This is a genomic window from Klebsiella sp. AqSCr, from assembly GCF_008452795.1.
GTDB lineage: Bacteria > Pseudomonadota > Gammaproteobacteria > Enterobacterales > Enterobacteriaceae > Klebsiella > Klebsiella pneumoniae.
In genome coordinates this window covers 3058217-3115887 of sequence record NZ_MJDM01000005.1, presented here as the reverse complement: position 1 = coordinate 3115887, position 57671 = coordinate 3058217, and the positions used below count along the sequence as shown (strand labels likewise).

Below are 57671 nucleotides of genomic sequence, written 5' to 3'. Positions count from 1 at the left end.
TCGACGGATGACCGCCGGTCCACAGCAGCGCCAGCACCAGCGAGGTAAACTCGTGGCCCAGCGGCGAGCCTGCAAAACGCGGGCCCTGGTCGGAACCTGGGTTAGTAATCAGGAACGAGGGCTTACGTACCGCGAGCGTGTTGTCTTCTTTAAAGGTGACTTTGTCTGACAGTTCAGCGATTTCAGCCAACAGTTCCTTGATTTCTGCCGATTTAGCGCTGTCATCCAGCGTGGCAATCAGCTCAACAGGCTTGGTCAGCTTCTCAAGGTAGGCCTTGAGCTGGGTTTTCATGTTGGTGTCGAGCATTGTTATCTCCTGGGCTTAAAACATCATCATGCAAGCGACCTCGTCAGGCTGCCTGAATGCGCTTGCATCATGGTGTTGGAATAAAATGGGCGCGAAAGCGCCCATTGATTGCCGGGTGGCACGCCGTTTACCCGGCCTACGATCTTGTAGGCCCGTGCAAGCGTAGCGCCGCCGGGCACAAACAGACTTAGATCTTACCAACCAGATCTAAAGAAGGAGCCAGCGTCGCTTCGCCTTCTTTCCATTTCGCCGGGCAGACTTCGCCTGGGTGAGAAGCAACGTACTGCGCCGCTTTGATTTTACGCAGCAGGTCAGACGCATCACGGCCGATACCTTCAGCGGTAACTTCGATCGCCTGGATGATACCCTGCGGGTCAACGACGAAGGTAGCGCGGTCAGCCAGACCTTCATCTTCACGCATGTTGTCGAAGTTACGGGTCAGGGCGCCAGTCGGGTCGCCGATCATCGCATATTTGATTTTGGCGATGGTTTCAGAGCTGCTGTGCCACGCTTTGTGGGTGAAGTGGGTATCGGTAGACACAGAGTAAACGTCTACGCCCAGCTTCTGCAGTTCTTCGTAATGGTCAGCCACGTCGCCCAGTTCGGTCGGGCAGACGAAGGTGAAGTCAGCCGGATAGAAGAAGAAGACGCTCCAGCGGCCTTCGGTGTCTTTCTCGGTGACTTCGATGAATTCACCATTTTTGAATGCCTGGTTTTTGAACGGTTTGATTTTGGTGTTAATTAAGGACATCTATACTTCCTCCGTGTTTTCGTTGAGGTCTAAGTTAACGAATTTTTCCTGACCCGACCAATGCGTTTACATTATCGAATCAATAAGCGTTATCTAACAACCGGAACAAGACAACTCTGTGAACCTGTCGACGCGTTCAGCGCTAATCGCTGTTTTTCGCATCATTTGCCGCGACAAAAGTAAAAAGGCCACCTTTTCAGGCGGCCCCGTTACCTGAAATACCCGAGGGTAGGTTCAGCGCCAGTCAGACTGGCTATGTGTTGCGCTCTACATTACCTTAATGTAACAGCATCCAGGATTACATCACCCACGCCAGCAAAGGGCAATCCGTCATTCTGCTGATCTTGCCTATGACTGTGATAGGTTCAACAATCGTTTTGCCCTTTCCTGCTGATTTTACAAGGAATACTTATGTTAAAGCGTCTTCTGTTACTCAGCCTTTTGCCGTTATGCAGCCATGCGGAGGAACTCCCCGCTCCGGTAAAAGCGATCGAAAAACAGGGCATTACAATTATAAAACCCTTTGAGGCGCCGGGGGGAATGAAAGGCTGGCTGGGCAAATACCAGGACATGGGGGTCGCCATCTACCTAACGCCGGATGGTAAACACGCGATCTCCGGCTATATGTATGATGAGAACGGCAGCAACCTCAGCGAGCAGCTGTTTCAGAAAGAACTCTATACCCCGGCGGGACAAGAGATGTGGAAGAAGATGGCCAGCGCCCACTGGCTGCAGGATGGTCGCAAGGACGCCCCTATCGTGCTGTATGTCTTTGCCGATCCCTTCTGTCCCTACTGCAAGCAGTTCTGGCAGCAATCCCGCCCCTGGGTAGAGGCCGGTAAAGTGCAGATCCGCACTCTGCTGGTGGGGGTGATTAAGCCGGAGAGCCCGGCCACCGCCGCGGCGATTCTCGCCAGCAGCGATCCGGCGAAAACCTGGCATGATTACGAGCAATCGAATGGGAAAATGGCTCTGACGATCCCGAAAGCAATTCCGCCGGAGAAAATGAAAATGCTCAACGTCAACCAGCAGCTGATGGACGATCTGGGAGCCAACGTGACGCCGGCGATTTATTATATGAATAAAGATAATATGCTGCAGCAGGTGGTCGGCCTACCGGATAAAGAGAAACTGCATATTATGATGGGTGAAAAAGAGTAATTCCATCCCGCAGTGGCGCCTGGCGGAAGCGACCGCTGGCGCCACCGTCGACGATAAGATATATTAAGCAGAACTTAACTGTATTTGCCAATAGTTAAATTCACACCGCAAATATTAAGGCACAAAACATTATCATTAAGAATATTATAATCCGCACCGGTAATAAACAGGACTGCATTAATGGCAAATCTTTACGATCTGAAAAAGTTCGATTTGAATTTATTGGTTATTTTCGAATGTATCTATCAACATTTGAGCATCAGCAAAGCGGCGGCGATGTTATTTATCACCCCCTCAGCGGTGAGTCAGTCGTTGCAGCGTCTGCGCCAGCAGTTAAACGATCCGCTATTTGTTCGTGTTGGCAAAGGAATGACGCCCACCACCGCCTGCGTCAATCTTCATTATCATCTACAGCAAAATCTGGAGCAGCTGGAAAAAACCATCAATCTTAATAATCGCTCAGAACTGCGTAAACGTATTGTGATATATGGCCCCCCGCTGTTCTGTTCAGTCAATAGCCACGTTATGATTAACCAGCTCTGTCATCAGGCGAACTTGCAAATTGAGCACCATAACCTGACCACCACCGAATCGGCTGAGGAGCTGCTGGCGTATCGCCAGGCGGACCTGGTGTTCACCCGCATGCCCATTACCAACCGCGCCACGATCTGTCAGCCCTATCAGACGGTGCAGACGCTGGCGGTTTGCCGGGCGGGCCATCCGCGACGCGAAACGCTTACCTCGGTAGAGTCACTGGCACAGGAGTTTTTCACTCACTATATTACCAACGATCCCGTTATTCAGCGCGTGCAGCAAAGCAGCATCGCCTGGCTGAATCCGCGCAATATTGCCTTTCGCAGCGACTCTTTTATGACCATTCTTAACATGATTAATAAAACCGACTTAATTGGCTTTTTGCCTTCCTATTTATATGACTTTATCTCACCCACTATGCAGCTTCACGCCATCAACATAGATAATCTTTTTCCGGATATCACGATCTACATTAATTACCACCATGCATCTTCGCAAAATCATTTTTTAACTGAATTAATCACCATATTAATGAATGATCGAGAGGCATCACGGCCCAAATTTAATCACAGCGAATAACGCCCTTCTGTTCCCCCGCTGCCAGAAACAATAATCGACCATTAATTTCCTACCCCTCATCGTTTATACTGAGCTAACGGGAATTTTCTACTATTAAAGGATTAATGGTCATGTCGTTTATTAAATATCCCTTACCGGAATCGGTGCTGCAGGCAACTGAGCAGCGGATCCAGTGGGTCATGGATAATTTTTCGCGCATCTGTGTCTCTTTTTCCGGGGGAAAAGACTCCACCGTTATGCTGCATTTAACCGCCCAGGCGGCGCGGTTACAGGGGAAAAAAATCTGCGTGTTGTTTATTGACTGGGAAGCGCAGTTCTCCTGCACCATCGCCCACTGTGAAAAACTGCGTGCGCTGTATGCGGATGTTATCGAAACCTTTTACTGGGTCGCCCTGCCGCTCACCACCCAAAATGCCCTGACGCAGTATAAGCCGCAATGGCAATGCTGGGAGCCCGGAACCGAGTGGGTACGCCAGCCGCCGCCCTGGGCCATTACCCACCCGGGCTATTTTTCATTTTATCAACCCGGAATGAGCTTTGAAGCCTTCGTCAGCCACTTCGCCGAGTGGTTTTCGCAGCGTCGTCCCGCCGCCGTGCTGGTGGGCATTCGCGCCGACGAATCGCTAAATCGCTTTATGACGATTTCTTCACAGCGTAAACAGCGCTTCGCCGACGATAAACCATGGACCACTTCAGCGCCGGGCGGCCACGCCTGGTACATCTACCCGCTCTATGACTGGAAAACCGCCGATATCTGGACCTGGTTTGCCAAAAGCGGCGAGCCCTATAACCCGTTGTACGATCTGATGTATCAGGCCGGGGTGCCGCTGCGCTATATGCGCATTTGCGAACCGTTTGGTCCCGAGCAGCGCCAGGGGCTGTGGCTGTATCACGTGCTGGAACCTGAGCGCTGGGCCGCGATGTGCCAGCGAGTGAGCGGCGCGCACAGCGGCGGGGTCTATGCCGGGCATGATAATCAGTTCTACGGTCATCGGAAAATCGACAAGCCCGACCACCTGACGTGGAAAAGCTACGCCCTGTTCCTGCTCGACAGCATGCCGGAAACCACCGCCGAGCACTACCGCAATAAAATCGCCGTCTACCTGCGCTGGTACCAGAAAAAAGGTATGGAGGATATTCCGGATACCCAACCTGCGGACATTGGCACCAAAGATATCCCATCCTGGCGGCGAGTCTGCAAAGTACTGCTCAATAACGATTACTGGTGCCGTCAGCTTTCGTTTAGCCCAACCAAAAGCAGCCACTATCAGCGCTACCGTAAACGCATGGAAAAACATCGCCAACAATGGGGGATATTATGCAACAACAACTGACGCAGGCGCTGGAAGCTTACCTGCAAAAGCTGGATGACGAGGCGCGCATTGAGGCTATCAACGCGTTTCGCCAGGTGCTCCACCACTACAGCCCCTTCCGCTCGCAGCCCGTCGACTGCGTGCTGTGGGTCAAACAGGAGCTGGTCGCCCCCAACGATTACAACCCGAATAACGTGGCGCCGCCGGAGAAGCGTCTGCTGCAAACGTCGCTGGAGGCCGACGGCTTTACCCAGCCGGTCGTCGTCATCCAGCAACGCCCACAGGCGTATACGATTGTCGATGGTTTTCACCGCCATGAGCTGGCCTGCAGCAAAGCCGCGCTGAAAAAAACGCTAAAAGGCTATTTGCCGGTGACCTGCCTGACGAGTGAAGCTGCCTCGCGTGACGGGCTGATGGCAGCGACCATACGCCATAACCGGGCGCGCGGTCGCCACCAAATCCACGCCATGTCAGAGATCGTCCGCGAGCTGACCCAGCTCGGCTGGACGCCGCAGAAAATCGGCAAAGAGCTGGGGATGGATGCCGATGAAGTGCTGCGTCTGAAGCAAATTAGCGGCCTGACAGAAATGTTCGCCGGCCGCCAGTTCTCCCAGGCGTGGACGATTAAGTAACTACAGCTGGCACAAACGCGCCGCCGCAGCCAGCAGAGTCGCCGGCTGTTTGGCGAAGCACAAGCGGATCAGCTTGTGCGGGAACGGATCGGCGCAGAAGACGGAGAGCGGGATCGCCGCCACGCCGATCTCAGTGGTCAACCAGCGGCAGAAGCTGACATCGTCAAGATCGGAGATGGCGCTGTAGTCCGCCAGCAGGAAATAGGTCCCTTCACAGGGCAGGATTTCCAGCCGGCTTGGGCGCAGCGCTTCAATAAACAGATCGCGACGTTCCCGATAAAACGCCGGCAGCTCACGATAATGCTCCGGCGCTTCGCGCAGCATGTCGGCGATCGCCAGCTGCGCCGGGGTATTCACCGAGAAGGTCAGATACTGGTGCACCTTGCGCAGTTCGGCGCTGATGGCCGCCGGGGCCACGCAGTAGCCGACCTTCCAGCCGGTCATATGAAAGGTTTTGCCAAACGAAGAGACCGCCACCGCCCGCTCGCGCAGCTGTGGATGCGCCAGTACGCTGGTGTGGCCGCCCTCAGCAAAGCAGATATGCTCATAGACTTCATCGCTCAGGACATAGATCTCGCGTTCGGCGATCGCCTGCCACAGGGCGGCAAAATCCTCGCGCTGCCAGACGGTGGCCGAAGGGTTGTGCGGGGTGTTGAGGATCACCAGCCGGGTTTTCTCGCTCAGGGCGGCGGCAAATTGCCGCCAGTCGACGCGAAAATGCGGCGGCTGCAGCGCAATACGACGTAACTCGCCGCCGGCCAGCGCCACCGCAGGGGCGTAGCTGTCATAGCTGGGATCGAAACAGATCACCTCGTCGCCGCGGCGTACCAGGGCGGTGATCGCCGCATACAGGGCCTCCGTCGCGCCGGCGGTGACCGTGATCTCGCTGTTAACGTCGGGCTGGTAACCATACAGCTCCGCCGTCTTCCCGGCGATCGCCTCGCGCAGCGCCGGCACGCCGGTCATCGGGGCGTACTGATTCGCCCCCTGCGCCACGTGGTACGCCAGACGCTCCTGCAGATAGCGCGGGCCGTCAAAATCGGGAAAGCCCTGGGACAGGTTTATGGCCTGATGCTGCTGGGCCAGGGCGCTCATCTGGGTAAAAATCGTGGTGCCGAGCGCAGGAAGTTTACTCTCTGGAATCAAGGGGTTATTGTTCATTCTTTTTATACCGATTGTAATGCTGTTGTTGAAGCCACTATAACACGATGTTAATATTTGGCAATCAAGACGCTTAGACGTCTAAATGCTAATGTTATTCCACGCTACGCCCACTCTGGAGAAACCATGATCCGCGCCATCGTGACCGACATAGAAGGCACCACCAGCGATATCCGCTTTGTGCATAACGTGCTGTTCCCCTACGCCCGCGAACGACTGGCCGGCTTTGTGACCGCTCAGCAGCACGCTGAACCGGTCAAAACCATTCTCGACAACCTGCGCCGCGAAACAGACGCCCCCGCCGCCAGCACCGCCGACCTTATCACTACCCTCTTCGCCTTTATGGATGAAGACCGTAAATCCACGGCGCTGAAGGCGCTGCAGGGGATCATCTGGCGTGACGGCTATCTCAACGGCGACTTTACCGGCCATCTCTACCCGGACGTACTGCCGGCGCTGGAGCAATGGAAAGCGCAGGGTATTGATCTGTATGTATATTCCTCAGGCTCGGTGGCTGCGCAGAAATTGTTATTTGGCTACAGCGATGAAGGTGATATTACTCATCTGTTCACGGGCTATTTCGATACCCTGGTAGGCGCCAAACGTGAGGTGCAGTCCTACCGTAACATTGCTGAACACCTGGGCCATGCCCCTGGCACCATCCTGTTCCTGTCGGATATCCATCAGGAACTTGATGCCGCCGAGGCCGCGGGTTTGCGCACTGTGCAGCTGGTACGCGGCGACCGCGACCCGGCGAGCCACCATCCTCAGGTTCAGCGTTTTGACGACATTCATCCGGAGCAGATCCCAGCATGAGCGCATTAACTCTTTTTTCCGTGACCGATCCGCAAACGCCGGTCTGGCACAGCACCGACGCCAAAGCGATTCAGGATCAACTTAACGCCAAAGGCGTCCGCTTCGAGCGCTGGCAGGCCGACCGCGACCTCGGCGCAAATCCCAGCCCAGAAACGGTGATTGCCGCCTATCAGCATGCGATTGATAAACTGGTCGCCGAAAAGGGCTACCAGAGCTGGGACGTCATCAGCCTGCGCGCCGATAACCCGCAAAAAGAGGCGCTGCGGGAAAAGTTCCTGAACGAGCACACCCATGGCGAAGACGAGGTCCGGTTTTTTGTCGAGGGCGCTGGCCTGTTTTGCCTGCACATTGGCGACGAGGTGTTCCAGGTGCTGTGCGAAAAGAACGATCTGATTTCGGTTCCTGCCCACACTCCGCACTGGTTTGATATGGGATCAGAACCGAACTTCACCGCCATTCGCATTTTTGATAACCCGGAAGGCTGGATCGCTCAGTTTACCGGTGACGATATCGCCAGCGCCTACCCGCGGCTGGCGTAACGTCAAACTGTCGTCAGTCTAAAACCGCCAGGCGCGGGCTTTGCCGGAGGCGGCGCATACCGCGCCTTCTCCGGGCTACCCGCCCCGCCGCCGGCGAGCGCCAACGCCTAAACTTCAATAAATTTCGGCGGATCAAAGGCAGTGATCGGCGGCAGCTCCTCTCGCCACGGGGCGATCTCCACCCAACAGCTCTGGGCGCTACAGCCCTGCCCCAGGCGCGAACTGCCGCGATCCTCGGTTAATACGTTGGGATTACCGTGCTTATCGAGCGACCGTTCTTCCTTCGGATCCAGCGGGTCATACCAGGCGCCGGTGGACATCTGTACCACGCCGGGCAAAATCTGCTCGCTCAGGTGCACCCCCGCCAGAATTGCCCCGCGGTCGTTATAGACTTTCACCACGCTGCCTTCGCGGATATCCCTTGCCTGCGCATCGCTCGGATGCATCCACAGCGGCTCGCGTCCCTGAACTTTCGTCGCCCGGCTGACGCTGCCGTGGTCGTACTGACTGTGCAGGCGGGCGCGCGGCTGGCTGGAGAGCAGATGAAGCGGCCAGCGCGCCGCCTCCTGCCGCTGGCGGGCGGCCTCCTGTTCATCCCACCACGGATGGCCAGGGCATTCGCGATAGCCAAACCCGGCGACGGTGGCGGAAAAGAGTTCAATTTTGCCGGAGGGGGTGGAGAGCGGATAGCGCTGCGGATCGGCGCGAAAATCGGCGAGAAAAATTTGCGGCCGCTCCGGCGCGCTGTATTCCAGCACCCCTTGCTGCCAGAAGTCATCGAACGAGGGCAGCGCAATACCCTCCTCCTGCGCCCGCGGTCTTGACTCCTCATAGTGATGACGTAGCCACTGCCCGGCGTCACGCCCTTCGCTGAACGCTTCCCCGAAGCCCAGCCGCCCGGCCAGATCGCAGAAAATGGCGTAATCGTCACGCGCTTCGCCCACCGGCGGGATCTGCGCGCTCATGGCGATCATAAACCCGTCGTGACCGCCGCTGCCGATATCCTCTCGCTCCAGCGAGGTGGTGGCCGGCAGAACGATATCGGAGAATTTGGCCTGCGCGGTCCAGTACTGCTCATGCACCACCACCGTCTCCGGGCGGCGCCAGGCCTCGCACAGTCGGTTGATGTCCTGATGATGATGAAACGCATTGCCTCCCGCCCAGTAGACTAAACGGATATCGGGATAGCGCCGCTGCTGACCGTCGAACTCATAGGTTTCTCCCGGGTGCAGCAGCATATCGGACAGCCGCGCCACCGGGATAACGCTGTCCACCGCATTCTCCCCGGCGGGTAAGCGTGGGCCGGAAAACGCTTTTCGCACCGCGCCCGCCAGGTTGGTGCAGGCGTAGCCAAACCCGAGGCCGCCGCCCGGGGTGCCGAGCTGTCCCAGCAGCGCGGTCAGGGCCACCGTCGCCCAGTAGGCCTGCTCCCCTTGACGGGCGCGCTGGATAGACCAGGAGATATTCACCATCGTCCGGTGGCGGGCCATCTCCCGCGCCAGGTCGGCGATGCGCTGGGCGTCCAGGCCGGTAATCGCCGCCGCCCACGCCGGGGTTTTCGCTACGCCATCGTGCTCGCCCAACAGATAAGCGCGATAGGGGGCAAACCCGACGGTATGGCTGGCAACAAACGCCTGGTCGTAGAGAGACTCAGCGATCAGCACATAGCTCAGGGCCAGCAGCAGTGCGGTATCGGTGCCCGGCCGAATGGCCAGCCACTCGGCTTCGGGCACCGCGCTGAGGTCATTGCGCACCGGACTGATATTGATAAACCGGGTGCCGTTGGCCTGCATCTTATCCAGCCAGTACTGGAGCATATGGTCATTGGCGCCACCGCCGTTGACCTGGGCATTGCGCAGCGGCAGACCACCAATGGCGACAAACAGCTGACACTCCCGGGCCAGCTCGGAAAAATGGGTATGCTGCCGGTGCAGCGGGCTCAGCGGCCCGAGAATATGCGGCAGAATACGCTCGCCCGCGGCGCTGCTATAGGTATTGGTGCTGGCGGTGTACCCGCCAAAGCCCTTGAGAAAGCGGTGCAGCTGGCTCTGCGCATGGTGAAAGCGTCCAGCGCTGGCCCAGCCGTAGGAGCCGCCGTAGATCGCCTCATTGCCGCAGCGCGCCTTGACCGAGCGCAGCTCGCGCGCCAGCAGGTCCAGGGCCACCTCCCAGCTGACTTCGACAAAGGGCTCTTTACCTCGCCCTTCTCGTGACGCCGGCCCGTGCTGGAGATAGCCGGCGCGCACCGCCGGACGGCGAATGCGCGTTTGGCTGGTCACCGCGTCGGGAAGCGACTGGCCGATGCGTGAGGGATTTTTATCCCAGGGCACCGGCTTAACCGCCACGATCTCGCCCTCACTGCTCTCCACCTGCCAGGTTCCCCAGTGCATCACCGTATAATTATGCTGTTTCTTCATAGCGCCCGCGTTCTTCTCAGCTTAAGGTTCATTACAATAAAGCGGGGAAATAGGGTAATAATCCTTACCCGGCCAGACATTGCTCTGCTAAAAAAAGCTTTAGCCCGCGCAATCTTCTTTTTTTCTCTGTAGACGCCGTATTTCCCATGCACTCACAATATTAAGAAAATTGTCTTTATCCGCTAAATAAACACGGAATAAGTCAAAAATAAAACCACAAAATAAAAAGGTCTATCCGCCATCATGAAATATTTTCAGGTTCCTCATGACAAAATAAACTTTTTCTCTGACGTTTCTGCGATATAACATTCCTGGCATAACTTAGACTTATTTTGTATTTGAGGTGGCGAGGTGCTTCTTGTCATGCTACCGGTCCGCAACCACCTTCATCACAGGATCATAATAACAATGTCGCAGAAAAGAAAATTATTGCCTGCCGCGCTGGGACTGCTTTCCCTTGCCTCGCTGAGCGTCGCTGCCGCAGACGCCCTCTCCTTACAGGGAAAAACCATTGGCGTTGCCGTGGTCGGCACTCAGCATTTCTGGGATCGCGAGGCCTTTAAAGGCGCGACAGAGGAGGTGGAGAAGCTGGGGGGCAAAGTCATTGGCGTCGATGGCGGCCGCGATAATCAGGTGCATGCCAATAACCACGATATTTTACTGTCACGCAAGGTGGACGCGGTAATTAGTATTCTCGGCGATAGCGCCGTCGAACCAAAATTTAAAGCATTGCGTGATGCCGGTATCCCGGTATTTACCGTAGATCATGTTTCTCAATATTCGGTCAACAATACTACTTCCGATAACTACACCTTAGGCTCAACCATCGGCCGCTACATGGCGGATGAATTAGGCGGCAAAGGCAACGTCGCCGTATTTAACGCCTTCTCCAGCGCGCTGCGTATTTGCGGAATTCGCTACGATCAGTGGAAATATGTCCTTAAGGATTATCCGGATATTCATATTATCCAGCCCGAGCTCGCGGAACAGTTCGCCAACTCGCCGGAAGACGCGCGCAAGAAAACCCTCGAATTACTCAGCCAGTATCCGAAAGGTAAACTGGACGCCATCCATGTCGCCTGCTGGGATCAACCGGCCATCGGCATCGTCCAGGCGCTGGAAGAGACCGGTCGCGATAAAGACGTGAAAGTGACGGCCATCGACGCCGGTCCGGAGACCCTGGAGATCATGGCGGAGCCCGGCAGCCCGTTCGTGGCTAACGTCGCGCAGCAGCCGCATCTGATCGGCCAGACCTCGGCTGACAACGTGGCCCGCTACTTTGCCGGCCAGAAACTACCGGTGCAAACCTTTATTCCGGTGGTTCCGGTGAAAGGTCCGCAGGAAGCGAAAGCGGTGTATAAACAGTTGGGATACGGCGAGCTGCAGTGATTAATCAACATCCTGGCGGGGAACGCCCCGCCGCTGGTCTGGTCATGGAGCAGATCGGTAAACGTTTTGCCAGCGTCACCGCGCTTAATGCGGTTACCCTGCGCCTCAATCCGGGGGAGATTCATGGCCTGATTGGCGAGAACGGCGCCGGTAAATCGACGCTGATCAAGATCCTCGCCGGTGTCTATCAGGCCGACAGCGGCAGCGCCACCCTCGACGGTCACCCGCTGCCCCTCGGCAATCCGGCAGCCATCGAAGCCGCCGGCATCCGCGTTATCCACCAGGAGTTGAACCTGATCCCGCACTTTACCGTCGCGGAATCGGTGTTTCTGGGCCAGGAGTATCGCACCCGCTGGGGGGCGCTGGATCGCCGACGGATGAAGGCCGCCACGGCGCAATTTTTCCAGCAAAACTGGCAGCTGGCGATCGACCCCGAACGGCTGGTGCGCGACCTGAGCCTGGCCGAGCGCAAGCTGGTGCAGATTGCCCGCGCGCTGATCGACGGCGCAGCGCGGCTGGTGGTGTTCGACGAACCCACCGCCCCCCTGGAGGCGCAGGAGGCCAGTCTGGTCTCCTCCGCTATCCTGCGCCTGCGCGACCAGGGCATTGCCATTCTGTATATTTCCCACTACCTCAATGAGATAGCCACCCTCTGCGACCGCGGCACCGTACTGCGCAACGGGGAAGTGATCGGCTACCCGGACCGCGACCTGCTGCAAAATACCGAGGCGCTGATCGCCATGATGGTCGGCCGGGAAATCGACCAGCTGTATACTCCGCGCCAGCGCCCGGCGGCAGACACCGGGGCGACCCCGCTGCTCTCGGTGCGCCAGCTGAGCGACGGGCGGCAGCTGCAGGATCTCTCTTTTGATATTCAGCCGGGCGAAATCGTCGGCGTCGCCGGCCTGCTGGGCGCCGGACGCGATGTGCTGGTCGACCTACTCTACGGCTTACGCCCGGCGGAACGCGGCACCATCCACCTCGAGGGCCGGCCGCGGCGCATTCGTACGCCAAAGCAGGCGATCCGCGCCGGCATGGCGCTGGTGCCGCGCGACCGCCGCCATCAGGGGCTGATCCTGCCCTTCACCACCGCCGACAATATTAATCTCGCCTCGCTGCCGGAGACCGCCACCTTTGGCTGGGAGCGGCGGGGTATCGCCGAGCAGAAAGCGCGCGACTGGATAGAACAGCTGGCGATCCGCCCGGGACGCCCGGGGCTGCCGGTACGCTACATGAGCGGCGGTAATCAGCAAAAAGCGATCCTCGCCCGCTGGCTGGGGACCGATGCCCGGCTGTTTATTCTCGATGAACCCACCCTGGGGGTCGATATCGGCGCCCGCCGGGATATTTATCAACGTACGCGCCAGCTGGCCGATCAAGGACGGGCGGTGCTGGTCTCCTCCAGCGACGCCCCCGAACTGCTCGGACTATGCGACCGGATCCTGGTCCTCTGGCGCGGCGCGCTGGCGGCCAATCTGCCCACCCGCGGGCTAACGCTGGACGCTCTGCTGGTGGCGATCAACGGCGGACAGGAGCCTTCACCATGAGTACTGCTATCCAGCGTCGCGGCCGTCCGGGCCTGGCGACGCTGATTGAAAAATTTCCCCTGATCCTGTTTCTGGCGCTGCTGGTATGGCTGAGTGTACAGTCGCCCTACTTTCTCAGCTGGCAAAATATCAGCCTGATGCTGGTCCAGAGCGTTCCGCTGGCAATCCTCTGTTTCGGCCTGGTCTGCGTTATCGCCGTGGGCGGGGATGATGTGGTCTCCGGCGGCATCGACCTCTCCCTGCCGGCGACGGCGGTGCTCGGCGTCGCGCTGCTCAGCCTCGGGCTGGCCGAATGGCACACGCCATATCTCCTGCTGCTGGCGCTGCTGGCGGCGGTTTGCCTGCTGTGCGGGGCGATCAACGGCTTGCTGGTGCTGGCGGCCGGCCTGCCGCCGCTGCTGGCCACCCTCTCGACCTCGGTGGCGTTTACCGGTCTGACAGATCTGTTGACCGGCCAGCGGCGCATCGCGGTCAGCGATCCGCTGATGGTCGCCTTTCGCGACAACAGCGTGCTGGGCCTGCCCTGGCCGCTGGTCTACCTGCTGGGGGTGTTTATCCTGTTCCAGTTCCTGCTCCACCACTCCCGCTTCGGCCAGCATGTGCAGGCGGTGGGCGGCAACCGCGATATGGCGCAGATGAGCGGCCTGAACGTGCGCCGCTTGACCCTGCTGGTCTGGCTGTTAGCGGGCATTGCCGCCGGGCTGGCTATTCTGCCGCTGCTCAGCCAGGGCTCCGGCAGCTCCAGCGGGACGGCCACGCCGCTGCTGCTGGAGACCGTGCTGGCGACCTTTATCGGCGCCGCCTTCTCGCGCCGTCGGGTGGTCACCATCTGGGGCGCGCTGCTGGGGGCAATCCTGGTCAACGCCCTCTCTAACGGGCTCGGCCTGCTGGGGGTCAATATCTTCTGGATGGGCGCCATTAAAGGCGGCCTGATCCTGGTGGTGCTGGCGGCCTCGGCGGTCAGACACAAAGGAGGCGAGGCATGAGTCAAATCACCCTGAAAACCTCTGCGTCGGCGGAACAGACGGCCAGCAGCCCGCTGGCCTGGCTGTCGCGGGCCGGATTTGGCGTCATCACCCTGCTGGCCATCGCCCTGTTTGGCTGGGCGAATCCGGTATTTTTAACCGTGGATAACTGGGCCAACCTGCTGCAGGGCAGCGCGATCCTGCTGATTGTGGCGATGGCGATGACCCTGATCGTCAGCGCCGGGGCGATTGATCTGTCGGTGGGCGTCGCGCTCGATTTCGGCGCCGCCTTCGCCCTCGTCGCCCTGAAAACCTGGCATCTGCCGTGGCAGGCCGCGGTGGGCTGCGCTCTGCTCGGCGGCGTGCTGATTGGCCTGCTCAATGCCTTTCTGATCCTCATCTGCCGGATCCGCCCCTTCCTCGCCACGCTCGGCACCTGGTTTATCGCCAGCAGCGCCGAGCGCATCTATACCGACGGCGGCGGCGCGATAGCCTATCGGCGGATGGCCCCGGAGTATCACGACCTGGCGGTGGGCAACCTTGGTGGGATCCCCACGCCGGTAGCGATCGTGCTGGCGCTGTGGCTGGCGGCCTGGCTGGTTACCGAGCGCACCCTGTGGGGCAAATATGTCCGCGCCATCGGCCAGAACAGCGAAGCGGCGCGTATCGCCGGGATCCGCGATCGCCTGACCATGCTCGGCGTGCTGGTGACCGCCTCGGCGCTCTGCGCCGTCGGCGGGGTGATCCTCTCCGCCAACCTGCGGCAGTTTACCCCGCTGGCCGGGCAGTCTTACCTGATGGACGCCATTGCGGCAGTATTTATCGGCACTGCCTTTACCCGTCTGGGCCGGGTCAGCATCCTCGGCACCCTCGGCGGCGTGCTGTTCCTTGCCATTATTGATAACGGCCTGAACCTGATGGGGCTCAATTATCTGGTGAAGGACGCGCTGGTCGGCGTGATTCTGGTGGTGGCCCTCGCCCTATCCTTCTGGCAGGCGCGCCTGCGCCAAACGCATCGCTAAACGGGAGAACGATGGCAACCTTTGACGCCGTATTTGTCGGCCTGACTATTCTGGATATCGCCGGGCGCCCGGTGGTGGCGATCCCGCCGCGCGGCGGCGTCGCCTTTATTGAGCAAATTCGTCTCAACCCCGCCGGCACCGCCGCCGGGGCTAATATCAACGCCGCGAAGCTCGGGATCCGCACCGCAGCGGTGGCCTGCCTGGGCGAAGATGAAAAGGCCGACTTTATCCTCGCCAGCTATGCCCGGCTGGGCATCGACTGCTCGCTTATCCAGCGCACCGCGCTGAAGGAGACCTCGGCGACGATCCTGCCGATTCGCCCCAACGGCGAACGTCCGGCCCTGCACTGCCGGGGCGCGTCTGACGCCCTGTTTGTCAGTGAAGCGGAATTTGACGCCGTCCTTGACTGTCGTTTCCTGCATCACGGCGGGACCGGGCTGCTGGCGGCAATGGACCAGGGACAGAGCGCGCGGCTGTTGCAGGCGGCCAAAGCGCGCGGAGTCACCACCAGCTTTGACCTTATCGCCCCGAATGAAGAGACCCTCGAACTACTGCGGCCCCTGTTGCCGTCGGTGGATTATTTCATGCCTTCGCTGGAGGAAGCCGCCGTTCTCTCCGGAGAGACGCAGCCGGAGGCCATCGGCCGCTTCTTCCTGGCGCTCGGCGTGGGCACCTGCATTCTGAAAGACGGCGAGAACGGCTCCTGGCTTATCGGCCGCGATGGCGGGCCGCAGCATATTGCGCCGTGGCCGGTCGAGGCGGTGGATACCACCGGCTGCGGCGACAGCTACTGCGGCGGGTTTATTGCCGCGCTGGCGCGCGGACTCAGCGTGAAAGCAGCGTGTGACGTCGCCTCGGCGGTGGCCGCGCTGGTGGCGACCGGGATGGGATCGGATGCCGGGGTAGTGGACTGGGAACAGACCCAGGCTTTTATGGCGGCCCATCGCCCCTGACGATGGACCCGCGCCGCTGCAGAATGCGGCGGCGCAAGCGGCTTAACGCCACTGGTACAGCAGCGGCTCCCCGGCGACATAGCGCTGAAGATCGGCGGCAATCATCGCCGTGTGTTTGGCGATACTCTCCCGGGTGGCTCCGGCGATATGCGGCGTGATAATCACGTTATCGAACTCGATGACAAAAGGATGATCGCGCCACAGCGGTTCGCGGTGATAGACATCCAGCGCCGCGCCGCCCAGCGGGCCGTGGCGCAGGGCATCAATCAGCGCTGCCTCGTCGACCACCGCCGCGCGAGAGGTATTGATCAGCAGCGCGCCGGGCTTCATGCTGTTTAACAGCGCGGCATTCACCAGCCCGTCGCTGTGCGGCCCGCTGCTCAGGTGCAGGCTGACGATATCCGCCTCGCGGAACAGCGCCTCCAGGGTCGTTTTCTGTAGCCCTGGCTCATTGATATCCTCTGCGGCGACGAACGGATCCACCACCAACACCGCCATGCCGAACGCCCGGGCGATACGCGCCACCCGGCGGCCAATGTTGCCATACCCCACCAGCCCCAGCGTTTTATTGCGCAGTTCACTGCCTTTAAACACTTCATAGGGGCTTTCCGGGCTCACGTCCCAGACCACATCCCGCCGCAGACCCTGCTGAGTGGCGGCGGTGGCATTGTCAGCCTGCGTGAATTCCCCCCGCTTCAGCGCCGCATGGGATTGCGGAATATGGCGCGCCAGGCTGAGCATCAGGCCAAGCGTCAGCTCCGCGGCGGCATCGGCATTGCGCCCCGGGGTGTAGAGCACCCGGATGCCGCGCGCCTGGGCGGCCTGGGTATCAATATTCACCGGATTCGCGCGGGTGCAGGCGATCACCTGCAGGCGCGGACAGGCGGCCATCACCGCGTCCGTCACCTCATCATAGCTGGTCACCAGCACCTCGGCGTCGTGGGCCAGCTCAATCAGCTGACCGGCGCTGAGTTTCGGTTTGCCCAGCGCCCACCCCTCCACCAGCAGCTCGCCCAGCTGGTGGAAGGCGCTAAGGTCGCCAGCATGCTCGGCGGTAAAAACGATTTTCATGGTTGTAGGTCCTGAGAAAGAGGTTGAAGGGCGGCCTGTCTGGCCTGCCATACCGGCAGCATCTGCTCGCGCAGCAGGCGGTAAACGGGATACAGCGCCGCGTAGCGGGCATGCGCCTGAGGGCGCGGCTGATAGCGGGTCTGCGCCAGCGGAGGCGTCTCGGCCAGCGCCGCGACGCTACGGGCCGCCAGGATCGCCGCGCCGCGCGCGCTCAGTTCGTTAAAGGCGCTGGAGACCACCGTGCGTCCGGTACAGTCGGCGATAATCTGCAGCCAGGTCGCCGAGGCTGCGCCGCCGCCGGTCAGATACAGCTCGCCGCCCTGCGGATAACCCTGCAGCGCATCGACAATGGCGAAGGCCAGGCCTTCAAACACCGCGCGCTGCAGTTCGGCGCGGGTGGTGTGCGGGCTAATGCCGAAAAAGCCGGCCCGCGCGTCCGGGCTGTAAAACGGCGCACGTTCGCCATTGAGGTACGGCTGCCAGAAGACGCCGCCGCTGCCTGGCTCCACCGCCGCGATCGCCTGCTCCAGGTGCCCCAGATCGGCGTCCAGCGAAATATGCTGCTGCAGCCAGTCAATGTTTGGCGTACCGGCCTGCATCGGAAACAGGGAGATCACCTGTCCGGCTTCGGTATGGGTGACAAAGCGCGTCGCCTCGTTCACCGTCTGCGGGCCGCGGCAGACGATCCCGGTGCAGCAGGTGGTGCCGAGGATCGTGTAGATATCCCCTTCGTTGACCGCGCCGCAGCCCAGCGCGGCGCTACAGACATCCAGCGCCCCGGCGGCCACCGGCGTCGCGGCGGGCAGCCCGGTCAGCGCCGCCACCGCGTCGCTCAGCGTGCCGGCCAGGGCATCCGGGGCCAGCAGCGGGGGAAACAGCGGCAGCAGTTCGTTCAGCCCCATCTCGTTCATCACCACCGAGGACCAGCTGCCGGTCTGCTGATTGAGTAACGAGCTGCTGGCGTCCGTCAGCTCCAGCGCCGCCACGCCGGTCAGGCGAAAGCGGATCCAGTCCTTGGCGAAAAACAGATAGCGCGCGGCCGCCAGCCGCGCCGGCTGATACTGTTTCAGCCAGTACAGCTGCAGGCTGGTATTGCAGGGCTGCAGGTGGGTGCCGGTATCGGCGAAATAGCGGCGGTCGAAGCCGGGTCGGCGCAGCAGGTCGCTCATTAGCTCGTGGCTGCGGGTATCGCTCCACAGGATCCCCGGGCCCACCGGTTCGCCCTGCTCATCGCTGAGCCAGACCCCCTCCCCTTGCCCGGCGAGGCCGATAGCCCGCAGCCGCCCCGCCTGTAGCGCCGGATGGCGGGCAATCTGGCGCAGAATAGCCAGCACCGAATGCCACAGCTGGGTCATATCCTGTTCCGCGTAGCCATTGGCCGACAGGCGGGGTGAGGTATTTTCCGCGGCGCTGGCGCAGGCGGTGAAATGCTGATCAAACAGCACCGCTTTCACCCGCGAGGTGCCAATATCGATACCAAGATAAAAATCCATACCTGCTCCGGCTCAGGGCTCGTAGCGGCGGCGCATCAGCTCGCACTCGAACAGGAACTCCAGCCCCTCCAGTTGACGGCGGGCCTCCTGAATATCTTTCCCCCAGCAGGTCAGGCCGTGGCCGCGCAGCAGAAAGCCGTAGCGCAGCGGGCGGGTTTGCGCATAATCGGCAATCCGCGCCGCCAGGGCGTCAATATCCTGGTCATTATCGAAGATGGCGATCGGAACGGTATCGAGATGGCTATGCTGCCCGCTAAGGGTTTTCTGCATTTCATACCCCTGCAGCGCCAGCGTGTCGCTTTTTTCGATGCGCGACAGCACAGTGGCGTTGACGGTATGCACATGCAGCACCACGTTGGCTTCCGGGAACAGGCGATACACCAGGGTGTGCAGACCGGTCTCGGCCGACGGCTTCCGTCCGGAAGGCGCCTGGTTGGTGGCGATCTCAACCTGCAGAAAATCCTCGGTTGTCAGGCTGCCTTTGTCGCGGCCCGACTCGCTTAGCCAGCACCAGGTATCATCCTGACGCACCGACATATTGCCGCCGGTCGCCGGCGCCCAGCCTTTCGCGCCGATCCAATGACAGGTGGTGACCAGTTGCGCGAGTCTTTCTTGCCACATAGCAGTTCCTTAGGTTAGCGATGATTTATTTAGCCGTCTAAATGGCTATTTATCCGATACTAACACCGCTAACCGGAGGGGACAATATTTCAGGAAACACACACAAGACAAATGGTTATATCATAAAAGCATATTAAATAACCTTTATTCACAGTGATTTAACCAACCGTTTTCAGTACACCACTATTCTCCACTACTCTCTGGCCAAAAACAGGCGGATCGTCCTGGCTAAAATTCTCCTCCGGCGCCAGGGATGCGCTCACCGCCCTCCTCTGCCCTGGACTGGTGCAAAACCTGGCAGGATGCACAGTAGAATGGCATTACCCGTCCGGGATCCTTCAATAAATGTGCATGTTGCACACCGCGCGCTATTCCCCGTGCCCGGTTTTTCCTGGCACATCTCTTGCTACTTCCGGCTATCACCGCCCATCTACCAGCCAGAGGTTCCAGGATGTCAAACAGCAATGATTTTCCCCTCGTCGAAGCGCCCGCCGCCGGACGCAAAGGCGTATTTTCCATCGCCATGGTGTTGTTCAGCTTTACCTTTTTCACCGGCACGATGTTCGCCGGCGGTAAACTCGGCGTCTCCTTTTCCATCGTCAATCTGCTGTGGATAGCCGTCATCGGCAACGCCTTGCTGGCCCTCTATGCCGCGTCGCTGGGCTGGATCGCCGCGCGCAGCGGCCTGAATACGGTGCTGATGGGCCGCTTCTGCTTCGGGGAGATTGGCAGCAAGCTGGCCGATTTTATTCTTGGCTTTGCCGAGCTGGGCTGGTACGCCTGGGGCACCGCCACGGTCGCTATCTCGTTGGTGAAGATCCTCGCTCTGCCCGAGGCGCTGACCCAGCCGTTGATGGTGCTGTTTGGTATTCTGTTCTGCGTCACCGCGCTGGTGGGCTACAAGGGGCTGGACGCGCTGTCGCGCCTGTCGGTGCCATTGATGTTTGTGCTGCTGATGGTCTCCATGTATCTGGCGCTGCACCACGCCGGCGGCTGGCAGGCGATGACCCGTATTGCGCCGAGCGACACCATGACCTGGTCGGCGGCCATCACCATGGTCTTCGGCACTTTCGCCAGCGGCGCCACCCAGGCGACAAACTGGACCCGGCTGGCCAACTCCAGCCGGACCGCCATTCTCGCCAGCATGGGCAGCTTCCTCATCGGCAACGGGCTGATGATCGTCGCCGGCGCCTGGTGCGCTATCGTCTATCAACAGGCCGATATCGTTGAAGTGCTGATCCTGCAGGGGCTGTCGGTGGCCGCGGTGATCATGCTCTGTCTCAACCTGCTGACCATCCAGGGCCCCACCATCTATAACGTCTCCGCCGCCGCCTGCCATCTGCTGCGCAGCGAACGTCGCCGGACGCTGACCCTCGCCGCCGCCGGGGTGGGCATTGTGCTGGCCATTGGCGGGATGTACGAAATGCTGATCCCCTTCCTCGTGCTGCTGGGCAGTATTATTCCACCCATCGGCGGGGTGATCCTCGCCGACTACTGGTTCGCCCGCGGCGGGCGCTATCCCCTGCTGCAGAACGCCCGCCTGCCGCGTTTTAACTGGCTGGGACTCGGCGCCTACGCCGCCGGCGCGGTGGTGGCCTATCTTTCACCGTGGATCGCGCCGCTGGTGGGGATCTCCGTCTCCGCGCTGGTCTATATCGCCCTGACTCTGCTAAGCAAACGCCAGCCTGCCGCCGTCGCGGAGCAGGAGCCATGAGCCTGACGGTCAGCGAACTGCTGGCCCTTGAGGGACTCTCCGCCCTGCGTCTGCGGGCGGGAAAGCAAGGGCTGCAGCGGGCCGTACGCTGGTACTACGTGGCGGAAAATGAACATATCGCCGAGTGGATCATGGGCGGCGAGCTGGTGTTTATCACCGGCATCAACCATCCCCGGGATGAAGCCAACCTGATCCAGTTGCTGATGGAGGGCAAACAGCGCGGCATCGCCGGGATGGTGATCCTCACCGGCGAGGCCTATATCCACGCCATTCCCGCCACGCTGATCGCCCTTGCCGACGAGCTGGGCATGCCGCTGATCGAGCAGCCCTACCTGCTGAAGATGGTGATTGTCACCGAGCGCATCGGCACCGCGCTGGTCCGCAGCGAAAACGTCCTGCAGTCGCAGCGCGACATTCTGATGCAGCTGGTCACCGGCGACTATCCGGACCTGCAGATGCTCCATCAGCGCGCCCTGCACCAGCAGCTCGATTTTACCCGTCCGCTGCGGCTGGCGGCGCTGCGTCTGGAGGGGTTGTCCCGCCTGTTTCGCCAGTTCCCGCCCGAGCAGGCCGAAGCCTGGCTGCTGCAGGCCCACCGCAGCGTGCGTCAGCAGCTGCAGCAGCAGCTCAACCAGCAGGGCAATTCCTTTCCGCTGCTGGAGCGCAGCAACATGTTCCTTTTCCTGCTGCCGGATGAGGAGGGGGAAGGCTTTCAGCAGAAAAAATGGCTACAGCAGTGGCTGCAGGCGCTGGCGGACGGAGAGGAGAGTTTGTCGCTGCTCTGCGGCCTCTCCGCGCCGGTCAGGCAGCTGCAGGGCTACCCGCGGGCGCTGTCGCAGGCGCGCCAGGCGCTGGATCTGTGCGATACCCTGCGGCCGACCCAGCGCATCAGCGACTATCAGCAGCTGGGGTTTATCAAACTGCTGTCCGCGGTCAGCGACCCGGCGCTGCTCAACGATTTTATGCACGACACCCTCGGCTGCCTGATCGAGCCGGGCCGTAAAGCGCCGTGGCTGCTGCTGGAGACCCTCGAGACGCTGCTGCAGGAGAACGGCAACGTGGTGCGGGCCGCCGACCGGCTGGGTCTCCATCGCAACACGTTGCATCAGCGCATCCAGCGCATTGAAAAACTGACCGGCTACCCGGTCAGCCACCCTCAGTTTCATCTCAACGCCTCGGTCGCGCTGGTGATCTGGCGTTTATCGCAAAACCATTTACAGGACCCACCATGAAAATTATTAACGCTCGCCTGCGCCGCCAGGAGGCGCTGTTTACTCTTGACCTGCAGGACGGGATGATTCACCGCATCACCGCCCAGGCCGCGATGCAGACTGCCGACGCAGGGGATATCGACGCCCAGGGCCGGCTGGCGATCCCGCCCTTCGTCGAGCCGCATATCCATCTTGACGCCACCCTCACCGCGGGCGAGCCGGAGTGGAACCGCAGCGGCACCCTGTTTGAAGGCATCACCCGCTGGAGCCAGCGCAAAGCGAGCATTACCCCGGAGGACACCCGCCAGCGGGCGCTGAAAACCATCGGCATGCTGCGCGACTTCGGCGTCCAGCACGTCCGGACCCATGTGGATGTCACCGATCCGTCGCTGGCGGCCCTGAAGGCGTTGCTGGCGGTGAAACAAGAGGCCGCCGATCTCATCGATCTGCAGATTGTCGCCTTTCCGCAGGAGGGAATCGAATCGTATCCCAACGGCCGGGAGCTGATGACGCGCGCCATCGAGATGGGCGCCGACGTGGTGGGCGGCATTCCGCACTATGAGAACACCCGCGACAAAGGGGTCAGCTCGGTGATGTTTTTGATGGACCTCGCCCAGCGTTACGGCCGCCTGGTGGATGTCCACTGCGATGAAATCGACGATCCGCAGTCGCGTTTCCTCGAAGTGCTGGCGGAAGAGGCGCGGGTGCGCGGCATGGGGGCGCAGGTCACCGCCAGCCACACCTGCGCGATGGGCTCTTATGATAACGCCTACTGCTCAAAGCTGTTTCGCCTGCTGAAAGCCTCAGGCATCAACTTCATCTCCTGCCCGACCGAAAGCATTCATCTGCAGGGCCGGTTTGACAGCTGGCCGAAACGGCGCGGCGTCACCCGGGTGGCGGAGCTGGATCGCGCCGGCATCAATGTCTGCTTTGCCCAGGACTCGATTCAGGATCCGTGGTACCCGCTGGGGAACGGCAATATCCTGCGCATTCTGGATGCCGGACTGCACATCTGCCATATGCTCGGCTATGACGATCTGCAGCGCTGTCTCGACTTTGTCACCGACAACAGCGCCCGGGCGCTGTGTCTGGGCGATAACTACGGCCTCGCCGAAGGCCGCCCGGCGAACCTGCTGATCCTCGATGCGGAAAACGACTACGAGGCCGTCCGTCGTCAGGCACGGGTGCTGACCTCCATTCGCCACGGCAAGGTGATTTTGCAGCGTGAGGTGGAGCACATCCGTTACCCGGCATAGGGCGCAAGGCGCTGCGCGACGACGCCTTTCTGTGATACCTTTTCAGGCAGTGTGCGTGACCGACGCCCGCCCGGGCGTCGGCTTCCTGGAAAACAGACGGCGCGAAACGACGATGAGCGATAAAAAATGGATTAAGGCCGAGGACGTGGCCAGACTGGCCGGGGTCTCGCGCTCGGCGGTCTCCCGCACCTTCACCCCCGGCGCCTCGGTGTCGGAGAAGACCCGGCAGAAGGTGCTGAGCGCCGCGGAAGCCCTGGGCTATCAGGTGAATATCATCGCCCGGACGATGATCACCGGCAGCAGTAATTTTATCGGCATCGTCACCGCCGGTTTCGACAACCCGTTTCGCAGCAAACTGCTGGCGCCGCTGGTCCATCAGCTGGCGCTCAATGGCTTTATGCCGCTGCTGATGAACGCTGACGATCCGCAGCAGCTCGCCCCCTCGCTTAAACAACTGCTGAGCTATCACGTCGCCGGGGTGATCATCACCTCCGGCGCGCCGCCGCTGTCGCTGGCGGAGGAGTATCTGGCGCGCAAGATCCCCGTCACCCTGATCAACCGCCATGCGGACCTCGCCGGCTGCGACCGGGTGTGCAGCGATAACGCCCAGGGAGCGAAGCTGGTGGCGGATCTGTTCAGCCGCCGAGGCTGGCGGCAGGTTGGCTTTATTGGCGAAAATCGCGAGAACTTCAGCACCCGCCAGCGCTATGAGGCTTTTATCGCCCGGACGTCGGATATGGCGGTGAGCAGCCGCTTCTGCGACAGCGGCGGCTATCAAGCCGGCTACCAGGCTGCCAGAGAATTGGTTGCTGAAAACCCCGGGATGCAGGCGCTGTTTTGCGCCACCGATATGCTGGCGCTGGGCGCCCAGGACGGCCTGCGGGACGCCGCCGCCCCGCTGCCGGCCATCGTCGGCTTTGACGATATCCCGCAGGCGGACTGGCAGCCCTATCAGCTCACCACCGTTCAGCAGAATACCGCCCTGCTGGCCCACCACGCGGTGGATTTGTTAATGACGCGGATCGCCCGCTTCAGCCTGCCCTCGCGCCATCGCGAAGTGCCGGTGAAACTAATTATTCGTCATAGTGCTAAATGAAAAAATCATTTTATGCTGGAGCGATCACAGAATCTTCTGCGAAACCCGGCCACACTCATTCGGCCCTTCGGGGCTGTTTTTTTCACGCAAAATGCACACGTGTGCAAAATAGGGAGTCACTATGCAATCTCAGGAATCAGAAGCGCTACAGGCCCGCTACCGTCTGGCCTGCGAGCTGGCTAAAGCGGGGGCTGAGCTGGCGTTTGAATACTATCAACAGCGCGAGGCGTTGACCGTCGACCATAAGGGCGACGACCTGCAGGATGTGGTCAGCGTGGCCGATAAGCGGGTGGAGGCCTTTGTCAAACAGCGCATTCAGAGCGCGTTTCCGGAGGATGGTTTTCTCGGCGAAGAGAGCGGCGCTCGCCTGCCCGACGCGCGAGTGCTGTGGGTGGTCGACCCCATCGATGGCACCAGCTGTTTCCTCAACGGCCTGCACACCTGGTGCCTGTCGCTGGCGATCGTCGCCGACGGCGAACCGGTCATCGGCGTGGTCTACGACCCCAACCATCGCGAGCTGTTTCACGCCCTGCGGGGCCATGGCGCCTGGCTCAACGACGCTCCGATCCGTCCGCACCCCGCGACGACGGTCAAAGAGGGCGTGATGGGCGTCGGCACCTCGCATCGCGTCACCCCGGCGGACTTTCTGCCGTTTCTGCAGGCGCTGCTCAGCGACGGCGGCATGTTTATCCGCAACGGCTCCGGGGCGTTGATGAGCGCCTGGGCGGCGGCGGGCCGGTTGATTGGCTACTACGAGCCGCACATGAACCCGTGGGACGCCCTGCCGGGGCTGGTGCTGATGCGCGAAGCGGGCGGCGCCAGCAACGATTTTCTGGCGCAGGAGGGGATCCAGCGCGGCAATCCGCTGCTGCTGGCCAGCCAGACGCTCTACCCGCAGCTGAAAAAGATGATCCCACAACCATTACATTAACCCTTACGGGTCAGGCTATTTCTGATTATGTACTCTACACAGTAACGATAACTTCATTCACGGACGAACCACATCAATCAGTCAGGCCTCCGACCTGCGGAGAACCACCTATGTCTGGAATTATCGCTTTTTTCCGGGCGTCGCCGCCGAAAGCGGGCGCCGCGTTTGATGAACACCGTTTTCGCCGGGTGCGCTGGCAAACCTTTATCGCCATGACCCTGGCCTACGTCACCTTTTACGTCTGCCGGTTATCCTTCACCGTCGCCAAAAGCGCGCTGGTGGAGCTGGGGATCACCCCGACGGAGCTCGGCATGATCGGCTCTACCCTGTTCTTCAGCTACGCCATCGGCAAACTGGTCAATGGGTTTATCGCCGATCACGCCAACGTGGTGCGCTATATGAGCCTCGGTTTATTGCTCAGCGCCGGGATGAACCTGATGATGGGGATGACCACCAACGCCCTGCTGCTGGCCATCTTCTGGGGGATCAACGGTTGGGCGCAGTCGATGGGCGTCGGCCCCTGCGCGGTCTCGCTGGCGCGCTGGTACGGCGTTAAGGAGCGCGGCACCTTCTATGGCATCTGGTCGACGGCGCATAATATCGGCGAGGCGGTGACCTATATGGTGATCGCCGCGGTGATCGCCGGGTTTGGCTGGCAGATGGGCTACCTGTCCACCGCCGCGCTCGGCGCCGCCGGCGTGGTGCTGCTGGTGCTGTTCATGCACGATTCGCCGCAGAGCAGCGGCTTCCCGTCCATCAACGTCATCCGCGATGAACCGCAGGAGGAGGTCGAAGCCCGCGGCTCGGTGTTTAAAAACCAGCTGCTGGCGCTGCGCAACCCGGCGCTGTGGACCCTCGCCCTCGCCTCCGCCTTTATGTACATCGACCGCTACGCCGTCAACTCCTGGGGGATCTTCTTTCTCGAGCAGGATAAAGCTTATTCCACCCTGGAGGCGTCCGGGATTATCGGCGTCAACGCTATCGCCGGCATCGCCGGGACCATCATCGCCGGCATGCTCTCCGACCGCTTTTTCCCGCGCAACCGCAGCGTGATGGCCGGATTCATCAGCCTGCTGAACACCGCCGGCTTCGCCCTGATGCTCTGGTCGCCGCACAATTACTACACTGATATTCTGGCGATGATTATCTTCGGGGCCACCATTGGCGCTCTGACCTGCTTCCTCGGCGGGCTGATCGCCGTCGATATCTCTTCGCGCAAGGCCGCCGGGGCCGCGCTCGGCACCATCGGCATCGCCAGCTACGCCGGCGCCGGCCTGGGCGAGTTTCTCACCGGGATCATTATTGATAAAACGGCTATCCTTGAAAACGGCAAAACGCTGTATGATTTCAGCACGTTGGCGCTGTTCTGGGTGGGTACCGGTCTGGGTTCCGCGCTACTCTGTTTTACCACTGCCGCCATCGTCGCCCGGCGCCATGCCGTCGAACGGCAGACCTCGTTCTCCTCATAACCGATTAACGAATAAGGAAGAAGATATGATGCCTGCAAGACATCAGGGGCTGTTACGCCTGTTTATCGCCTGCGCGCTGCCGCTGCTGGCGCTGCAATCTGCCGCCGCCGCGGACTGGCAGCTGGAGAAAGTGGTCGAGCTCAGCCGCCACGGTATTCGTCCGCCGACGGCCGGCAACCGGGAAGCCATCGAGGCCGCCACCGGCCGACCGTGGACCGAGTGGACCACCCATGACGGGGAGCTCACCGGCCATGGCTATGCCGCCGTGGTCAACAAAGGGCGTGCGGAAGGCCAGCATTACCGCCAGCTCGGCCTGCTGCAGGCCGGATGCCCGACGGCGGAGTCGATATACGTGCGCGCCAGCCCGTTGCAGCGGACGCGAGCGACCGCCCAGGCGCTGGTGGATGGCGCCTTCCCCGGCTGCGGCGTCGCTATCCATTATGTCAGCGGGGATGCCGATCCCCTGTTTCAGACCGACAAGTTCGCCGCCACGCAAACCGACCCCGCCCGCCAGCTGGCGGCGGTGAAAGAGAAGGCCGGGGATCTGGCGCAGCGTCGGCAGGCGCTGGCGCCGACCATCCAGCTATTGAAACAGGCGGTTTGTCAGGCCGATAAGCCCTGCCCGATCTTCGATACCCCGTGGCAGGTCGAGCAGAGCAAAAGTGGGAAGACCACCATTAGCGGACTGAGCGTGATGGCCAATATGGTGGAGACGCTGCGTCTCGGCTGGAGTGAAAACCTGCCTCTCAGCCAGCTGGCGTGGGGCAAGATCACCCAGGCCAGGCAGATCACCGCCCTGCTGCCGCTGTTAACGGAAAACTACGATCTGAGTAACGATGTGTTGTATACCGCGCAAAAACGCGGGTCGGTGCTGCTCAACGCTATGCTCGATGGCGTCAAACCGGAGGCGGATCCGAACGTACGCTGGCTGCTGCTGGTGGCCCATGACACCAATATCGCCATGGTGCGCACGCTGATGAACTTTAGCTGGCAGCTGCCGGGCTACAGCCGGGGAAATATCCCGCCGGGCAGTAGCCTGGTGCTGGAGCGCTGGCGCAACGCGAAGAGCGGAGAACGCTATCTGCGGGTCTATTTCCAGGCCCAGGGCCTCGACGACCTGCGTCGTCTGCAGACGCCGGACGCGCAGCACCCGATGCTGCGTCAGGAGTGGCATCAGCCGGGCTGCCGTCAGACCGACGTCGGTACGCTGTGTCCCTTCCAGGCGGCTATTACCGCCCTCGGTCAGCGTATCGACCGATCATCCGCCCCGGCGGTAGCCATGGTCCTGCCGTAGCGGCGCGGTGTTTGTCCGGGCCCGGGAAAACCTTTTTTTCCAGGCCCGGCACGACGTCCGTTATCCGTTGTCCGGCGCAAACGCCCCGGCGGCGACCTGCGCCGGGGTGACCACCCCGCTGTCCAGCACCCAGCCGCTTATCAGCCCAGCAGGCGTGACGTCGAACGCCGGATTGTAAACGGCGGCCCCCGTCGGCGCCCACTGTACCGCGCCGAAGCTGCCCGCCACTCCGGTCACTTCCGCCGCCGCGCGCTGCTCAATGGGGATCGCCGCCCCGTTCGGGCAATGGCGGTCGAGGGTGGTCTGCGGGGCAGCGACGTAAAACGGGATCTGGTGATAATGGGCCAAAACCGCCAGAGAATAGGTGCCGATTTTATTCGCCACGTCGCCGTTGGCGGCGATACGGTCGGCGCCGACCCACACCGCATCCACCTGCCCCTGCGCCATCAGGCTGGCGGCCATTGAATCGGCGATCAGCTGATAGGGCACGCCCAGCTCGCCCAGCTCCCAGGCGGTTAAACGACCGCCCTGCAGCAGCGGCCGGGTTTCATCAACCCATACGTTGGTCACTCTTCCCTGCCGGTGCGCCAGCGCGATAACGCCCAGGGCGGTCCCTACCCCGGCGGTCGCCAGGCCACCGGTGTTGCAGTGGGTCAGCAGTCGACTGCCGGGCTTCACCAGCGCACTGCCCGCCTCAGCGATGCGGTCGCACAGCTGTTTATCTTCTTCGACCAGACGCAAGGCTTCCGCTTCCAGCGCCTGCGGGTAATCCTCCCGGGCCAGCGCCTGCTTCATGCGATCCAGATTATTCATCAGGTTGACCGCCGTCGGCCGCGCCGCGCGCAGCGTCTCCAGCGCCTGCTGGAGTGCATCCCGGTTCAGGCCGCGCTGGGCCAGCAGAGCCAGCAGCAGGCTGGCTGACAGGCCAATCAGCGGCGCGCCGCGCACCCGCAGGGTATGAATATGGTCCACCAGCAGCGCAACGTTATCCGCCGCCAGCCAGCGTGTTTCCTGCGGCAAGGCCTGCTGGTCGAGAATAAAAAGCTGATTTTCACTCACCCGCAGGCTGGTGGTCTGTAATGTCTGCATGTCGTTAAATCCCTGTTGCGTTGTTGTATCACATTGTGTCAGGATGGAATCCAGAAGTATAGACGTCTGAACGGCTTAATCAGAATTCGAGGATCGAGGCAATGTCGCAATACCATACCTTCACCGCCCACGATGCCGTGGCTTACGCGCAACAGTTCGCCGGCATCGACAACCCATCTGAGCTGGTCAGCGCGCAGGAAGTGGGCGATGGCAACCTCAATCTGGTGTTTAAAGTGTTCGATCGTCAGGGCGTCAGCCGGGCGATCGTCAAACAGGCCCTGCCCTACGTGCGCTGCGTCGGCGAATCCTGGCCGCTGACCCTCGACCGCGCCCGTCTCGAAGCGCAGACCCTGGTCGCCCACTATCAGCACAGCCCGCAGCACACGGTAAAAATCCATCACTTTGATCCCGAGCTGGCGGTGATGGTGATGGAAGATCTTTCCGACCACCGCATCTGGCGCGGAGAGCTTATCGCTAACGTCTACTATCCCCAGGCGGCCCGCCAGCTTGGCGACTATCTGGCGCAGGTGTTGTTCCACACCAGCGATTTCTACCTCCATCCCCACGAGAAAAAGGCGCAGGTGGCGCAGTTTATTAACCCGGCGATGTGCGAGATCACCGAGGATCTGTTCTTTAACGACCCGTATCAGATCCACGAGCGCAATAACTACCCGGCGGAGCTGGAGGCCGATGTCGCCGCCCTGCGCGACGACGCCCAGCTTAAGCTGGCGGTGGCGGCGCTGAAGCACCGTTTCTTTGCCCATGCGGAAGCGCTACTGCACGGCGATATCCACAGCGGGTCGATCTTCGTTGCCGAAGGTAGCCTGAAGGCCATCGACGCCGAGTTCGGCTACTTCGGCCCCATCGGCTTCGATATCGGCACCGCCATCGGCAACCTGCTGCTTAACTACTGCGGCCTGCCGGGCCAGCTCGGCATTCGCGATGCCGCCGCCGCGCGCGAGCAGAGGCTGAACGACATCCACCAGCTGTGGACCACCTTTGCCGAGCGCTTCCAGGCGCTGGCGGCGGAGAAAACCCGCGACGCGGCGCTGGCTTACCCCGGCTATGCCTCCGCCTTTCTGAAGAAAGTCTGGGCGGACGCGGTCGGCTTCTGCGGCAGCGAACTGATCCGCCGCAGCGTCGGACTGTCGCACGTCGCGGATATCGACACTATCCAGGACGACGCCATGCGTCATGAGTGCCTGCGCCACGCCATTACCCTGGGCAGAGCGCTGATCGTGCTGGCCGAGCGTATCGACAGCGTCGACGAGCTGCTGGCGCGGGTACGCCAGTACAGCTGAGTGCGCCTGTTTCCCCTCACCCCAACCCTCTCCCACAGGGAGAGGGAGCACCCCCTAAAAAAGTGCCATTTTCTGGGATTGCCCGGCGGCGCTGCGCTTGCCGGGCCTACAGATAGCCGCATAACGGTTTGATCTTGCACTCTTTCGTAGGCCGGGTAAGGCGAAAGCCGCCACCCGGCAGACATCCGAGTACAATTTTGCGTTTACCTTACCCTCACCCCAGATACTCAATCACCGATAGCCCGCCGTTGTAATCGGTGCTGTAGATAATGCCTTGCGCATCGACAAACACGTCACAGGACTGGATCACCCGCGGGCGGCCGGGACGGGTATCCATCATTCTCTCAGGCGCAGCCGGGACCAGCGCCCCGGTCTCCAGCGGGCGATACGGGTTGGAAATATCGTAAGCCCGCACGCCGGCATTCTGATACGTGGCAAAAATCAGCGTTGAGCTGACAAAGCTCCCCGGCCGGTTCTCATGCAGGTTGTGCGGACCGAAATGCGCCCCTTTCGCCACGTAATCCGCTTCATCCGGCGGCGGGAAGGTGGCGATGCTCACCGGGTTGGTTGGCTCGCGGATATCAAACAGCCAGATCAGCTTCTCGCCGTCCTCCTGGTTGTCGAGCACCGCTTCATCCAGCACCACCAGCAGATCGCGATCCGGCAGCGGCAGCGCGGTATGCGTTCCGCCGCCGAACGGCGGGCTCCAGTTGCGATGACTAATCAGCCTCGGCTGGGTACGGTCTTTGACATCCAGCAGCGTCAGGCCGCCGTCGCGCCAGCTGCCGTAGGCGGTATCCCCGGCAATAATGGCGTGATGCAGCGCATAGCGTTTGCCCTGCGGCCAGTCCGGTGTTTCACCGCCCGCCTGGTGCATCCCCGGCAGCCACCAGCGCCCGGCTACTTCGGGCTTACGCGGATCGGCCAGATCGATGGTCAGGAAGATGTAGTCGGTAAAACCGTCGATCAGCGCGGACACATACGCCCAGCGCCCGCCGACGTACCAGATGCGGTGAATACCGATGCCGTTAAGCGACAGGAAACTGATTTCCCGCGGCTGCGCGGGAGTGGAAATATCAAAGATGCGCAGCCCGGCGCTCCACCCCTTGTCCTGCACATCGCTGACCGTGTCACCCACCGAGCGGGTGTAGTACACCTTCTCATCAGCAAAACGGGCGTCAGCAAACAGATCCCGGGCGTTGATCACCAGCAGCAGATCGTCATGCGCCTGCAGATGCACGTTCCAGGTGCCCGGCGGCGCGGCAATATAGTTGACGGTGGTGGGCCGGGTCGGATCGCGAACATCGACCACGGAAAAGCCCTGCGACACCATATGGCCGATATAGGCGAATCCGCGGTGCACCATCAGCTGCACGCCGTCCGGACGACCGCCCTGATCGCTATGGCCAATCAGCCGCATATTGCGGCTGTATTCGGGGGAAGGTAATGCTGACATAGGGGATCCCTCTCGCCCGGTGGTATGGTTTTCCCCCTCTCCCTGCGGAGAGGGCCGGGGTGAGGGCACCAGGCCGCCGCCCACCGCCACCCGGCTTGATTTTATTTGTTCTTCGCTTCCAGCGTCGCGAACCACGGCGCGATAAAGTCTTCGGTCTGGCCCCAGCCAGGGATAATTTTCCCCAGCGACGCCACGTTCACCGCCCCCGGCTGGGCCGCCAGCAGCGCCTGGGGAATCGCTGCCGCCTTGAAGTCGTAGGTGGCTGGCGTCGGCTCGCCGGCGATCTTGTTGGCGATCAGCCGCACGTTGGTCGCGCCGATAAGCTTCGGATCCACCGCCACGCTCACCTTCCACGGGCTGCCGGCTTCGCGCATCAGCTGCAAATCCTGGTTGGAAATATCAATGCTGTAGAGTTTGATCTCGGTGCGGCCGTTCTCTTTCAGCGCTTTATAGGCTCCCTGGCTAAAGGCATCCCAGGCGCCCCAGATCGCGTCAATTTTCCCTTTCGGATACTTGGCGAGGATCGCCCCCACCTTGTTGGCAGTGTCGCCCTGCACATCGGATGACACGGCGCCGATCGACTCCAGCTCTTTAATCCCCGGATTTTGCTTCAGCAGCGTCTGGTAAGCCGCCTGACGGCGCTCCATCGGCGGGAAGCCCGCCACCCACAACTTGACGATGTTGGCCTTGCCGTTGAAATCTTTCACCAGCTGGCCAAAAGAGAGCTCGGTCAGTGAGGCGTCATCCTGCTGGCTGACCGTCACCCCGGGGATCTCACCGCTTACCGCGGTATCGAACACCGCCACTTTGATCCCGGCGTCCACCGCCTTCTTCACCAGGGCGGTGGAATACGGGTCACGCCCCTGGGAGAGAATAATGCCATCGTATTTCTGGCTGATGGCCTGGTTGACGAAGTCCTGGAATTTGGCGTCATCGCCGTTGCTCAGGAAGGTGCTGATTTTGAAACCGAGCTTTTTGCCTTCCTGCAACGCCCCGGCGACAAACTGGGTGGTGTTATCGTCAGACCCGAGGTTGCGGATCACGGCAATGCGGATCGGGCCGTTGTGTTCGGCAATCGCCGCCGGCACCGGCGTCGGGGCGGTGGCCAGCGCCGCCGTCGACTGCAGCAGACCCAGCGTCATCAGAGAGAGTGCGATCTTTTTCATGCTGTTTACCCTGTAAAATGTTAAGTACGGCGCTGAAAATAGGTCAGTGCCAGCGCGCCAGCCAGCACCAACCCTTTAATAATGTCCATCGCGTAATACGGCACCGAGAGCATCACCAGCCCGTTGGAGAGCACGCCGAGGATCACCGCCCCCACCAGCGTCCCCAGGGCGTTTGGTTTGCCGGAGCCCGCCAGCGAAAAGCCGATCCATGCCGCGGCCACCGCGTCCATCAGATAGCCGCCGCCGGCGTTGACCTGCGAAGAGCCGATGCGCGAGGCCAGCAGAATGCCGCCCAGCCCGGCCAGCAGCGAGGCAATCACGTATGCTGCGACTTTGTAACGCGTGATCCGCAGGCCGGAGAGCCGCGCCGCCTCCGGGTTGCCGCCGATGGCGTACATCCGCCGTCCGTGGGTAGTGAACGACAGCGCCAGCTGGGCGATCAGCGTCACCACCAGCATGATAATGACGATGGTCGGCACCTGCCCCAGCGCGCCAAAGGCCGCCGGGATAGTACCCTCCGCCATCTCGCCGCTCGGCAGCACCATGTTTTCGGTAATCGACCCACCATAGCTGTAGGTCATTGCCACGCCCTGAATCACAAACAGGCTGGCCAGGGTGGCGAGCATGTCAGGAATGCGCAGCACCACGATCAGAAAGGCGTTAAACAGCCCCACCAGGGTGCAGAGCGCGAGGGTTATCAGAATCGCTTCGGTGGTCCCCAGGCCATGCCAGACAAACAGGGAAATCACCAGCGCGTTAGCCAGCGATGCCGTCGATCCCACTGACAGATCGAAGCCGCCGATGGTGAGGGAAATCGACACCCCAATGGCAATCACCGTCACGATGGCAATCGAGCGCAGAATGTTGATGATGTTGAACGGGTCAAGGAAGTTGTCCGAGGCGAGGCCAAAGACCGCCACCAGCAGCACCACGGTCAGCAACATGCCCCACTTATAGAGAAAATCAAAAAATCGCTGACGGCCCGATACCGTCGCGTTTACTGCCAGGGCCTTGCTCACGCTGCCGCTCCTCCGGTTGAATAATAAAGCAGTGTCTCTTCCCGGGCTTCCGCGCCGGGGATCTCCGCTACGATCCGTCCGTCCCACAGTACGCAGATGCGGTCGCATAAACCGACCAGCTCGGCGAATTCACCCGAGGCATAAATCACCCCTTTGCCTTCCCGTGCCAGACCATCGATCAGCATGAACAGATCGGTTTTCGCTTTCACATCGACCCCTTTGGTCGGTTCGTCAAAAATCAAAACGTTGGCATCACCGCGCAGCCATTTGCCAATGGCCACCTTCTGCTGGTTGCCGCCGGAAAGACGGCGCAGCGTCTGACCGGGACCGGTAGCGCGCACGCCGAGGCGGGCAATCACCTCCTCCGCCCAGCGCCAGGCCTGCCGATGGCCAAACAGGCTCCAGCGCGAAAAGCTGTTATCGGCGCTGACCGCCAGGTTCATCGCGATCGGCTCTTCAATGAAAATGCCCTCTTTGCGTCGCTCCTCCGGGACCAGCGCCAGGCCGCGCCCCACCGAGTCGGCCGGATCGCGCGGTCGCCACGGCTGGCCGTTCAGCTCGCCACGCTGCACCCGGCTTTTGCTGGCGCCGAACAGCGCTTTGCACAGCTCGGTTTTGCCCGCGCCGGCCAGCCCGGCGATACCCAGAATTTCCCCCTTCCGCAGGCGCAGCGAAATATCCTGCAGCAACGCCTCATCATGCAGACCGTCAACCTGCAACAGCACCTCTTCGCCGTGCGGCGGGCGCGGCGGCGGGAAGATATCGCTCAGCTCGTGGCCCAGCATCTTTTCGACGATCTGTTCGCCGCTCAGCGGCCCCATCGGGCCGCTCTCAATCAGCCGCCCGTCGCGCAGCACCGTCAGGGTGTCGCAGATCGCCTTCAGCTCATGGATACGATGCGAAATAAACACCACCCCGATCCCCTGATGCTGCAGACGGCGTACTACCGCAAACAGACGCTCACTTTCATGCTGATCCAACGGCGCGGTGGGTTCATCGAGGATCAAAAAGCGGCAATGGTGCGACAGGGCGCGGGCCAGCAGGATTTGCTGTTTTTCGGCGAGCGTGCAGCTGTCAATGGAGCGCCGGACGTCCAGCGCCACATCCAGCTGCGCCAGCGCCTCGCGCGCCAGCTGCCGAACCCGCGACCAGCGGAAAGTCATGCCCGGCTCCGCCAGCCTGTCCAGCATAATGTTTTCCGCAATGCTCAGGCCCGGCACCAGCGCCACGTCCACCTCCTGCTGCACCAGGTGGATCCCCAGCTGTTTAGCATCCCGCGGCGAACGAATGGTGACCGGCAGGTTGTTGATCGTCACTTCGCCCTCATAGTGGGCGTGGGTGCCGCACAGCACGGCCATCAGCGTCGACTTACCCGCGCCGTTGGCCCCGGTCAGGGCATGCACCGACCCGCCATGGAGGGTAAAGTCCACCTTGTTCAGCGCCTGAAAGCCGGAGAAGGCCAGGCTAATGTTATGCATCTCAAGGCGATTCGCGCTCATCACTGCTCCCGTGCGGCAATTAATCTTCTGATTTAACGAATTTTTCATAGCCGCCGCTGGCTGACAACTGCGTAAAAAGCATAAGATACAACGAAATAATATTAGCCATCTGGATGTCCAGACATAACATCAGGTTAGCCCAACACCCATAAGGACAGCTTCCATGAGCAACAGCGATATCCGCGTCGTGCCCGGCCCGGCCAACTATTTCTCCCATCCTGGCAGCCTTGAGCGGCTGAACGATTTTTTTAACGCCGACCAGCTCTCGCGAGCGGTGTGGGTCTATGGCGAGCGCGCTCTGGCCGGCGCCGAACCTTTTCTGCCGGCGGCCTTCTACCTGCCGGAGGCGAAAAAGATCCGCTTTACCGGCCACTGCAGCGAACGCGACGTGGCGGGGCTGGTGCAGGCCTCCGGTGACGATCGGGCGGTAGTGATTGGCGTCGGCGGCGGCGCGCTGCTCGACAGCGCGAAAGTGCTGGCCCGCCGCCTGGGGGTACCGCTGGTGGCCATCCCGACTATCGCCGCCACCTGCGCGGCGTGGACGCCGCTGTCGGTGTGGTATAGCGACGCCGGACAGGCCCTGAATTTTGAGATCTTCGATGACGCCAACTTCCTGGTGCTGGTCGAACCGCGCATCATTCTCAACGCCCCGGCGGAGTACCTGCTGGCGGGCATTGGCGACACCTTAGCCAAATGGTATGAGGCAGTGGTGCTGGCGCCGCAGCCGAAGGCGCTGCCGCTCACCGTGCGGCTGGGGATTAACGGCGCGCTGGCGATCCGCGACGTGCTGCTGGCCAGCAGCGAAACGGCGCTGGCGGACCAGCGCCGCGGCGATCTGACCCAGGCGTTTCGCGATGTGGTGGAGGCGATTATCGCCGGCGGCGGGATGGTTGGCGGGCTGGGGGAACGTTACACCCGGGTCGCCGCCGCCCATGCGGTGCACAACGGACTGACGGTGCTGCCGCAGACGGATAAATTCCTCCACGGTACCAAAGTGGCCTACGGCATTCTGGTACAGAGCGCCCTGCTTGGTCAGGACGATGTGCTGGCGCAGTTAGTGCAGGCGTATCAGCACTTTAACCTACCGACCACCCTGGCGGCGCTGGAAGTCGATATCAATAACCGCGCAGAGCTGGACCGGGTCATTGCCCATACCCTGCGCCCGGGCGAGTCGATTCATTATTTACCGGTGACGTTAACCCCTGAGGTTCTGCGCGCGGCGTTTGAGAAGGTGGAATACTTCAGCCGTTAATCACCCCGACCGTCTATACCTAATGATGATGCTCACCACTCTCGCAACGAGGTCATCATGCAGATCGATTTAACAGGTAAGAAGGCGCTGGTTACCGGTGCCAGCCGTGGGTTGGGTCGCGCAATCGCGCTGTCGCTGGCACGCGCCGGTGCCGATGTGGTTATTACGTATGAAAAATCGGCCGATAAAGCCCAGGCGGTCGCCGATGAAATAAAGGCGCTGGGTCGGTACGGCGAAGCGGTACAGGCCGACAGCGCCAGCGCGCAGGCGATTCAGGATGCCGTCACCCATGCGGCCCGGTCCCTCGGCGGGCTGGACATTCTGGTCAACAACGCCGGAATAGCCCGCGGCGGTCCACTGGAATCCATGACGCTGGCGGACATTGACGCGCTTATCAACGTCAATATCCGTGGGGTGGTCATCGCCACCCAGGAAGCGCTGGTGCATATGGCCGATGGCGGACGTATCATCAACATCGGCAGCTGTCTGGCTAACCGCGTGGCCATGCCGGGCATCGCGGTTTACGCCATGACCAAGTCCGCCCTCAACGCCCTGACCCGTGGCCTGGCGCGTGATTTAGGCCCTCGCGGGATCACCGTTAACCTTGTCCATCCAGGGCCGACCAACAGCGATATGAACCCGGAGGATGGGGAACAGGCGGAAGCCCAGCGCCAGATGATTGCGGTCGGCCACTACGGCCAGCCGGAAGACATCGCCGCGGCGGTCACCTTCCTCGCCAGCCCGGCCGCCGGGCAGATCTCCGGTACGGGGCTGGACGTGGATGGCGGATTGAACGCCTGATCGCACATTTTCTGCAAGCCTCTGTCGCCCGGCAGAGGCCTTCCCGCGCCGCCTCGACGGGTTGCGTTTTGCCTCTTACCTGCGTTTTTTCTCCGCTCTACAGTACCCCATAAGAAATTCGGAATTTATCTAATAGTCTTATTATTTCCTTATATTTTGTGTGGGCGTACAGTGGAGGTACGGATGAAAATTGTCTGGTCAAAAACGGCAGATAAGCAATTTTCTAAAATCGATACTCGGTATAAGAGCCGCATTAAATCCAGGCTGGAGAAGATGGATGATAAAGCTTCACCTATCTCGGATATCAAAAAATTGTCCTCTCCCGAAAACCACTACCGGCTGCGATTAGGTGATTACAGAGTCATCTACACCTTTGGGGATCCGCCGGGCGATACCTGCTACATCGTGGCGGTTAAACGCCGAACCACCACCACCTACCTTCATGAGGAACATACCGAATATGACTATTCAGTACATCAAGGATGAAGAAGGAAAAGACCAGTATGTCGTCATTCCTTACAGCGATTACTTTCGTATGCGCCTGGCTCTGCTGGAGTACGACGACGAGGATGAAAGCGACTGGGAAGATATTCCTTATGAATCAGATATCTATGATGACGTCATGCTGCCGGGCGAAGTATGCGACGTGATGCATAAAGAAAACGTCAGCCTGCAGGCCGCGTGGCGCATCCTGCGCGGGATGTCCCAGCAGGAGATAGCCGAAAAGCTTGGCATCAGCCAGTCCGCGGTGTCACAGCTGGAAGCGCTGGACTCCCGTCCGCAAAAGCGCACCCGCGAGAAGCTGGCGGCGATTTACGGCTGTACTCAGGAGCAGATCAGCCTCTATCTGCCGAAAGAGGGGTAATACCCTACGAAAAGTAAGATTAACGGCTATAATACATGGCCGTTAATCTTTACTCATAGCGGAAATATTATTTCTTATCAGAACGACAGCTCTGCACTCTGTCCGGGAAAATCGACTGCAACGTGCTGGAGAGTTTAGTCCACTCGCTGCTCATCCGCTGTGCCTGTTCAGCGGTTAATACTGCGCCCTGCTTCTTAATCAGGTCTGATTCCACTTTCGTGTAATGAACCAGAACGGAATCGACGTTTTTATATTTATCGCTCGCCAGCATATTCTTCATTGCATTGATATTAGCGATACTATCATCAACAAATACTATAGAATTAAATTTACGCTGTGTTTTATCGAGTAAGAAATCAAGAATCACACCTTTATCCTGCCCGGATGACAGCATAATACCGTTGCCATAAATATAAGAGCGTTTAAGCCGTCCTTCATAAAGAGGCGCATCGCTTTCATTCAGCAGCTTAAGCGGTGAAACGCTAAAGTTTATGCCATTCTTTTTCAGTTCACGCTCGGTAGCATAACGGGTATCAGGCGCACGAGAGGTCAGCGCAAAAACGCTATGCTTCTCCTGCCATGATTTGATCTGCTCAGCGAGTCCGGGTTCGGTTAACGTCATAGTGCCGATGTTATAAAGCAGCGCAATAGAGTCCTCATACAAACAGGAAACCTTCTGCTCAGGGCTGGGTTTCAACGGTAGTTTATTGGTTTGCCATTGATACCAGATATCGCTACCCACTTCGAGCTGGCCTGTCAGAACCGTATTATCGATATCAAAGACCAGTAAGACATTTTCTGGATGATAGCGAGCGTCTTTCTTTTTAATAATATTCCCGACGGTTTCATACGAATCTGATTCAACCGTTGTCACCTCCGCCAAAGAGAGAGGAATATAGCTTAATAAAGATAAAGCAATAGCGTACCGGTAGACTTTAATCATAACAGCCTCTTATTTAATTATATTAACTTTGAATTTAGAAAGTATAAGTTAAACCCATACGATAACGGCCCTGACGTTCATCGGTGGTTTTATCGGTACCACGATAATCGGCAATACTGACGTAAGGTACCCATGAACCAAATTTGTAACCGACTTTAAATGAGGCGGTATAGTTTTCGTTACCATTATCCCATGTGATATAACCGTTGTTATAATAAACAAGATTCAGCTGGTACTGGAAATTACTATTACCCGGGCGATAATCAACCCACAGGTCGTAACGCCGGTTATTGCGGTCATCGTTACCATAGCCTTTTGATTTACTGGTGGCTTTATCCATGTCATAACGGAAACGACCGGAAACGCGCCATTCTTTGCTGAAGTTATATCCAGCGGATAAACCATATTCGTAGGTAGTCCAGTATTCGGTAGAATCTAACCAGAACATCGGCTCCAGCCAGAAATTTTTATCATCCAGCGGCTTAAACCGATACACAATAGAAAGACCAGAACCGTTGTTATTAAACTGAGAAGGATCCCATTTATCCTTATTTCCTTCCTGAGTGTTATAGCGCAGTTCACCCATTAACCCAATACCGTTACTAAAGAAGGTCCCGAACTCAACGCGGTCAGCATGGGTTCTTTTCTTATCTAAATATTCGTGACGATAATCGATAAAACCGTGCGGCTGTTCAGCGTAAACGCTATGCGCCGCCAGACCGGTCAATACAATGGATGCAACTGGAATTATCCTTTTCATGATCTACCCCTATTATAATTATCTGGTTGATGTAAGTTGTTCGTATCTTCTGGCAAATCTCGCGCGAAGCGCTGGAGAATGAACGGACTTCTGTGCAATAGCAAAAAAATCAACATCATCACTGATAACTGCTGTGTATATTTTTTCCAGAAGCCTTTTTTGAATATCCTTTGCAACAAATGAGGCTTCAATAGCCATCATCGAAATATCAATCAGTTCTGCACGCTGAAAACCAAATGCATTAATGGCAAATTGATATTCTTTTAATATATCCGTTGAACAAATACCAGCATCGTCAGTATTAAGATTTAGCCTCACGCCGCTATCATAAAGCGCTCTTATTGGATGAGTACTATTCCCCTGTTGGATGTCATTAATCAGCAAATGGTTACTGGTTAATGAGACTTCAAGTAATACCTCTTGCTCGACGAGTTCCGCGATAAGCTCCGGACACTCAATGGCGCGAATACCGTGACCTATACGTGAAGCGCCGGCGGCTAAAGCCTCTTTGACACTTTCAGCACCACAGATCTCTCCGGCATGTAAGGAGCCACGCAGACCTTGCTGATAGAGCATGCTGAGAGAAGGAACATAGTCACTAAAACGATGCATACCTTCATGGCCGGCAACATTAACGCCAACAATATAAGGGTCAGGATGGTTCATAAAAAGATCAACAACCGCAGCCGCTCGCTCTATTCCATCATGCCTGATAAGAACAACATGCAGGCGTGTGATCGTACCATATTGTTCCTCAGCGTCTTTTATTGCCCGAGTCACCTCATACAAACAGGCAAGATAATTGCTCTCACCGTTGCCATCGCCGACCCTCATCATATGGTCCGGTGAAATAAGCAGTTCACAATAGATCATGCCTGCTTGCGCATTGCGTGAGATAAAATCCGCCGTCACCAGATAATAATCTTCCGGCGTTTTAATCAATGATGAAATAAAATCATAAATTTTTATAAAGTGTGCAAAGTCTGATTTATCCCACGCATAATCATAATCACCAGGAACCGCACAACGTCTAATATATTCATCTGAAATTACGATCCCATTTTTTCGTGATAAGTGCACCGCTAAATTTGCCGTCACCGATCCTTCCAAATGTTCATGCAAAATGACCTTTGGTATTGAAAACACTATTATTATCCTTAATGATATTCCATTAGCTAATAATTTGCATAATAACGTGATAACCCTTACTGCCAAGATAGACGCCAACAATACCAATAATTCCCGGTAGCACCGGTGGCGCAGGTATTGGAAGTTTGAAAATGCTAAAGATAAGCCCGGTGACAATACCTACCAAAAGCGCAATAAACACCTCAGACATACTAAATCCCTATGTAAAATAAAAAACCGACTTCCTTTGTAAGAAAAGAGCCTCTATATATTCGGGTAGTCATCTCTACCAGGATTGTTCATGGTAAAAAGTATACAATGAAAATTGGTGGATACCACTATAGCAAAAGAACAAGTCGTGATACCGTTCACATTCGCAAGCAAAAGAAAAAACATTTAAAATACAAAAAGCTAATATCAATCACTTCTTCAGAATCGGCTTCAATTGCATCAAAATCTAAAAACCACTACAGTTAGAACATCATTGGTACCAACCACGGAACGAAAAAAACATGTCAGGCCTGTCTTCCCCTTCAAGCAATGATTCACAGTCATTAAAATATCTGGATCTGTTCACTATCATTAAAGAAAAAATCGATAACTATGAATGGCCAGAAAATGAAACCATTCCCACAGAACGCGAGCTAGCCGAACGTTATCAAACCAGCCGTACCACCGTGCGTAAAGCTATCGAACATTTACGCCAGAAAGGCTATCTGCATAGTGAACATGGCCGCGGAACCTTTGTTCTTCCTGAGCTTAGCCGCCGTTCCCAGCGCCAGCTTCATGGGTTCACCGATGATATCCTCGCGCGTAAAGGAACGCCAAAGCAGCAGATCCTTGAATTTGGCTTCGTTTCCGTCAATGAACCTATTCGTAATGCATTACAGCTTTCCGGTCACACCCGCGTTTTGCGAATTAAGAGAGTTCGTTTCGACAACACGACCCCAATGGGCATTCAAACAACCTATCTCCCTATCGATGAAAATAATGCCTTTACCGAAGAAGAGCTGCTTGAATTTGGTTCCCTGTATAAGCTACTGGCACAAAAAATGGGACTTGAACTACTTGAAGCTTATGAAACGATTAGCGCTCGCCAACCCTCTTCCGCTGAAGCTTCACTGCTCGAACTCTCCGTTCATGATGTCGTTCTGACCTGCACCAGAGTCACGCTATCCGTTAACAGAAAACCGATGGAGTACGTCGAAATGATCTATCCTGCCAGCCGTTACTCCTACGAAATTAAAATCACTAAAGACAGCTTCAACCACAAATAAACCTTTATCCCCTGAGCATGGCATTCTCCGCTCGGGGGGAAATGGTTCGGCTACTTCAGTACATCATTCACATCCTGGAATAGATAGAATTTCGTATTTTGATACGGCTGAAAATTATTATCCGAGACAAATATTAACGTTTTTTTACCATCAATCATCGGACCGAAGGTGACGCCTTCGATACAGTCCGGTGCATTCGTCACATCAGAAAAATCAATGAGCAACTTCTTTACCACGGGTTGAATGATGCTCCGCTTCTCAACCTGCGCCAGCGATTTAATTTCTTTGATATTCGTGCTTGCCGCAGTGTCAGCCAGCCACACCTTGACGGTGAAATCCCAATCGTTAAACCCTTCCGAGGCATTGCGCCCGGAACGCTCAACCACCAGCAGTTTATTTTCATTAAGCGCTAACACTTCCGACACGCCGTTATCGTTGATAGCAAACTTTGAAATATGTGAAACAGGGTCAACGTTGTAGAGGAAAGATTTTTCCAGCTGGGGTTTCTTATCACCGCCGTTATAGCGGAACTTCAGGATCCGCGCTGGACTAGAGTTCACCGGCGAAGCCAGCGGCCCATCTTGTTTTAATGCCCCTTCAGCGGCTACATACAAATAGTGGTTATCCGGCGTAAACGAAAGTCCTTCCCAGGAAATGCCGCTGCGAAACCCTTCGGGATCCTCTTTTTTACTATCAACCGAATAGCCCTCGGGGAAAATGGCGCTCAGATCTTCAACGAACTTGCCGGTTAGCGTACTTTTTCGTAACGGACTTCCGGCCTCAGATGACCAAAGCAGCTGATTTTCCGGCGTAATGACCAGCCCTTCAGCGTCAACAAATCCCTTTTTAAACGCTTCGCCATCGGCATCCAGCAGATCGTACTGCTGTTCAACGATGACATCTTTAATGCCAGAAGAAGAGAGATCTATTTTCAATTTATAGAAACGTGGCTTACCTTCCGCCGGAGTATTCCTGCTGTCAGAAATAGCGTAAAAGCGCTGCTCGCCTTCATGCCAGCGAATAGCTGACAGTCCGCCAAAAGGCACATTCTTCCAGGCAAATGAGGTGGGTATTGTATATTCGCCAATATATTTAAGCCCTGATTCACTGGCAACGACGTTTGTTGAAAAGCCCAATACGATTGAAAGTGCAGTACCGGATAATAAAATACTTTTAATATTCACAATCTACTCCCTTCCCTTTGCGGATGAAATAAAATGGGTGATTTCTTCAATGCTGGCTAAATGCCCCCTGGCGCCAATTTGCATAATATTTAGTGCAGCCGCGGCGCTGGCGAACTCAATCGCCGGAGCGAGGCTATAATGATTAGCGTAAGTATAAATAAAGGATGCGTTAAAGGTGTCGCCAGCGCCGGTGGTATCAATAACCGGGATCTTAAAGCCAGAATGGCGCGCCTCTTCCTGCGCGCTGACCGCGATAACGCCATCGGCGCCGCAGGTCACCACCAAAGCAGATAACGAATATTTCCGACGCAACGCATGCAGTACCGGAAATTCAGGATCGCAATGACTACTGGCGGTGAAACCGTCCTGATTAAAAATAGCAATATCGGCAAGGTTTAGTATTTTTGCCAGCTGTTCTTTATCACTGGCAATATGCGGCTCAATGTCGACGGCGACCAGGGTATTCTGCGAACGTGCGTACTGCGCCTGAACCGTATACTTTTCAAGGTCGCCAGGCATGGTGTACATAATTTTACTTTCAGCAATCGCGGTAAAAGCCGTCTGCTGATCCCACTCACAATTATCTCCCGGCGCATAAATTAACGATTTTTCCCCACTCTCATCGAGAATAATAATCGCCATATTAGGATCCTGGCCGGGATTGATCTTGATATAGCGGGTATCAACACCGTGACGATTGAAATCATCAACAATCAGTTGACCATAACGATCGTCGCCCGCACTGGATAACGAGACAACCTTCAAGCCCAGCGTTGACATCATACAGGCGCTATTCGCTACGGTACCGCCCACATTTTCGGATATTTTTTTGCCAACGACTTTATCATCATTACCAGGCAATCTGGGCACCCGAAAGACCAGATCAATGTTGCCACTTCCGACCGCAACGACATCATATTTTTTAATCATTTTACATCCTCGAATGTTACGCGTTCACCACCCATAGCGACGTAACGCTCCGCCAGTTTCAAAGAGAGTTGGAAAAGCAGCAGCATATTTCGCTGTAAATAATCGTGTACTCTAAAATTCTCAGGAGGCGCAAAACAATATGACAATGCCCCCTGGCGGGTTAAACGGCGCTGAATAGATGCGCACAATATCTGGTCTTCATTTTTTTCAGGAAACATCAATACGAGGTGTCGTTGATTAGCCTGATTGAGCCTTAACGCGTGGCAATACTCTTCAATAGGGAAAAAACTGGCCTCGATTTGCGGCCCGCAGGCCATCAGGTTCGACGCCAGATACGCCATTCCCCAGGTTATCCCGTTGCCCAGAAAAACCACCCGCCGGGAGGAAAATGCCTCAGCGTATTCCGCCAGCCACGCCTGCCATTGCGCGTTCTCCCAATCCTGAGACAAACAAGGGATATCCACCCCCTTCATCTCTGGTACGGCCGTTTTCGCCTGAAGAATCCGTTCTACCAGACGCATTAATAAAAACAGCGTTGCTGAGCTACTTTGGGTCGGCATGCCCTTTTTAGATGCCAGGGTAAACAGCATGCGCGACGATAGGTTAGCAAACGGGCTGCCCGGCGAATTGGTCATCCCTACTACGCTGGCTTTCGTCGTGAGCGCATGGGCAAGCGCATCAAGAACCGGAGAAGGTCTGCCGCTGGCGCTGATGACAACTACCAGAGAAGTGGCGCTAAAGCGCTCCACGGGTATGCCCAGAAACGCCAATGACTGTACCGCGCGGCACTGAATCGTCCCGCAACGATTCAGATACTCCTCAACCATCAGCGCAATGGCGTACGAATCACCGGAGCCCACCAGGTACAGCCGTTCCAGCGAAGCAAAATCAATATCCGCCAGCGCCGCCAGGCTATCAGGCAGAAGCTGCATGGCGGAAAGCAGACCGGAGATCCCGGCAATTTCTTGCCGGGTGTGGAACAATGGCATGATGACCTTCTCTTCCCTATCCGCTCTCATTAGCCGTTAACCTTTCAGCGATTCCATGGCCAGCTTTGTCAGGCCAGTCGCCATCTCTGGTAAATTAAAGTCATGGCTATTAACGGAGTTAAAAAACGCATACTGCTCTTTTGGCAATGCGTCGAATCCCTTCCAGGCCCCCGCAATCGCTCCGGCCATCGTCGCAATACTGTCGGTGTCGTTACCGACATTGCTTGCGGCGACGATGGTCTCCCACGGACGCCCCTCACAGAAGGCAAGCAGTCCAATCGCTGCCGGGATAGATTCATGCGCTGCCACGGAATTACCGATATAGCCTTCGATTTCATACAGACATTTTTCCAGAGAGTCCGCTTCACGGGCGATTTTTACCGCCAGTCGGGTACGCATCTCAATTGAAGGCCCGGCAACGCAACGTGCATGTTTTTTCGCTAATGATTCTCCGTAGCGAGCGCCTTCAAGACTGGCGGCGATAATTTCATCCAGCGTGGTATCAACCACCATGGCCTGGGATGTCGCTCCGGCAATCGCACAGGCGCTGGCAATAGCGATATTCGTATCATGGGAGGGTAAGCAGGTCAGCAGCGCCAGCTCACAGGCTTTAGTGAGCTGACCCGGATAGATCAATCCAGCGGGAGCCACGCGCATTCCCGCGCCGTTAGTGGTCCCCACGTTCGGCGCCTGACGGGTGGAGGTGCCAATGCGACCGATGGTGTTGGTCGGGTAACCCTCGCGCAGCGCTTTAACGACCTGTTCCGTCGTCGGTCCTTTGTACATGGCGTAAGGCATCATATCTGCCCAGCGCAGCAAAGCTGTTTTCCAGTTTTCGTTGGTAAATTGCCCGTACCCCGCAGTAATCAGGGCTTCCGCAAAAACATACATCTGGCTTGAATCATCGGTGATTAAACCAGCAACGCCTTTTAATGAGCCAGCAAAGGTGTCTTCCGGCGGTTCTACAAACTTGTCTAACCAACCGCCCCATTTCTGCTTAATCTCATCGATACTGTACAGCTCCGTTGATGCCCCAAGCGCATCTCCCATACCGGCACACGCCAGCGCTCCCAGAATTTTGTTATAAACCACCGAATCACATCCAACTGAAGCCATATAAATTCCCTTAATAGTCATATAGTTAAGAGCCCGATCCGGCTAACTGACCGGCTACTGATTTTGCGCTAGCAGAATCAGACTCTCATATCATTAATATCACACTGAAAATCAAAATTGGTAGATACCAATAAAACCACCATTCGGAAACAACAAGAATTAAAAGCGCACAATTTTGTGATTGGCATCAAAATAAAATTAAATAAAATAATAAATATCAATGCATTACAAAATATCCAATCGACACCTCAAAAGACGCTTATTTTCATTGTGGTAGATACCAATTTAGTGATATTACTTTTAATGAACTGCGGCGACGCCTCAAACACTCTCGTATCAGGACATGTGAGACTATGAAACTATCAATCGGGGAAAAGATCGGCTTTGGTGCTGGCGATATGGCTATCGCTATCGTCATGATGTCGATGGCGATGATTATTACCTATTTCTATACGGACGTTTACGGCCTGACTCCTGGCGATTTGGGGATTCTGCTGATTGGCGTACGCTTTATCGATGCGGTGATCGACCCGTTGATTGGCATGATGACCGACAAAACAGAGAGTCGCTGGGGAAGATACCGTCCGTATCTGCTTTTTTTCTCTATCCCCTTCGGAATAACCATCTGGATGATGTTCACCACGCCAAACTTTGACTACACCGGCAAGCTAATCTGGGCCTGGGGCTCCTACATCGCGCTGACGCTAACCTATACGTTTATCTCAATCCCTTACGTTTCACTCATCGGCGTCATCACCAACGATCCTAAAGAACGTCTGAGTGCCAACAGCTATCGCTTTGTGATGACCAAAATCGCCATGTTTTTAGTCACCATCATCGTACCGATGGCGGCGCTGTACTTTGGCAAAAAAAACTTGGCCAGCGGCTACCAGCTGGCGATGGGCTCCATGGGGATTGTGTCGACGCTGTTGTGTATTTGCTGTTTCTTCAGCGTAAAAGAGCGCATTACGCATAAAACCGAGCACATCCACTTTCCAACTCAGTTCAAGAATCTGATGAAGAATGACCAGTGGTTGATCCTCGGCGTATCGATAGCGTTAATCATGTTTGGCGGCATCGTACGTAACTCGGTTGCGGCTTATTACGCCAAGTACTATCTGCACGGCGGCAACGAGCTGATTTCGCCATTCCTGACCACCGGCGTCGTGGCGTCCGTTATGGCGATGCTGCTGGCCGGGACCATTACCCGCTACTACGACAAAATCAAAATGTTCCGTTACACCCAGCTGCTGACCTTCGTCGCAGGAGTTGCCATGTACTTCGTCGTTGGCGAGCAGAACATTTATCTGGCATTTGTTTTCTTTTTCATCATTACGCTATTGGGCGACATGCAGCTTCCGGTGTACTGGGCATCAATTGCGGAAGCAGTGGACTATGGTGAGGTGAAAACCGGTACCCGCGTTTCCGGGCTAGCGTTTGGTGGGATCCTCTTCTTCCAGAAGCTAGGGATGGGGCTGGCAGGTGGCTTTATGGGCTTTTCGCTGAGCTTCTTCGGCTACCAGGCGGACGTCAAGCAGTCGCCGTCATCGCTGCTGGGCATTACGTTGATGATGACGCTTATCCCTTCCGTATTTAACCTGATAGTCGGCCTGTTTATGAAAAAATACGTGATCAACGATAAGTACTACGAAGGCATCAAACAGCAGCTGGCGCAGGGTGAAACGGCGTAAAAAAGCTTTTTGCTAGCAGCACTTCGCCCCGCCCTTGCCGCCGTAGCGCGCGTCCTGGCGTTCGCGAAAGAACTCTTCATAAGTCATCGGCGTCTGATCCGGGTGGGTTATTCGCATGTGCTCGACGTAGTTATCGTAATCCGGCACGCCGATCATCATTTTGGCGGCCTGGCCTAAATATTTTCCTGCTTTGGAGAGGGTGTCAAACATAAGTCATTTCTCTTTTGTATCCCTCACCCCGAGCCTCTCCCAAAGGGAGAGGGAGGATCGGAAATGTAGGCCGGGTAAGGCGAAGCCGCCACCCGGCACACCGGTTAATGCGCCCCTTTCGCCTGGGTCTCAATCGCGTCCAGGTTTTCAGGCATTGGCTCATACGGCGTCTCTTTCGCCGTCGGTTTATCCTCTTTCAGCGCCGCCAGCGCGGTTTTAATCGAGAACAGCGCCAGCACCACCACCACGATCATAAAGAAGATGGTCAGTCCGGCATCGAGACGGTTATTAAACACCAGCTGCGCCAGCTGTGATTCGGTATATTGCGGCGGAATGTTGCCGCTGTCGATCATCGCCTGGAATTTATTAGCGATCGCCAGGAAACCAACTTTGGTGTCCGGGCTAAACGACTTCTGCCAGCCGGCGGTCAACGTACAGATCAGCAGCCAGCTGGTCGGCAGCAGCGCCACCCACGCGTAGCGCTGGCGTTTCATCTTGAACAGGACCACCGCGCAGAGCATCAGCGCCATCCCCGCCAGCATCTGGTTGGCAATACCGAACAGCGGCCATAGGGTGTTAATCCCGCCCAGCGGATCGACCACCCCCTGATGCAGGAAGTAGCCCCAAGCCAGGACGCACAGCGCGGTCGCCAGCAGGTTGGCCGGTAGCGAGCTGGTTTTTTTCAGCCCCGGGCTAATCACGCCCAGCAGATCCTGCAGCATAAAGCGCGCCGCGCGGGTGCCGGCGTCAACCGCCGTCAGGATAAACAGCGCCTCAAACAGAATGGCGAAGTGGTACCAGAACGAGACATCCATCAGTCCGCCCAGCGAGCCGTGCAGGATGTAGGCCATCCCCACCGCCAGCGTTGGCGCGCCGCCGGCGCGGGAGATAATCGACTGTTCGCCGACCTCGCTGGCGATTTGATGCAGCGTATCAGGCGTAATGCTAAAGCCCCAGCCGCTCACCACCTGCGCTGCCGAGGCGACCACATCGGTGGTACCCGCCGGCGCCAGCACCGCCATCGGGCTGTTCATCGCGAAGTAGACGCCCGGATCGATAATACAGGCCGCCACCAGCGCCATAATAGCGACGAAGGATTCCATCAACATGCCGCCGTAGCCGATAAAGCAGGCCTGGCTTTCGTTGGCCAACATTTTCGGCGTGGTGCCGGAGGAGATCAGCGCATGGAAGCCGGAGACCGCGCCGCAGGCGATGGTGATAAACAGGAACGGGAACAGGTTGCCGGTCCATACCGGGCCGGTACCATCGACGAACTTGGTCAGCGCCGGCATCGTCAGGGTCGGGCGCATAATCAGGATGCCAATCGCCAGCCCCACGATGGTGCCGATTTTCAGGAAGGTGGAGAGATAATCGCGCGGAGCCAGCAGCAGCCAGACCGGCAGTACCGCAGCCACAAATCCGTAGCCCACCAGGATCCAGGTCAGCTGTACGCCGGTGTAATCAAACCACGGCGCCCAGGTCGGGCTTTCAGCCACCCAGCCGCCGGAGATGATGGCGAACACCAGCATAACCAGGCCTATCACCGACACCTCGCCGATGCGTCCCGGACGCAGATAGCGGATGTAGATGCCCATAAAGATCGCCAGCGGAATGGTAAAGGCGACGGTATATGTCCCCCACGGACTGTGGGTCAGCGCTTTCACCACAATCATCGCCAGGACCGCGAGGATGATCACCATGATCATAAAGCAGGCCACCAGCGCCAGGACGCCAGCGGTCGGTCCCATCTCCTCTTTAACCAGTTCGCCAAGCGAACGGCCATCGCGGCGGGTCGAAACAAACAGCACCATAAAGTCCTGTACCGCCCCAGCCAGCACCACGCCGGCGAGGATCCAGATCATCCCCGGCAGGTAGCCCATCTGCGCGGCGAGCACCGGGCCCACCAGCGGCCCCGCGCCGGCAATGGCGGCAAAATGGTGACCGAACAGCACTTTTTTGTCGGTTGGAACGTAGTCGAGGCCATCGTTATGCCGCACCGCGGGCGTCATCCGCGTCGGGTCAACGCCGAGCACGGTTTTAGCGATATACAGGCCGTAGAAACGATACGCGATCAAATAAACGCAGACCGCGGCGACGACAATCCACAGCGCGTTTATCTGCTCACCCCGGTTTAAAGCGATATAGCCGAGGGCGAAGGCTCCGATGACGGAGAGCAGCGCCCAGATAAGGTATTTCCCTGAATTATTCATTGTTGTGGTCCACCGGTAGGGTAATCAGGATGTTACATTTTGTTTCTAGATCACAACGCAGAATTTAACAACACCGAAACATCGCAGATGCCGTACACCCACAGAGATTTGTCTCACATTGCTAGCGAGATCACTTAAGGCAGGAAAATGAATGAAAGGGTTACCGTGAACGGTGCCGTTTTTTTTGTCGGGTGGCGGCTAACGCCTTACCCGACCTACAGATCCGTAGTCCTGCTAAGCGCAATGCGAGCAGGGAAACTCCCGGATGGCAGCGCGCTGCGCCTTATCCGGGCTACCCCATTGCGCCGATACGTAGCCCTGCTAAGCGTAGCGCAAGCCGGGGAAACAGCGGCTTCTTAGCCCAGCACCGCGGTGCCCAGACGACAGGTGCAACAGCGCCGCCCCTTCTCGTCATACACCACAATCTCCCAGCTCTGGCTCTGGCGACCAAGATGCAGCGGACGGCACTCGCCGCGCACTTTCCCGCTGGAGACGGCCCGGTGATGGCTGGCGTTAAGCTCAGTCCCGACGACGCACTGCCCTTCTTCGGTCATCAGCCAACCGGCCATCGAGCCCAGCGTCTCCGCCAGCGCCGCGGAAGCGCCGCCGTGCAGCAGGCCAAACGGCTGATGGGTGCGCGCATCCACCGGCATCTCCGCCACCAGCAGCCCCTCTTCCAGTCGGGTGTAGATGATGCCAAGATGCGCCACCATGGTATTTTCGCTGCTGGCGTTCAGCGCCGCCAGCGTAAGCTCTCGCTTCCAGGCCATTTACGCCCCCAGCGTCGAGCCGCCATCAACCACGATATCCTGCAGGGTGATATGGCTGGCGTGAGAAGAGGCGAGGAACAGAATGGTATTGGCGATCTCCTGCGGGCGGGCGATTTTACCCAGCGGGATGCCGAGCTTAAACTGCTCGCCGAAGCCGCGGATCCGCTGCTGCTCTGCATCGTCGCTGACCCACAGGGTGCGCTGCATATCGGTATCGGTGGAGCCCGGCGACACCAGATTACAGCGCACCCCGCTGCCCGCCAGCTCAAGGCCTACGGTCAGCGCCAGGCTTTTCAGCGCCGCCTTCGAGGCGCCATAGGCGCTCATGCCGATGCGCGGCGTGTGCGCAGCATCGGAGGCGACGGTGACGATCGCCCCGCCCCGCTGGCGACGGAACTGGGCCATCGTCTGCTGAAACAGGTTGAACGCCCCGCCGACGTTGACCGCGAAGGTCTGCTGCCAGTCTTCCGCGCTCAGCTGGTCGGTAGCGCCCATACGCAGGATCCCGGCGGCGTTCACCAGCACATCTAAACGCTCGGTGTTCGCCAACAGCCGGCTGCATGCCTCGCGTACCTGGTCGGCATCGGCGACGTCCAGCGTTTCGGTGGCAAACGGGTAGCTTTCGCCGTCAAAGGCGAGGTCGAACCCGGTGACGTTAGCCCCGGCCTCGACGAAAGCCAGCGCGGTGGCATAGCCAATCCCTTTACCTGCGCCGGTCACCCACACGGTCTGACCGCGAAAATCCAGCGCCGCCATTAGTGCACCTCGCGGGTGAGCAGCGCCCACCAGGCGTCGATGGTCGGGTTTTTCGCCAGCATCACGAAGTCGATATCACCGTGCACTTTGCGCCAGCGGGCGGCCAGGGCCATCATCCGCACCGAATCCAGACCGTAATCGATCAGGTTTTCATCATCCAGCGGTTCGTCGGATTCGTCGAGCAGCGGCAGGATCAGCGCGCGCAGCGCCGCTTTGGAGGCTGGGAGCGGCAGCAGCTCTTCGGTCATCACCACCCGTCCGGAGCGGCCGGCGACATATTTCAGCGCCATCAGGTGCTCTTCACGGCTGAAATCTGCCAGCGCGTCGGCGACAAAGAACGGTTTGATATCGCGCATAAAAGCATCGGTGGCGGTGGTCATGCAGCCGATATGGGCGTAAACGCCGGTGATGATCAGCTGATCGCGGCCGGTCTCTTTCAGCATCTCCTCCAGCGGCGAGCGATGAAACGCGCTGTAGCGCCATTTCACCAGCACGGTATCGTCTTCATCCGGCGCCAGCGCGGCAATCACCTGCTGCTGCTCCGGCGAGCGGGTCAGACCCGGCCCCCACATATCATTCAGCAGGGCGCGGTCTTCATCGCTCTGCTCTTTCGGCTGGGCAGTGTAGTACACCGGAATGCCGTTCTGTTTGCAGAAGTCGCGCAGGGCGGCGATATTAGCCACCACTTTCTCCATCATCGCGCTGTTTTCGCCCCAGAAGTTGAGGAAATATTCCTGCATATCGTGGATCAGCAGCGCGGCGCGCGACGGCTCAAAGGCCCAGTTGACCTTGTTCGCCGGGATATCGCTGGCTTCCGGCAGCGCATATGCCTGTAATTTAGGGATTGCCATTCTCTGTTCTCCTTCAGCCCAGCTTGCCTTCGGCCAGCCACTGACGTAATTGTTTTTTATCGACTTTGCCCACCGGCGTCAGCGGCAGCGCGGCAACGCACTCCACGCGGTCCGGCAGTTTAAATTCCGCCACCCCCTGCTCGCGCAGGAAGCGGCGCACGGCGACGGCGCGCAGCGGCGAGGTCACCACCAGATAAGCGCAGCTTTTCTCGCCCAGCAGATTGTCTTCGATGCTGACCAGCGCGGCGTGGATCACCGCCTCATGGCGCAGCAGCAGGTTTTCGATCTCTTCAGCGGCGATCTTCTCGCCGCCGCGGTTGATCTGATCTTTTTCCCGGCCCTGGACGGTGATATACCCATCTTCGTCGATCGAAATCAGATCGCCGGAGCAATAAAACCCCTCGGCGTCAAAGGCTTCCGCGTTATGCTGCGGGCTGTTGTAGTAGCCGCGGAAAGTGTACGGCCCGCGGGTCATCAGGCGGCCCACTTCGCCGCGCGGCAGCGGGTTGCCGTCGGCATCCGCTACCCACACTTCATCGTCCGGGCACATCGGACAGCCCTGGGTATTGATGATCCGCTCCGGGCTATCGTTGAGGCGGGTGTAATTCACCAGCCCCTCCGCCATGCCGAACACCTGCTGCAGCTGGCAGCCGATTTCCGCCGGAATGCGCGCGGCGAGGGTCGCTGACAGGCGCGCGCCGCCGACCTGCAGCAGCTGCAGCGATTGCAGCTGGGCGTTGCTGCCCCATTCGTGAATCGCCTGCAGCCACAGGCTGACCGCCGGCGGCACCAGCGACGCGACGTTAATCTGATGTTTTTCGATCAGCGGGAAACAGAGCGTGGCGCTCGGGTCAGCGGCGAGGATCACCCGCCCGCCGGCGAGGAAGACGCCGAGCGAACCCGGGGAACTCATCGCATAGTTATGCGCCGCCGGCAGCGCGTTGAGGTAGCGCGTTTCAGCGTTAATCCCGCAGATCTCGTTGCTGCGGCGGATACTGTAGTCGTAATCGTTATGGGTGCGTGGGATAAGCTTCGGCGTCCCGGTGCTGCCGCCGGAGAGCTGGAAAAAGGCCACTTCGTCGGCAGGGGTTGGATTGGCGATAAAGTTATCCGCCGGGCGGTTAATCTCCGTCGCCAGATCGCGCTCGCCGCCGTCGTTACGCAACAGTGCGACGCGCAGGGAAGGATGTTCCGCGATAAACGCGTGGAGAAAGCTATCGTCAGCAAACAGCGCGTGCTCGCGATCGGCAATCAGCAGCGCCGGTTTAATCTGCGCAGCGTAGGCGTTAAGTTCGCTGCGCTGGTGGCTGAACAAAGCGTTCACTGGCGCGACGCCGATGCGCAGCAGCGCAAAGAAGGTCATGTAAAACTCGGCGACATTGCCCAACTGCACCAGCGCGGTCTCCCCGCGCTTCAGTCCCTGGCGCTGCAGCGAGCAGGCGAGGTTGTCCACCAGCTGGTTAAACTGGCGGTAGCTAATCTGCCGCTCGCCATCGATAATCGCCACGGCGTCATTGTCCGCGTGACGGGTGATCAGATTGGTTAACGGCAGATCCTGCCAGTAGCCTTTTTGACGATAGCGGGCCGCAAACTCTTCCGGCCAACGGGTAAATGCAATCATCCTTGCCTCTTAGTTCAAGCCAAATACGTTAAGCATGGTGGTCAGTTTGACGCCGGTTTCGCGCCATTCGCCCAGCGGCGAGGAGGCCGGAACGATACCCGCGCCGGCAAACAGGCGCAGCGTACGCTGCTGCAGACGCGCGCAGCGGATAGTCACCACCCACTCGCCGTTGCCTTCGTCATCGCACCAGCCGACGATGCCGCCGAACAGCTGGCGATCGAAGGGTTCCAGTTCAGCAATCAGGCGCTTCGCCGCCTGATGCGGGAAACCGCTCAGCGCCGGCGTCGGGTGCAGCAGACAGGCCAGCGACATGGCGTTTTCTTCCGCCAGCGCGGTGCCTGCGATCGGCGTCGCCAGATGCCAGAGCGTCGGGGTGGTAATCAGCTGCGGCGACTCCGGTAGCGACAGCTGACTGCTGCGCGGGCCCAGCACGCTCTTCATCGCCTGGGTCACCAGCTCGTGCTCGTGGCGATCTTTGCCGGAGGCCAACAGCCTGTTGCCTGCTTCCCGATCCAGCACATCGTCCGGCTGGCGACGGGCGGAGCCGGCCAGCGGCAGAGAGCTGAAGTGCTGTCCTTCTTTACGCAGCAGCAGCTCCGGGCTGGCGCCCAGCAGCACGCCGCCGTCGGAGAGCGGCACGTGGAAGTTAAAGCTGGCGGGGTTCTGGGCGATCAGTCGCTCCATCAGCGCGCCGCTGTCGACGCGGTCGCGGGTGGTAATATCGATAAGCCTTGATAGCACCACTTTGTCGACTTCCGGGGTGGCGGTCAGCGCGGCGGCGCGTTCCACCATGGCTAAAAACGCGTCCTGCTCCGGGATCTCCCGACGCTCCACCACCTCCATCGCCTCCAGCGGCGCGGCATAGCGGGCGGAACGCTGCTTTTCCGGGCGAGAGAACGCTTCCCAGCGCTCGGGGATATAGAGCTCGGAAGGCTGACAGGTGTCGAACGGGATAGCCCCGACCATCACCGGCTTGCGGATCCCCGCCGCCCGGGCCTCGGCAAAGGCGGCCGCCATCTGCTGCTGGAACTCGCCGTTCAGCGCATCGCCGCCAACGGCGGGCTGTGAGAAGCGACGGAAGCAGCCTGAAGTGGTAAAACTGCGGTACGGCGACATAAAGAAGAAGCTGTCCGGCGACAGGGTCCGGGTCGGTTTCTTTACATCCTCAGCCAGTGACGTTTCCATATCATCCTCCAAAAACGATAAAGATATTAAGAATAATTATCATTTATATTTTGGTTGGCTAACCTAAAAGGTATTGCCCGCCATGTCAACCGCGTTACGTCATGGCGCCGCCACTTTGGCTTGCATCCTGCTGACACAAAGTTGAAAATGAGACGCATTTATCACCTTTCAAATCAGGATGCGATGACGTGAACTTCTTTTCTTTCTGCCGCCGCGGTGCGCTGACCGGCATGCTGTTGCTTTTAGGAATTACCTCAGCCCAGGCGGCGGACTGGCCGCGCCAGGTCACCGACAGCTACGGGACGCATACCCTGCCGAGTCAGCCGCTGCGCATTGTCTCCACCAGCGTGACGCTTACCGGTTCGCTGCTGGCGATTGACGCTCCGGTGGTCGCCAGCGGCGCGACCACGCCGAACAACCGCGTCGCCGATAGCCAGGGCTTTCTGCGCCAGTGGAGCGAGGTTGCCAAAGCCCGCAAGCTGGCGCGGCTGTACATCGGCGAACCAAGCGCCGAAGCGGTGGCCGCCCAGATGCCGGATCTGATCCTGGTGAGCGCGACCGGCGGCGACTCCGCCCTGCCGCTGTACGATCAGCTTAAAACCATCGCCCCGACGCTGGTCATCAACTATGACGATAAAAGCTGGCAAACCCTGCTCACCCAGCTGGGGCAGATCACCGGTCATGAACAACAGGCCAGCGCGCGCATTGCCGACTTCAATAAACAGCTCGTTTCGTTAAAAGAAAAAATGAAACTGCCGCCGCAGCCGGTGACCGCCCTGGTCTATACCGCCGCCGCGCACAGCGCCAATATCTGGACGCCGGAATCGGCTCAGGGGCAGATGCTCGAACAGCTGGGCTTTAGCCTGGCGACGCTGCCGGGCGGCCTGCCCGCCAGCCATAGCCAGGGTAAACGCCACGATATCGTGCAGCTGGGCGGGGAGAACCTCGCGGCCGGTCTGAACGGCCAGAGCCTGTTCCTGTTCGCTGGCGACCAGAAAGATGCGGATGCCATCTACGCTAACCCGCTGCTGGCGCATCTCCCGGCGGTCGCAGGCAAACGCGTCTACCCGCTGGGCACCGAGACCTTCCGCCTTGACTACTACAGCGCTCTGCTGGTGCTCCAGCGTCTCTCCAGCCTGTTCGGATAACGCGGGCTGCGCCATCAGGACGGGCACTCGGCCTGCACACCTTGCCGGGCGGCGCTGCGCTTGCCCGGCCTACAATGCCAGCGTCCCCCAGTCCAGACCGTAGGCCCGGTAAGGCGCAGCCGCCACCGGGCATCAGGCCGGGAACGCGGCCTGAACACCTTGCCGGGCGGCGCGGCGCTTGCCCGGCCTACTGAGCTTGCACCGGCCTGCCG

53 protein-coding genes (1 of these 53 cut by a window edge) are annotated in these 57671 nt (G+C 58.5%); 26 read left to right on the top strand and 27 right to left on the bottom strand.

Features of this window, described 5'->3' with window-relative positions:
• Window positions 1-307, bottom strand: the start of a protein-coding gene (gene ahpF, locus BHE81_RS19240) for an alkyl hydroperoxide reductase subunit F (protein WP_004893443.1). The gene continues 1259 nt to the left of window position 1, outside the view; only the first 307 of its 1566 coding nucleotides appear in the window; the start codon lies at window positions 305-307; its stop codon lies off the left edge, out of view.
• A gap of 187 nt (window positions 308-494) precedes the next feature.
• A complete protein-coding gene (ahpC, locus tag BHE81_RS19235; RefSeq protein WP_002894394.1) occupies window positions 495-1058 on the bottom strand; it encodes an alkyl hydroperoxide reductase subunit C in 564 nt (187 codons plus the stop codon).
• 411 nt (window positions 1059-1469) lie between these two features.
• Between ahpC and dsbG the strand changes: the two genes are divergently transcribed.
• From dsbG to BHE81_RS19215, 4 genes are all read left to right on the top strand, one after another.
• Entirely contained in the window at window positions 1470-2219 is a 750-nt protein-coding gene (gene dsbG / locus BHE81_RS19230; protein WP_002894375.1) for a thiol:disulfide interchange protein DsbG, read from the top strand.
• Between the two features lie 180 nt (window positions 2220-2399).
• Entirely contained in the window at window positions 2400-3332 is a 933-nt protein-coding gene (citR, locus tag BHE81_RS19225; protein ID WP_002894372.1) for a DNA-binding transcriptional repressor CitR, read from the top strand.
• A 110-nt stretch (window positions 3333-3442) separates the two neighbouring features.
• Window positions 3443-4666, top strand: a complete 1224-nt coding sequence (locus BHE81_RS19220) for a phosphoadenosine phosphosulfate reductase (RefSeq protein ID WP_002894369.1) — start codon at window positions 3443-3445, stop codon at window positions 4664-4666.
• Window positions 4651-5277: an IbrB-like domain-containing protein gene (locus BHE81_RS19215; protein WP_004151651.1), complete on the top strand. Its 627-nt coding sequence runs from the start codon at window positions 4651-4653 to the stop codon at window positions 5275-5277. The genes BHE81_RS19220 and BHE81_RS19215 overlap by 16 nt, the downstream gene beginning before the upstream one ends.
• Here the strand turns inward: BHE81_RS19215 and BHE81_RS19210 are convergent, their stop codons facing one another.
• On the bottom strand, window positions 5278-6423 hold the full coding sequence (locus tag BHE81_RS19210) for a pyridoxal phosphate-dependent aminotransferase (protein WP_072145327.1): 1146 nt from the start codon (window positions 6421-6423) through the stop codon (window positions 5278-5280).
• Between the two features lie 141 nt (window positions 6424-6564).
• Here BHE81_RS19210 and mtnC point away from each other — a divergent pair, with 141 nt between their 5' ends.
• A complete protein-coding gene (gene mtnC, locus BHE81_RS19205) occupies window positions 6565-7254 on the top strand; it encodes an acireductone synthase (RefSeq protein ID WP_004179015.1) in 690 nt (229 codons plus the stop codon).
• Window positions 7251-7793, top strand: coding sequence for a 1,2-dihydroxy-3-keto-5-methylthiopentene dioxygenase (locus BHE81_RS19200; RefSeq protein ID WP_002894357.1), 543 nt, complete (start codon window positions 7251-7253; stop codon window positions 7791-7793). The genes mtnC and BHE81_RS19200 overlap by 4 nt, the downstream gene beginning before the upstream one ends.
• A 107-nt stretch (window positions 7794-7900) precedes the next feature.
• Here BHE81_RS19200 and BHE81_RS19195 read toward each other — a convergent pair whose 3' ends face one another.
• Entirely contained in the window at window positions 7901-10210 is a 2310-nt protein-coding gene (locus BHE81_RS19195; RefSeq protein WP_149888819.1) for a molybdopterin-dependent oxidoreductase, read from the bottom strand.
• A 408-nt stretch (window positions 10211-10618) separates the two neighbouring features.
• Here BHE81_RS19195 and BHE81_RS19190 point away from each other — a divergent pair, with 408 nt between their 5' ends.
• From BHE81_RS19190 to BHE81_RS19170, 5 genes are read left to right on the top strand one after another with little or no spacing between them, the layout of a single operon-like run.
• Window positions 10619-11599, top strand: coding sequence for a sugar ABC transporter substrate-binding protein (locus tag BHE81_RS19190; protein ID WP_002894353.1), 981 nt, complete (start codon window positions 10619-10621; stop codon window positions 11597-11599).
• A 44-nt stretch (window positions 11600-11643) separates the two neighbouring features.
• The gene (locus BHE81_RS19185) at window positions 11644-13146 is read left to right on the top strand and encodes a sugar ABC transporter ATP-binding protein (protein WP_072198166.1); all 1503 of its coding nucleotides are present in this window, start codon (window positions 11644-11646) and stop codon (window positions 13144-13146) included.
• The gene (locus BHE81_RS19180) at window positions 13143-14132 is read left to right on the top strand and encodes an ABC transporter permease (protein ID WP_004147555.1); all 990 of its coding nucleotides are present in this window, start codon (window positions 13143-13145) and stop codon (window positions 14130-14132) included. Before BHE81_RS19185 ends, BHE81_RS19180 begins: the two co-directional genes overlap by 4 nt.
• Window positions 14129-15133: an ABC transporter permease gene (locus BHE81_RS19175; RefSeq protein ID WP_004147554.1), complete on the top strand. Its 1005-nt coding sequence runs from the start codon at window positions 14129-14131 to the stop codon at window positions 15131-15133. The genes BHE81_RS19180 and BHE81_RS19175 overlap by 4 nt, the downstream gene beginning before the upstream one ends.
• A gap of 11 nt (window positions 15134-15144) precedes the next feature.
• Complete coding sequence (locus tag BHE81_RS19170) at window positions 15145-16086, top strand: carbohydrate kinase family protein (RefSeq protein WP_023302171.1); 942 nt, start codon at window positions 15145-15147, stop codon at window positions 16084-16086.
• Between the two features lie 42 nt (window positions 16087-16128).
• On the opposite strand, the gene BHE81_RS19165 is transcribed toward BHE81_RS19170, so the two are convergent.
• The 3 genes from BHE81_RS19165 to BHE81_RS19155 are packed head-to-tail and all read right to left on the bottom strand — an operon-like array spanning window position 16129 to window position 19271.
• A complete protein-coding gene (locus tag BHE81_RS19165) occupies window positions 16129-17157 on the bottom strand; it encodes a 2-hydroxyacid dehydrogenase (protein WP_023302172.1) in 1029 nt (342 codons plus the stop codon).
• The gene (locus BHE81_RS19160) at window positions 17154-18650 is read right to left on the bottom strand and encodes an FGGY-family carbohydrate kinase (protein WP_023282286.1); all 1497 of its coding nucleotides are present in this window, start codon (window positions 18648-18650) and stop codon (window positions 17154-17156) included. The genes BHE81_RS19165 and BHE81_RS19160 overlap by 4 nt, the downstream gene beginning before the upstream one ends.
• Window positions 18651-18662: 12 nt before the next feature.
• Window positions 18663-19271 (bottom strand): methylthioribulose 1-phosphate dehydratase, encoded by a 609-nt coding sequence (locus BHE81_RS19155; protein ID WP_002894164.1) that lies wholly within the window; start codon window positions 19269-19271, stop codon window positions 18663-18665.
• Window positions 19272-19722: 451 nt separating this feature from the next.
• On the opposite strand from BHE81_RS19155, the gene codB reads away from it, so the two are divergent.
• The 7 genes from codB (at window position 19723) to BHE81_RS19120 (ending at window position 28242) form a co-directional block, all read left to right on the top strand.
• The gene (gene codB, locus BHE81_RS19150) at window positions 19723-20985 is read left to right on the top strand and encodes a cytosine permease (RefSeq protein WP_002894162.1); all 1263 of its coding nucleotides are present in this window, start codon (window positions 19723-19725) and stop codon (window positions 20983-20985) included.
• A complete protein-coding gene (locus BHE81_RS19145; RefSeq protein WP_002894159.1) occupies window positions 20982-22217 on the top strand; it encodes a PucR family transcriptional regulator in 1236 nt (411 codons plus the stop codon). The genes codB and BHE81_RS19145 overlap by 4 nt, the downstream gene beginning before the upstream one ends.
• The gene (gene codA, locus BHE81_RS19140) at window positions 22214-23452 is read left to right on the top strand and encodes a cytosine deaminase (protein ID WP_023316570.1); all 1239 of its coding nucleotides are present in this window, start codon (window positions 22214-22216) and stop codon (window positions 23450-23452) included. Before BHE81_RS19145 ends, codA begins: the two co-directional genes overlap by 4 nt.
• Before the next feature lie 145 nt (window positions 23453-23597).
• Window positions 23598-24548 (top strand): LacI family DNA-binding transcriptional regulator, encoded by a 951-nt coding sequence (locus BHE81_RS19135; protein WP_072159393.1) that lies wholly within the window; start codon window positions 23598-23600, stop codon window positions 24546-24548.
• A gap of 121 nt (window positions 24549-24669) precedes the next feature.
• The gene (locus BHE81_RS19130) at window positions 24670-25479 is read left to right on the top strand and encodes an inositol monophosphatase family protein (protein WP_004178995.1); all 810 of its coding nucleotides are present in this window, start codon (window positions 24670-24672) and stop codon (window positions 25477-25479) included.
• A gap of 110 nt (window positions 25480-25589) precedes the next feature.
• Window positions 25590-26948 carry an MFS transporter gene (locus BHE81_RS19125; protein ID WP_002894151.1) on the top strand — a complete coding sequence of 453 codons (1359 nt, stop codon included), beginning with the start codon at window positions 25590-25592 and terminating at the stop codon, window positions 26946-26948.
• 25 nt (window positions 26949-26973) lie between these two features.
• Complete coding sequence (locus BHE81_RS19120) at window positions 26974-28242, top strand: histidine phosphatase family protein (RefSeq protein ID WP_004151656.1); 1269 nt, start codon at window positions 26974-26976, stop codon at window positions 28240-28242.
• A 60-nt stretch (window positions 28243-28302) separates the two neighbouring features.
• Here BHE81_RS19120 and mtnA read toward each other — a convergent pair whose 3' ends face one another.
• Window positions 28303-29331, bottom strand: coding sequence for an S-methyl-5-thioribose-1-phosphate isomerase (gene mtnA, locus BHE81_RS19115; protein ID WP_110246413.1), 1029 nt, complete (start codon window positions 29329-29331; stop codon window positions 28303-28305).
• 101 nt (window positions 29332-29432) lie between these two features.
• Between mtnA and mtnK the strand changes: the two genes are divergently transcribed.
• Window positions 29433-30632 (top strand): S-methyl-5-thioribose kinase, encoded by a 1200-nt coding sequence (mtnK, locus tag BHE81_RS19110; RefSeq protein WP_004151657.1) that lies wholly within the window; start codon window positions 29433-29435, stop codon window positions 30630-30632.
• A 214-nt stretch (window positions 30633-30846) separates the two neighbouring features.
• On the opposite strand, the gene BHE81_RS19105 is transcribed toward mtnK, so the two are convergent.
• The 4 genes from BHE81_RS19105 to BHE81_RS19090 all read right to left on the bottom strand — a co-directional run bounded on the left by BHE81_RS19105 (window position 30847) and on the right by BHE81_RS19090 (window position 35772).
• Window positions 30847-32088, bottom strand: coding sequence for an LVIVD repeat-containing protein (locus BHE81_RS19105; RefSeq protein ID WP_004210861.1), 1242 nt, complete (start codon window positions 32086-32088; stop codon window positions 30847-30849).
• 101 nt (window positions 32089-32189) lie between these two features.
• The gene (locus tag BHE81_RS19100; RefSeq protein ID WP_023342933.1) at window positions 32190-33254 is read right to left on the bottom strand and encodes a sugar ABC transporter substrate-binding protein; all 1065 of its coding nucleotides are present in this window, start codon (window positions 33252-33254) and stop codon (window positions 32190-32192) included.
• A 20-nt stretch (window positions 33255-33274) separates the two neighbouring features.
• Complete coding sequence (locus BHE81_RS19095; protein ID WP_004176906.1) at window positions 33275-34273, bottom strand: ABC transporter permease; 999 nt, start codon at window positions 34271-34273, stop codon at window positions 33275-33277.
• Window positions 34270-35772 (bottom strand): sugar ABC transporter ATP-binding protein, encoded by a 1503-nt coding sequence (locus BHE81_RS19090; protein ID WP_004183363.1) that lies wholly within the window; start codon window positions 35770-35772, stop codon window positions 34270-34272. The genes BHE81_RS19095 and BHE81_RS19090 overlap by 4 nt, the downstream gene beginning before the upstream one ends.
• A gap of 163 nt (window positions 35773-35935) precedes the next feature.
• Between BHE81_RS19090 and BHE81_RS19085 the strand changes: the two genes are divergently transcribed.
• From BHE81_RS19085 to BHE81_RS19070, 4 genes are all read left to right on the top strand, one after another.
• On the top strand, window positions 35936-37024 hold the full coding sequence (locus BHE81_RS19085; protein ID WP_110246411.1) for an oxidoreductase: 1089 nt from the start codon (window positions 35936-35938) through the stop codon (window positions 37022-37024).
• A 57-nt stretch (window positions 37025-37081) separates the two neighbouring features.
• Complete coding sequence (locus BHE81_RS19080; protein ID WP_023342935.1) at window positions 37082-37825, top strand: SDR family NAD(P)-dependent oxidoreductase; 744 nt, start codon at window positions 37082-37084, stop codon at window positions 37823-37825.
• 183 nt (window positions 37826-38008) lie between these two features.
• Window positions 38009-38311 (top strand): type II toxin-antitoxin system RelE family toxin, encoded by a 303-nt coding sequence (locus BHE81_RS19075; protein ID WP_023302178.1) that lies wholly within the window; start codon window positions 38009-38011, stop codon window positions 38309-38311.
• Window positions 38286-38690 carry a helix-turn-helix domain-containing protein gene (locus tag BHE81_RS19070; RefSeq protein WP_023302179.1) on the top strand — a complete coding sequence of 135 codons (405 nt, stop codon included), beginning with the start codon at window positions 38286-38288 and terminating at the stop codon, window positions 38688-38690. Before BHE81_RS19075 ends, BHE81_RS19070 begins: the two co-directional genes overlap by 26 nt.
• A gap of 67 nt (window positions 38691-38757) precedes the next feature.
• On the opposite strand, the gene BHE81_RS19065 is transcribed toward BHE81_RS19070, so the two are convergent.
• From BHE81_RS19065 to BHE81_RS28295, 4 genes are read right to left on the bottom strand one after another with little or no spacing between them, the layout of a single operon-like run.
• A complete protein-coding gene (locus BHE81_RS19065; protein ID WP_023302180.1) occupies window positions 38758-39633 on the bottom strand; it encodes a DUF2608 domain-containing protein in 876 nt (291 codons plus the stop codon).
• 34 nt (window positions 39634-39667) lie between these two features.
• Window positions 39668-40393: an oligogalacturonate-specific porin KdgM family protein gene (locus tag BHE81_RS19060; RefSeq protein ID WP_023302181.1), complete on the bottom strand. Its 726-nt coding sequence runs from the start codon at window positions 40391-40393 to the stop codon at window positions 39668-39670.
• A gap of 18 nt (window positions 40394-40411) precedes the next feature.
• A complete protein-coding gene (locus BHE81_RS19055; protein WP_023302182.1) occupies window positions 40412-41539 on the bottom strand; it encodes an adenosine deaminase family protein in 1128 nt (375 codons plus the stop codon).
• Between the two features lie 25 nt (window positions 41540-41564).
• Window positions 41565-41732 (bottom strand): XapX domain-containing protein, encoded by a 168-nt coding sequence (locus BHE81_RS28295; protein ID WP_023302183.1) that lies wholly within the window; start codon window positions 41730-41732, stop codon window positions 41565-41567.
• A gap of 301 nt (window positions 41733-42033) precedes the next feature.
• Here BHE81_RS28295 and BHE81_RS19050 point away from each other — a divergent pair, with 301 nt between their 5' ends.
• Window positions 42034-42798: a GntR family transcriptional regulator gene (locus BHE81_RS19050; RefSeq protein WP_023302184.1), complete on the top strand. Its 765-nt coding sequence runs from the start codon at window positions 42034-42036 to the stop codon at window positions 42796-42798.
• Between the two features lie 50 nt (window positions 42799-42848).
• On the opposite strand, the gene BHE81_RS19045 is transcribed toward BHE81_RS19050, so the two are convergent.
• From BHE81_RS19045 to BHE81_RS19030, 4 genes are read right to left on the bottom strand one after another with little or no spacing between them, the layout of a single operon-like run.
• Window positions 42849-43982: an esterase-like activity of phytase family protein gene (locus BHE81_RS19045; RefSeq protein WP_023302185.1), complete on the bottom strand. Its 1134-nt coding sequence runs from the start codon at window positions 43980-43982 to the stop codon at window positions 42849-42851.
• Between the two features lie 3 nt (window positions 43983-43985).
• Complete coding sequence (locus BHE81_RS19040; protein ID WP_023302186.1) at window positions 43986-44912, bottom strand: carbohydrate kinase family protein; 927 nt, start codon at window positions 44910-44912, stop codon at window positions 43986-43988.
• Window positions 44909-45901, bottom strand: coding sequence for an SIS domain-containing protein (locus BHE81_RS19035; RefSeq protein ID WP_157665543.1), 993 nt, complete (start codon window positions 45899-45901; stop codon window positions 44909-44911). The genes BHE81_RS19040 and BHE81_RS19035 overlap by 4 nt, the downstream gene beginning before the upstream one ends.
• 36 nt (window positions 45902-45937) lie before the next feature.
• Window positions 45938-47017, bottom strand: a complete 1080-nt coding sequence (locus BHE81_RS19030; protein ID WP_023328713.1) for an ADP-ribosylglycohydrolase family protein — start codon at window positions 47015-47017, stop codon at window positions 45938-45940.
• A 353-nt stretch (window positions 47018-47370) separates the two neighbouring features.
• On the opposite strand from BHE81_RS19030, the gene BHE81_RS19025 reads away from it, so the two are divergent.
• On the top strand, window positions 47371-48708 hold the full coding sequence (locus BHE81_RS19025) for an MFS transporter (protein WP_023302189.1): 1338 nt from the start codon (window positions 47371-47373) through the stop codon (window positions 48706-48708).
• Between the two features lie 12 nt (window positions 48709-48720).
• Here BHE81_RS19025 and BHE81_RS19020 read toward each other — a convergent pair whose 3' ends face one another.
• The 7 genes from BHE81_RS19020 to entC form a co-directional block, all read right to left on the bottom strand.
• On the bottom strand, window positions 48721-48918 hold the full coding sequence (locus BHE81_RS19020) for a YbdD/YjiX family protein (RefSeq protein ID WP_002893903.1): 198 nt from the start codon (window positions 48916-48918) through the stop codon (window positions 48721-48723).
• A 104-nt stretch (window positions 48919-49022) separates the two neighbouring features.
• Window positions 49023-51128 (bottom strand): pyruvate/proton symporter CstA, encoded by a 2106-nt coding sequence (cstA, locus tag BHE81_RS19015; RefSeq protein ID WP_002893896.1) that lies wholly within the window; start codon window positions 51126-51128, stop codon window positions 49023-49025.
• A gap of 356 nt (window positions 51129-51484) precedes the next feature.
• Window positions 51485-51898, bottom strand: coding sequence for a proofreading thioesterase EntH (gene entH, locus BHE81_RS19010; RefSeq protein WP_023302190.1), 414 nt, complete (start codon window positions 51896-51898; stop codon window positions 51485-51487).
• The gene (gene entA / locus BHE81_RS19005; RefSeq protein WP_024622880.1) at window positions 51899-52645 is read right to left on the bottom strand and encodes a 2,3-dihydro-2,3-dihydroxybenzoate dehydrogenase EntA; all 747 of its coding nucleotides are present in this window, start codon (window positions 52643-52645) and stop codon (window positions 51899-51901) included.
• An 8-nt stretch (window positions 52646-52653) separates the two neighbouring features.
• The gene (gene entB, locus BHE81_RS19000) at window positions 52654-53505 is read right to left on the bottom strand and encodes an enterobactin biosynthesis bifunctional isochorismatase/aryl carrier protein EntB (protein WP_004183356.1); all 852 of its coding nucleotides are present in this window, start codon (window positions 53503-53505) and stop codon (window positions 52654-52656) included.
• Between the two features lie 13 nt (window positions 53506-53518).
• Window positions 53519-55126 carry a (2,3-dihydroxybenzoyl)adenylate synthase EntE gene (gene entE / locus BHE81_RS18995; protein ID WP_020324573.1) on the bottom strand — a complete coding sequence of 536 codons (1608 nt, stop codon included), beginning with the start codon at window positions 55124-55126 and terminating at the stop codon, window positions 53519-53521.
• Window positions 55127-55135: 9 nt separating this feature from the next.
• A complete protein-coding gene (gene entC / locus BHE81_RS18990) occupies window positions 55136-56311 on the bottom strand; it encodes an isochorismate synthase EntC (protein ID WP_004176916.1) in 1176 nt (391 codons plus the stop codon).
• 188 nt (window positions 56312-56499) lie between these two features.
• On the opposite strand from entC, the gene fepB reads away from it, so the two are divergent.
• Entirely contained in the window at window positions 56500-57459 is a 960-nt protein-coding gene (fepB, locus tag BHE81_RS18985; protein ID WP_004147526.1) for a Fe2+-enterobactin ABC transporter substrate-binding protein, read from the top strand.
• Window positions 57460-57671: the final 212 nt, after the last annotated feature.

Bases quoted from the DNA above. Each gene is read 5' to 3' on its own strand.
- ahpC (WP_002894394.1), bottom strand. From the start codon at position 1,058: ATGTCCTTAATTAACACCAAAATCAAACCGTTCAAAAACCAGGCATTC.
- dsbG (WP_002894375.1), top strand. From the start codon at position 1,470: ATGTTAAAGCGTCTTCTGTTACTCAGCCTTTTGCCGTTATGCAGCCAT.
- citR (WP_002894372.1), top strand. From the start codon at position 2,400: ATGGCAAATCTTTACGATCTGAAAAAGTTCGATTTGAATTTATTGGTT.
- BHE81_RS19220 (WP_002894369.1), top strand. From the start codon at position 3,443: ATGTCGTTTATTAAATATCCCTTACCGGAATCGGTGCTGCAGGCAACT.
- BHE81_RS19215 (WP_004151651.1), top strand. From the start codon at position 4,651: ATGCAACAACAACTGACGCAGGCGCTGGAAGCTTACCTGCAAAAGCTG.
- mtnC (WP_004179015.1), top strand. From the start codon at position 6,565: ATGATCCGCGCCATCGTGACCGACATAGAAGGCACCACCAGCGATATC.
- BHE81_RS19200 (WP_002894357.1), top strand. From the start codon at position 7,251: ATGAGCGCATTAACTCTTTTTTCCGTGACCGATCCGCAAACGCCGGTC.
- BHE81_RS19195 (WP_149888819.1), bottom strand. From the start codon at position 10,210: ATGAAGAAACAGCATAATTATACGGTGATGCACTGGGGAACCTGGCAG.
- BHE81_RS19190 (WP_002894353.1), top strand. From the start codon at position 10,619: ATGTCGCAGAAAAGAAAATTATTGCCTGCCGCGCTGGGACTGCTTTCC.
- BHE81_RS19185 (WP_072198166.1), top strand. From the start codon at position 11,644: ATGGAGCAGATCGGTAAACGTTTTGCCAGCGTCACCGCGCTTAATGCG.
- BHE81_RS19180 (WP_004147555.1), top strand. From the start codon at position 13,143: ATGAGTACTGCTATCCAGCGTCGCGGCCGTCCGGGCCTGGCGACGCTG.
- BHE81_RS19175 (WP_004147554.1), top strand. From the start codon at position 14,129: ATGAGTCAAATCACCCTGAAAACCTCTGCGTCGGCGGAACAGACGGCC.
- BHE81_RS19170 (WP_023302171.1), top strand. From the start codon at position 15,145: ATGGCAACCTTTGACGCCGTATTTGTCGGCCTGACTATTCTGGATATC.
- BHE81_RS19165 (WP_023302172.1), bottom strand. From the start codon at position 17,157: ATGAAAATCGTTTTTACCGCCGAGCATGCTGGCGACCTTAGCGCCTTC.
- BHE81_RS19160 (WP_023282286.1), bottom strand. From the start codon at position 18,650: ATGGATTTTTATCTTGGTATCGATATTGGCACCTCGCGGGTGAAAGCG.
- BHE81_RS19155 (WP_002894164.1), bottom strand. From the start codon at position 19,271: ATGTGGCAAGAAAGACTCGCGCAACTGGTCACCACCTGTCATTGGATC.
- codB (WP_002894162.1), top strand. From the start codon at position 19,723: ATGTCAAACAGCAATGATTTTCCCCTCGTCGAAGCGCCCGCCGCCGGA.
- BHE81_RS19145 (WP_002894159.1), top strand. From the start codon at position 20,982: ATGAGCCTGACGGTCAGCGAACTGCTGGCCCTTGAGGGACTCTCCGCC.
- codA (WP_023316570.1), top strand. From the start codon at position 22,214: ATGAAAATTATTAACGCTCGCCTGCGCCGCCAGGAGGCGCTGTTTACT.
- BHE81_RS19130 (WP_004178995.1), top strand. From the start codon at position 24,670: ATGCAATCTCAGGAATCAGAAGCGCTACAGGCCCGCTACCGTCTGGCC.
- BHE81_RS19125 (WP_002894151.1), top strand. From the start codon at position 25,590: ATGTCTGGAATTATCGCTTTTTTCCGGGCGTCGCCGCCGAAAGCGGGC.
- BHE81_RS19120 (WP_004151656.1), top strand. From the start codon at position 26,974: ATGATGCCTGCAAGACATCAGGGGCTGTTACGCCTGTTTATCGCCTGC.
- mtnA (WP_110246413.1), bottom strand. From the start codon at position 29,331: ATGCAGACATTACAGACCACCAGCCTGCGGGTGAGTGAAAATCAGCTT.
- mtnK (WP_004151657.1), top strand. From the start codon at position 29,433: ATGTCGCAATACCATACCTTCACCGCCCACGATGCCGTGGCTTACGCG.
- BHE81_RS19105 (WP_004210861.1), bottom strand. From the start codon at position 32,088: ATGTCAGCATTACCTTCCCCCGAATACAGCCGCAATATGCGGCTGATT.
- BHE81_RS19100 (WP_023342933.1), bottom strand. From the start codon at position 33,254: ATGAAAAAGATCGCACTCTCTCTGATGACGCTGGGTCTGCTGCAGTCG.
- BHE81_RS19090 (WP_004183363.1), bottom strand. From the start codon at position 35,772: ATGAGCGCGAATCGCCTTGAGATGCATAACATTAGCCTGGCCTTCTCC.
- BHE81_RS19085 (WP_110246411.1), top strand. From the start codon at position 35,936: ATGAGCAACAGCGATATCCGCGTCGTGCCCGGCCCGGCCAACTATTTC.
- BHE81_RS19080 (WP_023342935.1), top strand. From the start codon at position 37,082: ATGCAGATCGATTTAACAGGTAAGAAGGCGCTGGTTACCGGTGCCAGC.
- BHE81_RS19075 (WP_023302178.1), top strand. From the start codon at position 38,009: ATGAAAATTGTCTGGTCAAAAACGGCAGATAAGCAATTTTCTAAAATC.
- BHE81_RS19070 (WP_023302179.1), top strand. From the start codon at position 38,286: ATGACTATTCAGTACATCAAGGATGAAGAAGGAAAAGACCAGTATGTC.
- BHE81_RS19065 (WP_023302180.1), bottom strand. From the start codon at position 39,633: ATGATTAAAGTCTACCGGTACGCTATTGCTTTATCTTTATTAAGCTAT.
- BHE81_RS19060 (WP_023302181.1), bottom strand. From the start codon at position 40,393: ATGAAAAGGATAATTCCAGTTGCATCCATTGTATTGACCGGTCTGGCG.
- BHE81_RS28295 (WP_023302183.1), bottom strand. From the start codon at position 41,732: ATGTCTGAGGTGTTTATTGCGCTTTTGGTAGGTATTGTCACCGGGCTT.
- BHE81_RS19050 (WP_023302184.1), top strand. From the start codon at position 42,034: ATGTCAGGCCTGTCTTCCCCTTCAAGCAATGATTCACAGTCATTAAAA.
- BHE81_RS19040 (WP_023302186.1), bottom strand. From the start codon at position 44,912: ATGATTAAAAAATATGATGTCGTTGCGGTCGGAAGTGGCAACATTGAT.
- BHE81_RS19035 (WP_157665543.1), bottom strand. From the start codon at position 45,901: ATGCCATTGTTCCACACCCGGCAAGAAATTGCCGGGATCTCCGGTCTG.
- BHE81_RS19030 (WP_023328713.1), bottom strand. From the start codon at position 47,017: ATGGCTTCAGTTGGATGTGATTCGGTGGTTTATAACAAAATTCTGGGA.
- BHE81_RS19025 (WP_023302189.1), top strand. From the start codon at position 47,371: ATGAAACTATCAATCGGGGAAAAGATCGGCTTTGGTGCTGGCGATATG.
- BHE81_RS19020 (WP_002893903.1), bottom strand. From the start codon at position 48,918: ATGTTTGACACCCTCTCCAAAGCAGGAAAATATTTAGGCCAGGCCGCC.
- cstA (WP_002893896.1), bottom strand. From the start codon at position 51,128: ATGAATAATTCAGGGAAATACCTTATCTGGGCGCTGCTCTCCGTCATC.
- entH (WP_023302190.1), bottom strand. From the start codon at position 51,898: ATGGCCTGGAAGCGAGAGCTTACGCTGGCGGCGCTGAACGCCAGCAGC.
- entB (WP_004183356.1), bottom strand. From the start codon at position 53,505: ATGGCAATCCCTAAATTACAGGCATATGCGCTGCCGGAAGCCAGCGAT.
- entE (WP_020324573.1), bottom strand. From the start codon at position 55,126: ATGATTGCATTTACCCGTTGGCCGGAAGAGTTTGCGGCCCGCTATCGT.
- entC (WP_004176916.1), bottom strand. From the start codon at position 56,311: ATGGAAACGTCACTGGCTGAGGATGTAAAGAAACCGACCCGGACCCTG.